Source organism: Nocardioides sp. F233, assembly GCF_057813895.1.
Genome location: NZ_JBVASH010000005.1, coordinates 114,259 through 168,521 on the forward strand (window position 1 = coordinate 114,259; position 54,263 = coordinate 168,521).

58 protein-coding genes, 1 tRNA gene and 1 other RNA gene (2 of these 60 only partly in view) are annotated in these 54,263 nt (G+C 72.5%); 29 read left to right on the plus strand and 31 right to left on the minus strand.

Features of this window, described 5'->3' with window-relative positions:
* On the minus strand, nt 1-276 hold the 5' portion of the coding sequence (locus ACZYRU_RS19540; RefSeq protein WP_488958766.1) for a TetR/AcrR family transcriptional regulator. It extends 318 nt beyond the left edge of the window; the window shows 276 of its 594 coding nt (coding positions 1-276); its start codon is at nt 274-276; its stop codon lies beyond the left edge, outside the window.
* Between the two features lie 78 nt (nt 277-354).
* Between ACZYRU_RS19540 and ACZYRU_RS19545 the strand changes: the two genes are divergently transcribed.
* Nucleotides 355-1,524, plus strand: a complete 1,170-nt coding sequence (locus ACZYRU_RS19545) for an acyl-CoA dehydrogenase family protein (protein ID WP_488958767.1) — start codon at nt 355-357, stop codon at nt 1,522-1,524.
* On the opposite strand, the gene ACZYRU_RS19550 is transcribed toward ACZYRU_RS19545, so the two are convergent.
* Nucleotides 1,514-2,047 (minus strand): winged helix-turn-helix transcriptional regulator, encoded by a 534-nt coding sequence (locus tag ACZYRU_RS19550; RefSeq protein WP_488958768.1) that lies wholly within the window; start codon nt 2,045-2,047, stop codon nt 1,514-1,516. The two genes, ACZYRU_RS19545 and ACZYRU_RS19550, sit on opposite strands and share 11 nt — an antisense overlap.
* A 113-nt stretch (nt 2,048-2,160) precedes the next feature.
* On the opposite strand from ACZYRU_RS19550, the gene ACZYRU_RS19555 reads away from it, so the two are divergent.
* Both ACZYRU_RS19555 and ACZYRU_RS19560 read left to right on the plus strand, forming a co-directional pair.
* Nucleotides 2,161-3,327, plus strand: a complete 1,167-nt coding sequence (locus ACZYRU_RS19555; RefSeq protein ID WP_488958769.1) for an acetyl-CoA C-acyltransferase — start codon at nt 2,161-2,163, stop codon at nt 3,325-3,327.
* A 33-nt stretch (nt 3,328-3,360) separates the two neighbouring features.
* The gene (locus tag ACZYRU_RS19560) at nt 3,361-4,047 is read left to right on the plus strand and encodes an SDR family oxidoreductase (protein ID WP_488958770.1); all 687 of its coding nucleotides are present in this window, start codon (nt 3,361-3,363) and stop codon (nt 4,045-4,047) included.
* 5 nt (nt 4,048-4,052) lie between these two features.
* Here ACZYRU_RS19560 and ACZYRU_RS19565 read toward each other — a convergent pair whose 3' ends face one another.
* On the minus strand, nt 4,053-5,558 hold the full coding sequence (locus ACZYRU_RS19565) for a hypothetical protein (protein WP_488958771.1): 1,506 nt from the start codon (nt 5,556-5,558) through the stop codon (nt 4,053-4,055).
* 103 nt (nt 5,559-5,661) lie between these two features.
* On the opposite strand from ACZYRU_RS19565, the gene ACZYRU_RS19570 reads away from it, so the two are divergent.
* Entirely contained in the window at nt 5,662-6,381 is a 720-nt protein-coding gene (locus ACZYRU_RS19570; protein ID WP_488958772.1) for a GntR family transcriptional regulator, read from the plus strand.
* A 4-nt stretch (nt 6,382-6,385) separates the two neighbouring features.
* Here the strand turns inward: ACZYRU_RS19570 and ACZYRU_RS19575 are convergent, their stop codons facing one another.
* The 4 genes from ACZYRU_RS19575 to ACZYRU_RS19590 all read right to left on the minus strand — a co-directional run bounded on the left by ACZYRU_RS19575 (nt 6,386) and on the right by ACZYRU_RS19590 (nt 9,258).
* Complete coding sequence (locus tag ACZYRU_RS19575; RefSeq protein ID WP_488958773.1) at nt 6,386-7,624, minus strand: amidohydrolase family protein; 1,239 nt, start codon at nt 7,622-7,624, stop codon at nt 6,386-6,388.
* Nucleotides 7,621-8,088 carry an OsmC family protein gene (locus ACZYRU_RS19580; RefSeq protein ID WP_488958774.1) on the minus strand — a complete coding sequence of 156 codons (468 nt, stop codon included), beginning with the start codon at nt 8,086-8,088 and terminating at the stop codon, nt 7,621-7,623. The genes ACZYRU_RS19575 and ACZYRU_RS19580 overlap by 4 nt, the downstream gene beginning before the upstream one ends.
* Nucleotides 8,089-8,216: 128 nt before the next feature.
* A complete protein-coding gene (locus tag ACZYRU_RS19585) occupies nt 8,217-8,753 on the minus strand; it encodes a gamma carbonic anhydrase family protein (protein ID WP_488958775.1) in 537 nt (178 codons plus the stop codon).
* 16 nt (nt 8,754-8,769) lie between these two features.
* Nucleotides 8,770-9,258 (minus strand): winged helix-turn-helix transcriptional regulator, encoded by a 489-nt coding sequence (locus ACZYRU_RS19590; RefSeq protein WP_488958776.1) that lies wholly within the window; start codon nt 9,256-9,258, stop codon nt 8,770-8,772.
* A 45-nt stretch (nt 9,259-9,303) separates the two neighbouring features.
* Here ACZYRU_RS19590 and ACZYRU_RS19595 point away from each other — a divergent pair, with 45 nt between their 5' ends.
* Nucleotides 9,304-10,572 carry an MFS transporter gene (locus tag ACZYRU_RS19595; RefSeq protein WP_488958777.1) on the plus strand — a complete coding sequence of 423 codons (1,269 nt, stop codon included), beginning with the start codon at nt 9,304-9,306 and terminating at the stop codon, nt 10,570-10,572.
* 182 nt (nt 10,573-10,754) lie between these two features.
* On the opposite strand, the gene ACZYRU_RS19600 is transcribed toward ACZYRU_RS19595, so the two are convergent.
* Genes ACZYRU_RS19600 through ACZYRU_RS19610 form a run of 3 tightly spaced genes read right to left on the minus strand, consistent with a single transcriptional unit; the run spans nt 10,755 to nt 14,393 of the window.
* The gene (locus ACZYRU_RS19600) at nt 10,755-12,533 is read right to left on the minus strand and encodes an acetyl/propionyl/methylcrotonyl-CoA carboxylase subunit alpha (protein ID WP_488958778.1); all 1,779 of its coding nucleotides are present in this window, start codon (nt 12,531-12,533) and stop codon (nt 10,755-10,757) included.
* A gap of 16 nt (nt 12,534-12,549) precedes the next feature.
* Nucleotides 12,550-12,810: an acyl-CoA carboxylase subunit epsilon gene (locus ACZYRU_RS19605; RefSeq protein WP_488958779.1), complete on the minus strand. Its 261-nt coding sequence runs from the start codon at nt 12,808-12,810 to the stop codon at nt 12,550-12,552.
* A complete protein-coding gene (locus ACZYRU_RS19610) occupies nt 12,807-14,393 on the minus strand; it encodes an acyl-CoA carboxylase subunit beta (protein ID WP_488958780.1) in 1,587 nt (528 codons plus the stop codon). Before ACZYRU_RS19610 ends, ACZYRU_RS19605 begins: the two co-directional genes overlap by 4 nt.
* A 49-nt stretch (nt 14,394-14,442) precedes the next feature.
* On the opposite strand from ACZYRU_RS19610, the gene ACZYRU_RS19615 reads away from it, so the two are divergent.
* Both ACZYRU_RS19615 and ACZYRU_RS19620 read left to right on the plus strand, forming a co-directional pair.
* Nucleotides 14,443-15,132 carry a TetR/AcrR family transcriptional regulator gene (locus tag ACZYRU_RS19615; RefSeq protein ID WP_488958781.1) on the plus strand — a complete coding sequence of 230 codons (690 nt, stop codon included), beginning with the start codon at nt 14,443-14,445 and terminating at the stop codon, nt 15,130-15,132.
* Nucleotides 15,133-15,228: 96 nt separating this feature from the next.
* On the plus strand, nt 15,229-16,761 hold the full coding sequence (locus ACZYRU_RS19620) for a S8 family peptidase (protein ID WP_488958782.1): 1,533 nt from the start codon (nt 15,229-15,231) through the stop codon (nt 16,759-16,761).
* 25 nt (nt 16,762-16,786) lie between these two features.
* Here ACZYRU_RS19620 and ACZYRU_RS19625 read toward each other — a convergent pair whose 3' ends face one another.
* Nucleotides 16,787-17,650 (minus strand): hypothetical protein, encoded by an 864-nt coding sequence (locus ACZYRU_RS19625; protein WP_488958783.1) that lies wholly within the window; start codon nt 17,648-17,650, stop codon nt 16,787-16,789.
* 23 nt (nt 17,651-17,673) lie between these two features.
* Nucleotides 17,674-18,189 carry a helix-turn-helix domain-containing protein gene (locus ACZYRU_RS19630; protein ID WP_488958784.1) on the minus strand — a complete coding sequence of 172 codons (516 nt, stop codon included), beginning with the start codon at nt 18,187-18,189 and terminating at the stop codon, nt 17,674-17,676.
* A gap of 125 nt (nt 18,190-18,314) precedes the next feature.
* Between ACZYRU_RS19630 and ACZYRU_RS19635 the strand changes: the two genes are divergently transcribed.
* The 3 genes from ACZYRU_RS19635 to ACZYRU_RS19645 all read left to right on the plus strand — a co-directional run bounded on the left by ACZYRU_RS19635 (nt 18,315) and on the right by ACZYRU_RS19645 (nt 20,553).
* The gene (locus tag ACZYRU_RS19635) at nt 18,315-18,944 is read left to right on the plus strand and encodes a GTP pyrophosphokinase (RefSeq protein WP_488958785.1); all 630 of its coding nucleotides are present in this window, start codon (nt 18,315-18,317) and stop codon (nt 18,942-18,944) included.
* A gap of 68 nt (nt 18,945-19,012) precedes the next feature.
* The gene (locus ACZYRU_RS19640; RefSeq protein ID WP_488958786.1) at nt 19,013-19,750 is read left to right on the plus strand and encodes an SDR family NAD(P)-dependent oxidoreductase; all 738 of its coding nucleotides are present in this window, start codon (nt 19,013-19,015) and stop codon (nt 19,748-19,750) included.
* Nucleotides 19,747-20,553, plus strand: coding sequence for an SDR family NAD(P)-dependent oxidoreductase (locus tag ACZYRU_RS19645; protein ID WP_488958787.1), 807 nt, complete (start codon nt 19,747-19,749; stop codon nt 20,551-20,553). The genes ACZYRU_RS19640 and ACZYRU_RS19645 overlap by 4 nt, the downstream gene beginning before the upstream one ends.
* On the opposite strand, the gene ACZYRU_RS19650 is transcribed toward ACZYRU_RS19645, so the two are convergent.
* From ACZYRU_RS19650 to ACZYRU_RS19660, 3 genes are read right to left on the minus strand one after another with little or no spacing between them, the layout of a single operon-like run.
* Complete coding sequence (locus tag ACZYRU_RS19650) at nt 20,543-21,397, minus strand: alpha/beta hydrolase (RefSeq protein ID WP_488959008.1); 855 nt, start codon at nt 21,395-21,397, stop codon at nt 20,543-20,545. The two genes, ACZYRU_RS19645 and ACZYRU_RS19650, sit on opposite strands and share 11 nt — an antisense overlap.
* Entirely contained in the window at nt 21,387-22,145 is a 759-nt protein-coding gene (locus tag ACZYRU_RS19655) for a tetratricopeptide repeat protein (RefSeq protein WP_488958788.1), read from the minus strand. Before ACZYRU_RS19655 ends, ACZYRU_RS19650 begins: the two co-directional genes overlap by 11 nt.
* Nucleotides 22,146-22,154: 9 nt before the next feature.
* Nucleotides 22,155-23,003, minus strand: a complete 849-nt coding sequence (locus tag ACZYRU_RS19660; protein ID WP_488958789.1) for an LLM class F420-dependent oxidoreductase — start codon at nt 23,001-23,003, stop codon at nt 22,155-22,157.
* Between the two features lie 91 nt (nt 23,004-23,094).
* On the opposite strand from ACZYRU_RS19660, the gene ACZYRU_RS19665 reads away from it, so the two are divergent.
* Nucleotides 23,095-23,886 carry a hypothetical protein gene (locus ACZYRU_RS19665; protein ID WP_488958790.1) on the plus strand — a complete coding sequence of 264 codons (792 nt, stop codon included), beginning with the start codon at nt 23,095-23,097 and terminating at the stop codon, nt 23,884-23,886.
* A gap of 123 nt (nt 23,887-24,009) precedes the next feature.
* Here ACZYRU_RS19665 and ACZYRU_RS19670 read toward each other — a convergent pair whose 3' ends face one another.
* Entirely contained in the window at nt 24,010-26,877 is a 2,868-nt protein-coding gene (locus ACZYRU_RS19670) for an FAD-binding and (Fe-S)-binding domain-containing protein (protein ID WP_488958791.1), read from the minus strand.
* An 82-nt stretch (nt 26,878-26,959) separates the two neighbouring features.
* On the opposite strand from ACZYRU_RS19670, the gene ACZYRU_RS19675 reads away from it, so the two are divergent.
* Nucleotides 26,960-28,015 (plus strand): LLM class F420-dependent oxidoreductase, encoded by a 1,056-nt coding sequence (locus ACZYRU_RS19675; RefSeq protein WP_488958792.1) that lies wholly within the window; start codon nt 26,960-26,962, stop codon nt 28,013-28,015.
* Nucleotides 28,012-28,827, plus strand: a complete 816-nt coding sequence (locus ACZYRU_RS19680) for a crotonase/enoyl-CoA hydratase family protein (RefSeq protein ID WP_488958793.1) — start codon at nt 28,012-28,014, stop codon at nt 28,825-28,827. Before ACZYRU_RS19675 ends, ACZYRU_RS19680 begins: the two co-directional genes overlap by 4 nt.
* Before the next feature lie 15 nt (nt 28,828-28,842).
* Here the strand turns inward: ACZYRU_RS19680 and ACZYRU_RS19685 are convergent, their stop codons facing one another.
* From ACZYRU_RS19685 to ACZYRU_RS19705, 5 genes are all read right to left on the minus strand, one after another.
* Entirely contained in the window at nt 28,843-29,139 is a 297-nt protein-coding gene (locus ACZYRU_RS19685) for a DUF4031 domain-containing protein (protein ID WP_488958794.1), read from the minus strand.
* 65 nt (nt 29,140-29,204) lie between these two features.
* Nucleotides 29,205-29,768 carry a C40 family peptidase gene (locus tag ACZYRU_RS19690; protein WP_488958795.1) on the minus strand — a complete coding sequence of 188 codons (564 nt, stop codon included), beginning with the start codon at nt 29,766-29,768 and terminating at the stop codon, nt 29,205-29,207.
* A gap of 344 nt (nt 29,769-30,112) precedes the next feature.
* The gene (locus tag ACZYRU_RS19695; protein ID WP_488958796.1) at nt 30,113-30,784 is read right to left on the minus strand and encodes a hypothetical protein; all 672 of its coding nucleotides are present in this window, start codon (nt 30,782-30,784) and stop codon (nt 30,113-30,115) included.
* A gap of 108 nt (nt 30,785-30,892) precedes the next feature.
* The gene (locus ACZYRU_RS19700) at nt 30,893-32,332 is read right to left on the minus strand and encodes a glyceraldehyde-3-phosphate dehydrogenase (protein ID WP_488958797.1); all 1,440 of its coding nucleotides are present in this window, start codon (nt 32,330-32,332) and stop codon (nt 30,893-30,895) included.
* A gap of 111 nt (nt 32,333-32,443) precedes the next feature.
* Nucleotides 32,444-32,941 (minus strand): VOC family protein, encoded by a 498-nt coding sequence (locus ACZYRU_RS19705; RefSeq protein WP_038676425.1) that lies wholly within the window; start codon nt 32,939-32,941, stop codon nt 32,444-32,446.
* 59 nt (nt 32,942-33,000) lie between these two features.
* Between ACZYRU_RS19705 and ACZYRU_RS19710 the strand changes: the two genes are divergently transcribed.
* Nucleotides 33,001-33,468 (plus strand): MarR family winged helix-turn-helix transcriptional regulator, encoded by a 468-nt coding sequence (locus ACZYRU_RS19710; RefSeq protein WP_488958798.1) that lies wholly within the window; start codon nt 33,001-33,003, stop codon nt 33,466-33,468.
* Nucleotides 33,469-33,688: 220 nt separating this feature from the next.
* Here the strand turns inward: ACZYRU_RS19710 and ACZYRU_RS19715 are convergent, their stop codons facing one another.
* The 6 genes from ACZYRU_RS19715 to ACZYRU_RS19740 all read right to left on the minus strand — a co-directional run bounded on the left by ACZYRU_RS19715 (nt 33,689) and on the right by ACZYRU_RS19740 (nt 37,359).
* Nucleotides 33,689-35,227, minus strand: coding sequence for an FAD-dependent oxidoreductase (locus tag ACZYRU_RS19715; protein ID WP_488958799.1), 1,539 nt, complete (start codon nt 35,225-35,227; stop codon nt 33,689-33,691).
* Nucleotides 35,228-35,246: 19 nt separating this feature from the next.
* A complete protein-coding gene (locus tag ACZYRU_RS19720; protein ID WP_488958800.1) occupies nt 35,247-35,657 on the minus strand; it encodes a VanZ family protein in 411 nt (136 codons plus the stop codon).
* Nucleotides 35,658-35,730: 73 nt separating this feature from the next.
* Entirely contained in the window at nt 35,731-35,853 is a 123-nt protein-coding gene (gene ykgO / locus ACZYRU_RS19725) for a type B 50S ribosomal protein L36 (RefSeq protein ID WP_488958801.1), read from the minus strand.
* Entirely contained in the window at nt 35,850-36,038 is a 189-nt protein-coding gene (gene rpmF / locus ACZYRU_RS19730) for a 50S ribosomal protein L32 (RefSeq protein WP_488958802.1), read from the minus strand. The genes ykgO and rpmF overlap by 4 nt, the downstream gene beginning before the upstream one ends.
* The gene (locus tag ACZYRU_RS19735) at nt 36,038-37,102 is read right to left on the minus strand and encodes a GTP-binding protein (protein WP_488958803.1); all 1,065 of its coding nucleotides are present in this window, start codon (nt 37,100-37,102) and stop codon (nt 36,038-36,040) included. The genes rpmF and ACZYRU_RS19735 overlap by 1 nt, the downstream gene beginning before the upstream one ends.
* Complete coding sequence (locus ACZYRU_RS19740) at nt 37,099-37,359, minus strand: type B 50S ribosomal protein L31 (protein ID WP_488958804.1); 261 nt, start codon at nt 37,357-37,359, stop codon at nt 37,099-37,101. Before ACZYRU_RS19740 ends, ACZYRU_RS19735 begins: the two co-directional genes overlap by 4 nt.
* A 58-nt stretch (nt 37,360-37,417) precedes the next feature.
* On the opposite strand from ACZYRU_RS19740, the gene rpmB reads away from it, so the two are divergent.
* The 5 genes from rpmB to ACZYRU_RS19765 all read left to right on the plus strand — a co-directional run bounded on the left by rpmB (nt 37,418) and on the right by ACZYRU_RS19765 (nt 39,305).
* Nucleotides 37,418-37,654, plus strand: coding sequence for a 50S ribosomal protein L28 (gene rpmB / locus ACZYRU_RS19745; protein ID WP_488958805.1), 237 nt, complete (start codon nt 37,418-37,420; stop codon nt 37,652-37,654).
* A 1-nt stretch (nt 37,655) separates the two neighbouring features.
* On the plus strand, nt 37,656-37,826 hold the full coding sequence (gene rpmG / locus ACZYRU_RS19750) for a 50S ribosomal protein L33 (RefSeq protein ID WP_488958806.1): 171 nt from the start codon (nt 37,656-37,658) through the stop codon (nt 37,824-37,826).
* Nucleotides 37,826-38,131: a 30S ribosomal protein S14 gene (gene rpsN, locus ACZYRU_RS19755; RefSeq protein ID WP_488958807.1), complete on the plus strand. Its 306-nt coding sequence runs from the start codon at nt 37,826-37,828 to the stop codon at nt 38,129-38,131. The genes rpmG and rpsN overlap by 1 nt, the downstream gene beginning before the upstream one ends.
* 71 nt (nt 38,132-38,202) lie before the next feature.
* Nucleotides 38,203-38,796, plus strand: coding sequence for a hypothetical protein (locus ACZYRU_RS19760; RefSeq protein WP_488958808.1), 594 nt, complete (start codon nt 38,203-38,205; stop codon nt 38,794-38,796).
* On the plus strand, nt 38,793-39,305 hold the full coding sequence (locus ACZYRU_RS19765) for an RNA polymerase sigma factor (RefSeq protein ID WP_488958809.1): 513 nt from the start codon (nt 38,793-38,795) through the stop codon (nt 39,303-39,305). Before ACZYRU_RS19760 ends, ACZYRU_RS19765 begins: the two co-directional genes overlap by 4 nt.
* On the opposite strand, the gene ACZYRU_RS19770 is transcribed toward ACZYRU_RS19765, so the two are convergent.
* A complete protein-coding gene (locus ACZYRU_RS19770; protein ID WP_488958810.1) occupies nt 39,295-40,320 on the minus strand; it encodes a CobW family GTP-binding protein in 1,026 nt (341 codons plus the stop codon). The two genes, ACZYRU_RS19765 and ACZYRU_RS19770, sit on opposite strands and share 11 nt — an antisense overlap.
* A gap of 59 nt (nt 40,321-40,379) precedes the next feature.
* On the opposite strand from ACZYRU_RS19770, the gene ACZYRU_RS19775 reads away from it, so the two are divergent.
* Nucleotides 40,380-41,651, plus strand: a complete 1,272-nt coding sequence (locus ACZYRU_RS19775; protein WP_488958811.1) for a YibE/F family protein — start codon at nt 40,380-40,382, stop codon at nt 41,649-41,651.
* A gap of 85 nt (nt 41,652-41,736) precedes the next feature.
* Here ACZYRU_RS19775 and eccCa read toward each other — a convergent pair whose 3' ends face one another.
* Entirely contained in the window at nt 41,737-45,780 is a 4,044-nt protein-coding gene (gene eccCa, locus ACZYRU_RS19780; RefSeq protein ID WP_488958812.1) for a type VII secretion protein EccCa, read from the minus strand.
* A gap of 271 nt (nt 45,781-46,051) precedes the next feature.
* Between eccCa and ACZYRU_RS19785 the strand changes: the two genes are divergently transcribed.
* The 6 genes from ACZYRU_RS19785 (at nt 46,052) to ACZYRU_RS19810 (ending at nt 52,378) form a co-directional block, all read left to right on the plus strand.
* A complete protein-coding gene (locus ACZYRU_RS19785; protein WP_488958813.1) occupies nt 46,052-47,446 on the plus strand; it encodes a hypothetical protein in 1,395 nt (464 codons plus the stop codon).
* Nucleotides 47,447-47,580: 134 nt separating this feature from the next.
* A complete protein-coding gene (locus ACZYRU_RS19790) occupies nt 47,581-47,904 on the plus strand; it encodes a WXG100 family type VII secretion target (protein WP_179729013.1) in 324 nt (107 codons plus the stop codon).
* A 31-nt stretch (nt 47,905-47,935) separates the two neighbouring features.
* Nucleotides 47,936-48,250 (plus strand): WXG100 family type VII secretion target, encoded by a 315-nt coding sequence (locus ACZYRU_RS19795; RefSeq protein WP_488958814.1) that lies wholly within the window; start codon nt 47,936-47,938, stop codon nt 48,248-48,250.
* A 116-nt stretch (nt 48,251-48,366) separates the two neighbouring features.
* Nucleotides 48,367-49,749, plus strand: coding sequence for a type VII secretion integral membrane protein EccD (eccD, locus tag ACZYRU_RS19800; RefSeq protein WP_488958815.1), 1,383 nt, complete (start codon nt 48,367-48,369; stop codon nt 49,747-49,749).
* A gap of 5 nt (nt 49,750-49,754) precedes the next feature.
* Nucleotides 49,755-51,161, plus strand: a complete 1,407-nt coding sequence (eccB, locus tag ACZYRU_RS19805) for a type VII secretion protein EccB (RefSeq protein ID WP_488958816.1) — start codon at nt 49,755-49,757, stop codon at nt 51,159-51,161.
* Entirely contained in the window at nt 51,152-52,378 is a 1,227-nt protein-coding gene (locus ACZYRU_RS19810) for a S8 family serine peptidase (protein WP_488958817.1), read from the plus strand. The genes eccB and ACZYRU_RS19810 overlap by 10 nt, the downstream gene beginning before the upstream one ends.
* A 173-nt stretch (nt 52,379-52,551) precedes the next feature.
* Here the strand turns inward: ACZYRU_RS19810 and ACZYRU_RS19815 are convergent.
* Nucleotides 52,552-52,640 (minus strand) — tRNA-Ser (locus ACZYRU_RS19815).
* 82 nt (nt 52,641-52,722) lie between these two features.
* On the opposite strand from ACZYRU_RS19815, the gene ACZYRU_RS19820 reads away from it, so the two are divergent.
* A complete protein-coding gene (locus ACZYRU_RS19820; protein ID WP_488958818.1) occupies nt 52,723-52,944 on the plus strand; it encodes a hypothetical protein in 222 nt (73 codons plus the stop codon).
* A gap of 58 nt (nt 52,945-53,002) precedes the next feature.
* An RNA gene (gene ffs, locus ACZYRU_RS19825) (signal recognition particle sRNA small type) lies at nt 53,003-53,093 on the plus strand.
* Nucleotides 53,094-53,103: 10 nt separating this feature from the next.
* On the opposite strand, the gene ACZYRU_RS19830 is transcribed toward ffs, so the two are convergent.
* On the minus strand, nt 53,104-54,171 hold the full coding sequence (locus tag ACZYRU_RS19830) for a class I SAM-dependent methyltransferase (RefSeq protein ID WP_488958819.1): 1,068 nt from the start codon (nt 54,169-54,171) through the stop codon (nt 53,104-53,106).
* A 64-nt stretch (nt 54,172-54,235) separates the two neighbouring features.
* Here ACZYRU_RS19830 and ACZYRU_RS19835 point away from each other — a divergent pair, with 64 nt between their 5' ends.
* Nucleotides 54,236-54,263, plus strand: partial view of a DNA polymerase III subunit gamma and tau gene (locus ACZYRU_RS19835; protein WP_488958820.1) — the 5' end (the start) only. The gene runs 2,174 nt beyond the window's last position; only the first 28 of its 2,202 coding nucleotides appear in the window; its start codon is at nt 54,236-54,238; the stop codon falls past the right edge of the window.

A 54,263-nucleotide genomic window follows, 5' to 3' on the forward strand; every position in this document is an offset into this window, starting at 1 on the left:
CGTCGGCAGCCGGTCAGCCGGGTCGAGGGCGCCTTCGACCCGCTCCTCGATCCGCTCGGCGGCGCGCTTGAAGAAGTGCCGCACCGTCGCGGTGATGACCTGCTCCTTGCTCGGCGCCACCAGGTAGAGGGTGCTGCGCGAGCAGGACAGCCGCTGGGCCAGCTCGCCGATCCCGAAGGTCGCGAAGCCCTCGGCCAGGAACAGCTCGACCAGCTCGTCGAGCAGCGCGTCGCGGCGCTGGCGGGTGCGCGCCGGGAGGGTTCGCTGCTGCTGCACGCTGGCAGGTTAGCAACGAAGGGCGTACCGTAGTCCGTACCGGAAGCACCATTTCAGTACCCGATCACGGAGGACCCGATGCCCGCACGTCGCCTGATGGCGTCCGAGGAGTACGCCGACCTGCTCCGCCTGGCCCGCCAGCTCGCCACCGAGGAGCTGCTGCCGCGCGCTGCCGAGGCCGAGGCGACGGGCACCTTCCCGCGCGACGTGTTCCGCCTGCTCGGCCAGTCCGGCTTCCTCGGCTTGCCCTACCCCGAGGAGATCGGGGGAGGCGGGCTGCCCTACGAGGTCTACCTGCAGGTGCTCGAGGAGATCGGCTCGGTCTGGTCCAGCGTCGGCGTCGGCGTCTCGGTCCACGCGCTGAGCTGCTTCGGCCTGGCCACCGCCGGCACCGACGAGCAGCGCGCGGCGTGGCTCCCGGAGATGCTCGGCGGCGACCTGCTCGGCGCCTACTGCCTCTCCGAGGCGCACGCCGGCTCCGACCCGGCCGCGATGCGCACCCGCGCCCGGCTCGACGGCGACGCGTACGTCATCAACGGTGCCAAGGCGTGGGTCACCCACGGTGGCAAGGCCGACTTCTACAAGGTCATGGCCCGCACCGGCGACGGCCGCGGCGACATCTCCTGCTTCCTCGTCCGCGCCGACACGCCCGGCCTGTCGGCCGACGCCCCCGAGGACAAGATGGGCCTGATGGGCTCGACCACCGCGACGGTGCGCTTCGAGGACGTCCGGGTCCCCGTCGAGCAGCGCCTCGGCGACGAGGGCCAGGGCCTCAAGATCGCCCTCGCCGGCCTCGACGCCGGCCGCCTCGGCATCGCCGCCGTCGCGACCGGTCTCGCCCAGGGCGCTCTCGACCGCGCGGTCGCCTACGCCCAGCAGCGCGAGGCCTTCGGCCAGCGGATCATCGACCACCAGGGCCTGGCCTTCGTGCTGGCGGACATGGAGGCGGCGATCCAGTCGGCCCGCGCCACCGTGCTGCACGCCGCCCGCCTCAAGGACCTGGGCCTGCCGTTCTCCCGCGAGGCCTCCATCGCCAAGCTGGTCGCCACCGACGCCGCCATGAAGGTCACCACCGACGCCGTCCAGGTGCTCGGCGGCGCCGGCTACACCAAGGACTTCCCGGTCGAGCGCTACATGCGCGAGGCCAAGGTCATGCAGATCTTCGAGGGCACCAACCAGATCCAGCGGATGGTCATCGGCCGCTCGCTCGACCGCGAGGCCGGCCAGGGCGCCATCGTCACGGCCTGACCACGGTCGTCCGCGCACCGGCGTCGACCGGTTCGCCCTCGCCGTCGATGTCGGCGACGTCCCTGCGCAGACGCACCTCCACCTGGTCGTCCTCGAGCTGGTGGCCGGCCGCGCACACGACGCGCAACCCGGCCGGCTGGCCGCAGCCCGCGTGCGCGAGCTCCAGCTGGTCGGCGCCGTCGGCGTACTTCGTGCCCCAGGCGAACAGTCCCATCACCACCGGCATCAGATCGGTCCCGGCCGGGGTGAGCACGTACTCGTCGCGGGTGCGGGCGCCGTCCGCCTGGTAGGGGCGGCGCTCCAGTAGGCCGGCGTCGGCGAGTGCCTTGAGGTGGGTGGAGGCGGTGGCGGGCGCGACCCCGACCCGGGTCACGAAGTCGTCGAAGCGGCGGGTGCCGTAGTGCGCCTCGCGCATGAGCAGCATCGCCGGCCGCGAGCCCACCACGCCCATCGCCTTCTCGATGGGGCAGTGCCCCACCGGCGACCAGACCGTGCGGTCGTCCAGTGGTGCGTGCAGCTGCATGTCGTCCACCTCACTCGAAGTTCACTCGGATCTGACTTCAGGAATCTGTAGTCAGAGCGTAGCGTTACCCTCCTGACTTCAAATTCATGAAGTAGATCCCTGAGGAGGGCATCATGAACACAGCCGTCATCGTCGACGCGGTCCGCACCCCGCTCGCCAAGGGCAAGCCCACGGGCGCCTACGCCGACATCCACCCCGTCGACCTGCACGCCGCCTCGCTGCGGGCGATCGTCGAGCGCACCGGGATCGACCCCGCGAGCATCGACGACGTCATCAGCGGTGCCGTCGGGCAGGTCGGGGAGCAGTCCGGCAACACCGCACGATGGGCGTTGCTCGCGGCCGGCTATCCCGAGAGCGTGCCCGGCGTGACCGTCGACCGCCAGTGCGGCAGCAGCCAGCAGGCCCTGCACTTCGCCGCACAGGGCGTCATCGCCGGTGCGTACGACGTCGTGGTCGCCTCCGGCGTCGAGTCGATGAGCCGGATCCCGATCGGCAGCCAGGCCCTCGGCAAGGACTTCTTCGGTCCGCAGGTCGGCGCCCGCTACGGCGGGTCCCTGGTGCCCCAGGGCATCAGCGCCGAGCTGATCGCGCAGAAGTGGGACCTCTCGCGCGCCCAGCTCGACGAGTACTCCGCGATGTCCCACGAGCGGGCCGCGCGGGCCTGGAAGGACGGCCTGATCGACAGCCAGGTCGCGTTCGTCAACGACCTGCGCACCGACGAGACCATCCGCCCCGGCACGACCCCTGAGGTCCTCGCCGGTCTCCGCGCCGCCTTCTACAACGAGGACTGGGCCGCGGCGTACCCCACCATCGACTGGAAGGTCACCGCCGGCAACAGCTCGCCGGTCAACGACGGCTCCGCAGCCGTCCTGGTCACCTCCGAGGACGCCGCCGCCCGCCTCGGCCTGAGGCCGCGGGCCCGGGTGCACTCCTTCGCCGTCGTCGGCGATGACCCGGTCCTGATGCTGACCGGCATCATCCCCGCCACCCACAAGGTTCTCGACCGGGCCGGTCTGACGATGGCCGACATCGATGCGTTCGAGGTCAACGAGGCCTTCGCCTCCGTGGTCCTGGCCTGGCAGGCCGAGACCGGCGCCGACCTGGAGAAGGTCAACGTCAACGGCGGTGCCATCGCCATCGGTCACCCGCTCGGCGCGTCCGGGGCCCGGCTGACGACCAGCCTGCTCACCACCCTCGAGCAGCGCGGCGGCCGCTACGGCCTGCAGGTCATGTGCGAGGCCGGCGGCCTCGCCAACGCCACCATCATCGAACGCCTCTGACCGAGCCCTGCGTCAAGGAAACGGAGTAGCACCATGGACATGACAGGAAGCGTGGTCCTGGTCACCGGCGCCAACGGCGGCCTCGGCCAGGAGTTCGTCCACCAGGCGATCGCGCGAGGCGCGAGCAAGGTCTATGCAGCGGCGCGCCGGCCTCGGACGTGGTCGGACGACCGCATCGTCCCGCTGGCCCTGGACGTGACCGACCAGGCGTCGATCGAAGCAGCCGCGAGCCTTGCGGACGATGTGTCCGTCGTCGTCAACAACGCCGGCGTCACCGGCGCACCGTCGCTGCTGAACTCGCCGATGGAGGACATCGTCGCGGCCTACGAGACCAACGTGTTCGGGCCGATCCGCGTCGTCCGCGCGTTCGCCGGGTCCTTGGCAGCTGTCGGTGGAGGTGCGGTCGTCGACGTGCACTCGGCCCTCAGCTGGCTGGCCATGCCCGGCGTCTACAGCTCGACCAAGGCTGCGTTCTGGGGAGTCACCAACTCGCTGCGCCTCGAGCTCAAGGGTCAAGGCACCCAGGTCGTGGGCGCCCACCTGGGTTTCGCCGACACCCCGATGATCGCGCACCTCGAGGTGGAGAAGGTGGCACCCGTGGACGTGGTTGCCCACATCCTCGACGTCCTCGAGGCAGGCGGGGACGAAGCACTTGCCGATGAGACGAGCATCGCCGTCCGCGCAGGTCTCTCGAGCGCCACCACGGCCGGGCTCGGCTGACCCCGTCACCGCTTGACCACGATCGCCTTCGTGCTCGGCGTCGGGTCCCACGTGGTCCCGACGCCGGCCCGGACGTACAGGACGTAGCGTCCCGGCTTCATTCGCCGGGTCCTCAGCACGAAGGACGTCGAGCAGGTCCGCCATCCGGTCGCGACCGGCGCGGAGCGCTTGCGGCGCACCTGGCAGGTCAGCGTCGCGCCCGGTGTCGGGGAGGAGAGCTGGTACGTCGCGCGCCGGCCCGACCGCACCTTCCCCGGGCCCGTGACCGGCCCGGTCTCCGGGGCGCTCGCGGTGGGGGTCGGCTGGGGCTGCGGACCGGGGCCCGGGTCGATCGGACCCTCCTCGTCGGGGGTGGAGAGCCACGACCAGCCGGCCGGCGTACGGTCCAGGTTGCCGACGGCGTCGTACGCCGCGACCTCGAAGGTGTAGGTGCCCTCCCCGGCAAGCCCGCTGAAGGTCACCGGCGAGGTGCAGGCGGACCACGCATCGCCGCGCCCCGGTCCGGTCACCCGGCACTGGAAGGAGGCTCCGGGCTCGGAGGTGAAGGTGGACCGCATCACGCCGCCGCTGACCTCCCCGCCGGTCAGCGTGGTCTGCGGTGCTGTGGTGTCGACGGTCCAGGTGTGGCTCACCGGCACCTGGTCCTGCCAGCCGCCCGTGCGGCCCCAGATCCGCATCCGGTGCTGGCCGTCGGTGAGGCCGGAGACGGTGTGGTTGCCGACCCGCTGGGTCAGGCACACGTACGGCGCCTGGTCGTCGAGCTGGCACAGGTAGTCGGCGGCACTGTTGCTGGTGAGCCCGAAGGTCGCCTGGCTGCTCCCGGTCAGGACGGGCGGGGTGGCGATCAGGTACGTCTCGACGGCGGTGTAGTCGACGACCCGCAGCGCGCTGGCCTGACCCGACGGGTCGACGGCCCGCACCCAGAAGCTGTGCACGCCCTCGCCGACCAGGCGCTGCTCGCCGCTCGCGCACGGTGTCCACGGCGTCGCGCCGTCGAAGACGCACTCGAACACGCCCTCGTCCGCGGCGAAGTCGTGGCGGAAGGTGCGGTCGACGCCCGGGACCGCGCTGACGGCGACGTACGTCATCTCGGGGACGTGGGTGTCGTTGAAGCTGATCCGCGGCGTCTTCTCGACCGAGCTGAACGGACCGGACTCCAGGCCGCACAGCGGGATCCCGTCGTCGATCTCGATCAGGTCGCAGCCCGACCAGTTCCCTGTCTCCCAGCTCCCCGGCGCGGCCTCGGGCCGTAGCCAGGTGGTCGCCACGAGCGGCTCCTCGTTGCGCATCCGCTCGCACGTGTTGACCACGCGCTCGTCGACCTCGCTGGTCCAGTCGCAGACGGTCGGGCCGTCGTCGATCGAGCCGGACTCGACCGTGACCTTGCCGGCGCCCTTGATCGAGACGACGACACCCACCTGGCCGGCGTGGGCGGGGGAGGTCAGGGACGGGACGGCGGTCAGGGCTGCCGTGGTCGCCAGGACGGCGGCAGCGCGAAGCAGGGATCTCACAACCCCTAGCCTTCGGGGTCTCGGCACCCGCAACCATCCCGAGTGGCTGGTGACTCGGACGTCCCAGAGTGCTGGGGGTCGTCGTACGCCCTAGGGTGGCCGCGTGAGTGATGCCGAGCTGCCCGAGCCGGTCGAGCGCCGGCTGCAGCGGCTCTGGGCCGACGCGGCCGAGCGCGGCGGGCCGATGCCGGGGGAGACGGTCCTGGCCTCGGAGCTGGAGATCAGCCGTCCGGCCGTGCGCGAGGCCCTGGTCCGGCTGGAGGAGCGCGGCTTCATCCACCGCCGCAAGGGCGCCGACACCACGGTCAACAGCTCGTTGCTCGGCATCACGGCCCGCTTCGAGCAGCGCCTCGACAGTGCCGAGCTGATCGCCGCGATGGGCCGTACGCCGTCCGTCCGGGTCGTGTCGGTCGAGGTCGGCGAGGTCAGCCTCGACGAGGCCGACGCCTACGACCTGTCGCCGCGCCAGTCCGTGCTGCGCACCACCAAGGTGTGGTCCGCCGACGGTGAGCCGGTGCTGGTGGCGCGCGACGTCGTACCCGTGCTGACCCGGGTGGACCCTGACGACCTCGACCCCGCGACCCCGATGCCCGCGCTGGCGCGGGAGCTGGCGGGCGAGCAGGTCGGCTGGGAGCTGGTGTGGCCCGGCGCCGACGGCCTGTCGGCCGAGGACGCGGGGCTGACCGGCCGCCCCGAGGGCGAGGCGGCGTTGACCCTCGAGGCGACCGGGATCAGTCGCACCGGCACGGTCTGCTACTGGACCCGTGAGGTGCACGTGCGCGGCGCGTTCCGGTACGCCATGGTGCGCCGCGCCGACTGGTAGCCGCTCAGCGCAGCAGGCGCGTCGTCGTCTCCGACTCGGCGACGACCCGGCCTCGGCGCAGGACCCAGCGCGGCCGGGCGTGCTCGGTGAGCACGTCGCGCAGCCGCCCGTCGGCGTGCACGCACAGGTTGGCCGGGTTGCCCTCCGCGATCGCGTGGTCCGCGACCCCGAGCACGTCGGCCGCGCGCGTGGTCACCAGCTCGAGCAGCAGCCGCTGGTCGGCAGCGGTCAGGAAGCGCAGTGTGTGGGCGGCGAGGAAGGCGACCTCGAGCATGCTGTGCCGCCCGAACGGGTAGTACGCGTCCTCGATGTCGTCCTGGCCCAGCGCGACCGGGATGCCGTCCTCGAGGAACTCCCGCACCGGCAGGTGCAGCGGCCCCGTGTGCGGGTCGGACACGAAGCCCAGGCCGGCGGCCTGCGCGAGGTCCATCAGCCGCTGCAGCGTCGGCTGCGGGTACGTCGCCAGGGCCCGCGCGTGACAGGCGACCCCGCGCCCGCGCAGGTCGTGCTCGATCATCGCCTCGGCCAGCATCTGCGTCGTACGCAGTCCGGGGTCGCCGGCGTCGTCGACCAGCATCGCCACCCGCTTGCCCTGGGCGGCGGCCAGCCGGCACGCCCACTCCACGTGCGCCCGCGCATCCGTGTCGGTCATCTCGATCCAGGGGATGCCGCCCACGACGTCGGCACCCATCCGCAGCGCCTCCTCGCACAGTGCGGCCGCGCCCGGGTCGCGGAGCAGGCCATCCTGCGGGAACGCCACCACCTGCACGTCGAGCAGGTCGCGGTACTCCTCGCGCACGGCCAGCACCGCCTCCATCCCGACCAGCCGCGCCGTGGTGTCCACGTCGACGAAGGCCTGGATGTGCAGCACGCCGTGCGCGACCGCGGCGTCGAGCGCGCGCCGGATGTTGGGCTCGAGCCAGGCCCGGTCGTACTGCCGCTTCACCCCGCTCGCCTCGCGCACGATCGAGCGCAGCGCGGCGCCCATGTTGCCCGAGGTGTACGCCGCCAGTGCGCCGTCGCCCGCCCGGTCGAGGGTGTGCACCTTCTCCAGGTGCATGTGCCCGTTGACGAAGGACTCGGTGACCAGCCCGCCGCCGGCGTCGATGGTCCGGGTCGCGGTCGCGCCGGTCGGTGTCTCCGCGCCGACGTGGACGTAGTGACCGTCGCGGATACCCAGCGTGACGGGCGATCCGTCGGCCAGGCGGGCGTTCGTGACCAGCAGGTCGTACGGCGCGCTCATGCCGCGGCCTCGAACGCGATCGACTCCTGCAGGGTGAGCCCGCGACGCAGCGTGTTGCCGACCGGGCAGGTCTCGATGCCCTGCCGCAGGGCGTCCTGCTGCTCCGTGGTGAGGTCGCCGTGGACCGTGACCTCGGCGATGATCCGGGAGATGCGCAGCTCCCGCTCGCCCGGGTCGAGCGGCCCCGAGGTCGGGCGGTTGATCCGCAGCGAGAGCCGGATCTCCGCGCGGTCGTAGTCGAAGCCCTGCTGCCGCGCGACGCCGCGCAGGGTGCCGGCCATGCAGCCACCGAGCGCCGACAGCACGAGGCCGAACGGGTTGGGCGCCGTACCGCCGCCCTCGAACTCGCGCGGCTCGTCGATGACGACGGTGTGCTCGCCGCCGACGACGGCGAGCGAGGCGAAGTCGCTCAGGCTGTGCACGACGACGTCGCGGTTGGCCGACGCGTGGGTCGTTGCGGTCATGGGTCCTCCCGGGCTCGAGATGATCTGTCAGACAGGACGTTCCTCACCTGTCAGACATGTGTCAAGGGCTCAGGGCATGCCGCCGCGCCGGCTCGTCAGGTCTCGACGAGCCGGTCCGGGCGTTCGGGTCAGGAGTTGCCGTCGACCGGTACGACGCCCGCGCGGTGCCGCTCGGCGAGCTCGGCGTAGTAGGCGGCGTTGGTCTCGACCCAGAAGTGCGCCCCGGTCCCCTCGATCGGGCGCTTGGTCTCGGCCGGGGCGCCCGCGGCGAGCACGCCCTCGGGGATCTTGGTGCCGGGCGTGACCACGGCGCCGGCGGCGACCAGCGAGCCCGCGCCGATCGAGGCGTGGTCGAGGACCGTGCTGCCGTTGCCGAGCAGGGACTTCTCGCCCATCGTGTCGCCGTGGAACACGCAGGCGTGGGCCACGGTCGCGTTCGGGCCGATGTCGACGACGACGTCGGGGGCGCCGTGCACGACCGAGTTGTCCTGGATGTTCGAGCCCTCGCGCACGATGATCGTGCAGATGTCGGCGCGGAGCACGGCGCCGTACCAGACGCTGGCGCCCTTCTCGATGCGTACGTCGCCGATCAGGGTCGCGGTCGGCGCCACGAACGCCTCGGGGTGGACCTGGGGCCGCCGGCCCTCGAAGTCGTAGAGGAACACGGCCCCACCGTAGGGCTCAGCTGCCGGCGGCCCGCAGCCGGTGCTCGGCATCGCGCCACGGCTTGACCCAGGTCATGTCCTCGGGCCGCAGCGGCTCGCCGCAGGCGCTGCACGTCTCGGCCTGCGTGGTCTCCTGGCCGCAGGTCTCGTGCCGCATCCCCATGTGCGCGCCGCCCGCGGGGAGCCGGGTGTGCTTCTCGCCCCAGAGCGCGAGCTGCTGGAGCAGCGGGAGCAGGTCGGCGGCGGCCTCGGTGGCGACGTACCGCTGACGGGTGCGGCCGTCGCGGACGTAGTCGACGGTGTCGAGCAGCCCGGCCTCGCGCATCGCCCTCAGTCGCCGGCTGAGCACCGCCTCGGAGATGCCGAGGTTGTCGCGCAGCTGGTCGAAGCGGCCGCTGCCGTGGAGCACGTCGCGCACGATCAGCAGCAGCCACGGGTCGCCCAGGACGTCGAGGGAGCGGCGGACGGGGCAGAAGTCCGTCGACCAGTCGGAGCGCAGGGCCATGCGTGCTAGCGTACGCCTCTGACTTCGCTCAAGAAAGCCTGATCGATGACGATCTCCTCCCCGCCGGTCACCCGGCGCGGCCTCCACCCCGCCTGGACCGTGGCCGCGGTCGCCTTCCTCGCCCTGATCGGCGCCGCCGGCTTCCGCGCGGCCCCGGGTGCGCTGATGGTGCCGCTGCACGACGAGTTCGGCTGGTCGACGAGCGTCATGTCGCTCGCGGTCAGCATCAACCTCGTCCTGTTCGGCCTGACGGCACCGTTCGCGGCCGCGCTGATGGACCGGTTCGGCGTACGACGGGTGGTCGCTGCCGCGCTGTCACTGGTCGCGCTCGGGGCGGGCGGCAGCGTGTTCATGACCGCGTCCTGGCAGCTGATCGTGTGCTGGGGCGTGCTGATCGGGCTCGGGACCGGCTCGATGGCACTGGTCTTCGCCGCGACCATCGCCAACCGCTGGTTCGAGCAGCGCCGCGGCCTGGTGATGGGCATCCTCACCGCGGGCTCGGCGACCGGGCAGCTGGTCTTCCTGCCGATCGTCGCGGCGCTCGCCGACGGCGCCGGCTGGCGCCCGGCCTCGCTCGTGATCGCCGGTGCGGCGCTGGCCGTCGTACCCGTGGTGTGGCTGGTCGTCCGCGACCACCCCGAGGACCGCGGCGTGGCGCCGTACGGTGCCGACCCGGGCTGGACTCCCGCGCCCCGCGCCGCCGGTGGCGCGACCCTGCGGGCCATCGAGGGCCTGACGTACGCCGCCCGGCACCGTGCCTTCTGGGCGCTCGCCGGTGCCTTCGCGATCTGCGGCGCGACCACCAACGGTCTGATCGGCATCCACTTCATCCCCTCGGCCCACGACCACGGGATGTCCGCCACCACCGCCGCCGGGCTGCTCGCCGTCGTGGGTGTCTTCGACATCGTCGGCACCATCGCGTCCGGCTGGCTCACCGACCGCTTCGACCCGCGGGCGCTGCTGGTGGCCTACTACCTGTTCCGCGGCCTCGGCCTGCTCCTGCTGCCCAGCCTGCTCGCGGACGCCGTCCATCCGAGCATGGTGCTCTTCATCGTGATCTACGGCCTCGACTGGGTCGCCACCGTTCCGCCCACCGCCGCCCTGTGCCGCGAGGCGTTCGGCGAGCGCGGCACCATCGTCTTCGGCTGGGTCTTCGCCTCCCACCAGCTCGGCGCGGCCGCCGCGGCGCTCGGTGCCGGCGTCATCCGCGACCAGCTCGGCACCTACACCTGGGCCTGGTGGGGCGGCGCCGCCCTCTGCGCCCTCGCCGCCCTGCTCTCCCTGATGCGCCGACCCGGCCCAAAGTTGCTCTGAGATCGCGCCGACCCGGCGCAAAGTGGCCCGGAAAATGCGCTGACCCGGTAGAAAGTAGCCCGGGAAAAGCACTGACCCGGCAGAAAGTGGCCTCGATGAGGAGCCACTTTCTGCCGGGTCGGCGTCGTTCTGAGGCTAGTTTCTGCCGGGTCGGCGCGAGAACAGAGCCAGTTCGAGCCGGGTCAGTCCTTGATCTCGCAGACGACCTCGCCGTTGCCGATCGTGGCGCCGACCTCGGCCGAGAGGCCGGTGATCGTGCCGGCCTTGTGGGCCTTGAGCGGCTGCTCCATCTTCATCGCCTCGAGGACGACGACCACGTCGCCCTCCTCGACCGTCTGGCCCTCCTCGACGGCGACCTTGACGATGGTGCCCTGCATCGGCGAGGTGACCGAGTCGCCCGACGCCGCGGCGCCGGCCTTCTTGCCGCCCGCGCGCTTCGGCTTCTTCGCGCCGCCGCCCGCGCCGCCGACGGAGAGCCCGCCGAGACCGGCCGGGAGGACGACCTCGATCCGCTTGCCGCCGACCTCGACGACGACCTTCTGCTTCTCGCCGGCGTCCTCGGCCTCACCGGCAGCGCCGCCGTACGGCGTGATCTGGTTGTCGAAGTCGGTCTCGATCCACGTGGTGTAGACGTCGAAGGAGCCCTCGCCCGACGGCGTGGACGCGCCGACCCAGGCCGGGTCGTTGACGATGACCTCGTGGAAGGTGATCGCGGTCGGCATGCCGTCGACCTCGAACTCCGAGAGCGCCCGGCGGGACCGCTCGATCGCCTGCGTCCGCGAGGAGCCGGTGATGATCAGCTTGGCGATCAGCGAGTCGAAGGCGCCGGGGACGGTCTCGCCGACCACGTAGCCGCCGTCGACGCGGACGCCGGGGCCCTGCGGCGGGTTCCATGCGGTCAGCGTGCCGGGGGCGGGCATGAAGTTGTTGCCGCCGTCCTCGGCGTTGATCCGGTACTCGATCGAGTGGCCGCGGATCTCCGGGTCGCCGTAGCCGAGCTCCTCGCCCGCGGCGATGCGGAACATCTCGCGGACCAGGTCGATGCCGGTGACCTCCTCGGACACGCAGTGCTCGACCTGGAGACGGGTGTTGACCTCGAGGAAGGAGATGGTGCCGTCGGCGGCCACGAGGAACTCGCAGGTGCCGGCGCCGACGTAGTTGGCCTCCCGCAGGATCGCCTTCGACGACTCGTAGAGGCGCTCGTTCTGCTCGTCGGTGAGGAACGGCGCGGGCGCCTCCTCGACCAGCTTCTGGTGGCGGCGCTGCAGCGAGCAGTCGCGGGTCGAGACGACCACGACGTTGCCGTGCGAGTCGGCCAGGCACTGGGTCTCGACGTGGCGCGGCTTGTCGAGGAACTTCTCGACCAGGCACTCGCCGCGACCGAACGCGCCGATCGCCTCGCGGGTGGCGGACTCGAACAGCTCGGGGATCTCCTCGAGCGTGCGGGCGACCTTGAGTCCGCGACCGCCACCGCCGAAGACCGCCTTGATGGCGACCGGGAGGCCGTGCTCCTTCGCGAACGCGACGATCTCGTCGGCGTCCTTGACGGGGTCCTTGAGGCCGGGGGCCAGCGGGGCGCCGGCGGCGAGGGCGATCTGCTTCGCCTTCGCCTTGTCGCCCAGGCCGTCGATCGCCGCGGGGGACGGACCGATCCAGATCAGGCCCGCGTCGATCACGGCCTGCGCGAACGCGGCGTTCTCGGCGAGGAAGCCGTAGCCCGGGTGGACCGAGTCGGCGCCGGACTGCTTGGCGACATCGATGATCTTGGCGATGTCGAGGTACGTCTCCGCGGGGGTCGCGCCGCCCAGGGAGTACGCCTCGTCGGCCAGGCGCACGAACAGCGCGTCGGCGTCCGGCTCGGCGTACACCGCGACCGAACCGATACCCGCGTCCTTGGCGGCACGGATGACACGAACCGCGATCTCGCCGCGGTTGGCGATCAGGACCTTCTTCAACGACATGGTGTGGCCTTCCAGTTCAGCGGGGCAGGGAGCTGGCGCGCCAGGCGCCGCGTCCGGGGTTCGGGTGGGAGCTGGCGGTACGACGCAGGCGGCGGGCCGGGTTGGTCCACTCCGAGCGTGGTGCCTCGGGAGCCGGGGCGCCACCGCCGAGGGCGGAGAGCACGGCGACGATCGCGGCGACCTCCTCCGGCGTGGTGCCGGGGGTGATGACGCGCAACAGGGGAGCAGCCGGAGCCGCCTCCGCCTGCTCGGCCTCGGTCACGGTCTCGGCGCTCACAGCGGGATGTTCCCGTGCTTCTTGGGCGGCAGCACCTCGCGCTTGTTGCGCAGCAGCCGCAGCGCCTTGACCACCTCGGCGCGGGTGTCCGAGGGCCTGATCACGCCGTCGATGTAGCCGCGCTCGGCCGCGATGTAGGGGTTGGCGAGCGTGGTCTCGTACTCGTCGATCAGCTCGGCCCGCCTGGCCTCGACGTCGCCGCCGGCGGCCTCGAGCTCGGCGAGGGTACGACGGTGCACGATGTTGGCCGCGCCCTGGGCGCCCATCACGGCGATCTGGCCGGTCGGCCACGACAGGTTGATGTCGGCGCCGAGGTGCTTGGACCCCATGACGTCGTACGCGCCGCCGTAGGCCTTGCGGGTGATGATCGTGACCAGCGGGACGGTCGCCTCGGCGTACGCGTAGATCAGCTTGGCGCCGCGGCGGATGATGCCGAGGTGCTCCTGGTCGACGCCCGGGAGGAAGCCCGGGACGTCGACGAAGGTCAGCACCGGGATGTTGAAGGCGTCGCAGAACCGGACGAACCGGGCGGCCTTCTCGGACGCGTCGATGTCGAGCGTGCCGGCGAACTGCATCGGCTGGTTGGCGACGACGCCGACCGAGCGGCCCTCGACCCGGCCGTAGCCGACGATGATGTTGGGCGCGAACAGCGGCTGCACCTCGAGGAAGTCGCCGTCGTCGACGATCGTCGCGATGACGTCGTGCATGTCGTAGGGCTGGTTCGGCGAGTCCGGGATCAGCGTGTCGAGCGCGAGGTCCTCGGCGGTGGGCGCGAGGTCCGCCGCGTCGTCGTACGACGGCGCCTCGTCGAGGTTGTTCTGCGGCAGGAAGGCCAGCAGCGCCTTGACGTACTCGAAGGCGTCCTCCTCGTCGGAGGCCATGTAGTGGGCGTTGCCCGACTTGGTGTTGTGGGCCCGGGCGCCGCCGAGCTCCTCCATCGAGACGTCCTCGCCGGTGACGGTCTTGATGACGTCGGGGCCGGTGATGAACATCGCCGAGGTCTGGTCGACCATGATCGTGAAGTCGGTGACCGCGGGGGAGTAGACGTGGCCACCCGCGCAGTTGCCCATGATCATCGAGATCTGCGGGATCACGCCGGAGGCGTGCACGTTGCGCTTGAAGATCTCGCCGTACAGGCCGAGCGAGACGACGCCCTCCTGGATGCGGGCGCCGGCGCCCTCGTTGATGCCGATGATGGGGCAGCCGGACTTGATCGCGAGGTCCATGACCTTGGTGATCTTCTCGCCGTAGACCTCGCCGAGCGAGCCGCCGAAGACGGTGAAGTCCTGGGAGAACACGCACACCTGGCGGCCGTCGACCGTGCCGTAGCCGGTGATCACGCCGTCGCCGTACGGACGGGTCTTCTCGAGCCCGAAGGCGGTGGAGCGGTGGCGGGCGAACTCGTCGAGCTCGACGAAGGAGCCCTCGTCGAAGAGCAGCTCGATGCGCTCGCGGGCGGTCTTGCGTCCCTTGGCGTGCTGCTTCTCCTGCGCCTTGGCGGCGGGAGCGTGCACGGCCTCGTCGGTGCGGCGGTCGAGGTCCGCCAGCTTGCCCGCCGTCGTGTGCAGGTCGATCTCGGTCATGAAACTGAGTATCATCCATTGATACTGGAGTTCACAAGGGGGGTGGGGTGTGACGCAATCGCACGACGACGACCGGCGGCCCCCGGTCGCCAAGGGTCCGGCCGCCGCGATCTCCGACGCGGCCTTCCGGCTCTTCGCCGAGCACGGGTACGACGCCACCAGCGTCGACGACATCGCTGCTGCCGCGGGCGTGAGCCGCAGCTCCTTCTTCCGGCTGTTCGGGTCGAAGGAGATGGTGATCTTCCCCGACCACGACGCGATCCTGGCCGCGGTCGAGGAGCGGCTGGCCGCCTCGACCCAGAAGAGCGCCATCCTCGCGGTCTCCGACGCCGTGCGCGTCGTCCTGTTCCACTACATCGCCGAGGGCCCGCTGGCCCGTCGCCGCTACCGGCTGACCTCCACGGTCCCGGCGCTGCGCGAGCGCGAGCTGATCAGTGGGGCGCGCTACCAGCAGGTCTTCCGGCAGTACATCAGCGCCTGGGGCGACGGCTCCGAGGAGTCCGAGCGCCGCGGCGAGCTGATGGCCGCAGCCGTCGTCGCCGCCCACAACCGGGTCCTGCGCCGCTGGCTGCGCGAGGAGTGCGAGGACCCGCACATGGAGATCGACGAGGCGATGGCCCAGGTCAACGCGCTCTTCGCCCCGCCGCCCGCGACGACGCCGGCCGCCCCCGGCGCGATCGTCGTGGTCCGCACCGACCAGGACCTCGCGGCGGTCGCGGAACAGCTCCGGTCGCTCTGAACTTTGACCGAGGATCCTCTCGCCAAGGAGGTCCCGGGGAGGACAGGATGTGGTCTGGCGCACATCCCGCGTCTTTCCTCTCGGAAAGGTTGATCCATGCCACAGCACCACCGGCGGTTCCGTACCGCCGTCCTCACGGTCGCGACCGGCCTCACCCTGGCCGGTCTGTCCGTGACCGGCACCGGCGCCAGTGCCGCACCCGCGGCCGGCGGCGAGCCCGTCTCGACCCCGGTCCCGATCAGCACCCCCGACGGGGTCGTGTCGGCGTACCTCCTCAACGCGAAGCAGGCCAACCCCGGCCAGACCCGGCTCCTCGAGCGCGCGGTCGCCAAGGCGGGCGGCGTCGTCGTCCAGACCTGGCCGCAGATCGGTGTCGTCGTCGCCCACAGCGACAAGGCCGCCTTCCGCACCGACGTGAAGGCGTACGCCGGCAACGCGCTCGAGTCCGTCGGCGCGACCCGCACGGTCCCGGTGACCGAGGGCACCCCGGCCGGCGTCCAGGCGCCCTGGGGCCCGGGCAAGGGACAGGTCCGCAAGGCCCAGTCCTCACCCCAGCAGGACGGCACCGAGAACACCGTGACGGCCGCGGACCCGCGCGAGACCGAGCAGTGGGACATGCAGGTGATCAAGGCCGACCAGGCGCACGCGATCACCGACGGCTCCCGTGACGTCGTCGTGGGCGTGCTCGACTCCGGCATCGACCCCGACCACCCGGACCTCGTCGCCAACATCGACGTCGCCGACTCGGTCAACTGCAGCAACGCGGGGCGTCCCGACACCTCGCCGACCGGCTGGTACCCGACCACCAGCGACCACGGCACCCACGTCGCCGGCACCATCGGCGCCGCGCGCAACGGCGTCGGCATCGTCGGCGTCGCGCCCAACGTGCGGATGGCGTCGGTCAAGGTCGTCAACGACGACGGGTTCATCTACCCGGAGTACGCCGTGTGCGGCTTCGTCTGGGCCGGCATGCACGGCATGGACGTGACCAACAACAGCTACTACGTCGACCCGTTCGAGTTCTACTGCGAGGACCAGCCCGACCAGTACGCCGCCAAGGAGGCCGTACGCCGTGCCGTCGCCTGGTCCACCGACCAGGGCGTCGTCCACGCCGCGGCCGCCGGCAACTCGGGGCACGACCTGGCCGACAAGTCGTCCTTCCTCGACGAGGGCAGCCCCGACGACGGCACCCCGGTGACCCGCACGCTCAACAGCGGCTGCCAGGACATCCCGACCGAGCTCCCGGGCGTGGTGACGGTCTCCGCGAGCCACCGTGACGACATCCTGTCCTACTTCTCGAACCGTGGCCTCGGCGTCATCGACGTCGCGGCTCCGGGCCGCCGCATCCTGTCGACCGTGGTGGCCGGCAACGGCTACGGCCTGAAGTCCGGTACGTCGATGGCCTCGCCGCACGTCGCCGGTGTCCTCGCCCTCATGAAGTCGGCCCACCCCGACCTCACGCCGGCGCAGATGGTCGCCAAGCTGCGGGCCGACGCCGACGACCACCCCTGCACGGTCCAGGAGACGCCGCCGGCCGGCGTCGACTTCGGTGCCCCGTGCGTCGGGACGGACACCGACAACAGCTACTACGGCGAGGGCATGGTCGACGCCCTCGACGCCGTCAGCTGACCGACGGGCTCCGCTGGAGCTGGGCTCAGTCCCAGCTCCAGCGGATGCCCAGCGTCCCGGGGCCGAACGACGTGACCGTGCGGCTCACGCTGGTCCCGAAGGTCTCCAGCTCGACGACCTCCTCGCGGCCGTCGACGATCGTGTAGTACTCGCAGCGGGTCGGGATGTCGTCCGGGTCGAACCGGATCCACAGGCTGATCGAGCGCATCTTGCGCACGGCCCAGTAGAAGTAGCTGTTGTCGTCGGGGTCGGGCGTGCGGTAGACGACCTCCTGCTCGAGCAGGGTGGTCTCGCCGGGGCCGAGCGGCCGGTCCAGGACCATCTCGCCGACGACGATGCCGCGCTCCTCGTCGTGGACGATCTCGCCCAGCTGGAAGCCGCCGAGCGAGGTCACGCCGGGCGTCAGCGCACCGGGGCGCACCCGCAGGATGAAGGCCCGCCGGTCGGCGTTCACGCGGACCGACTCGACGACGACGATGTACGTCATCCGGACCGGTGAGCGGTCCGGGCCGATGACGTACTTCAGCGTCACCTCCTGGTCGACCAGCCGGTCGGAGGGGGAGAGGAAGCCGAGCTCGTCGAGGAGCACCTGGATCCGGTCGGCGTCGTCGCTCAGGTCGGAGAGCAGGTCGGGTGCGACCCGCCGCCGACGGCCCTCGATCAGCGCCTCCAGGGCGCCCGGCTCGAGGCCCAGGACCTCCTCGACCTGGGTGAGCGCGTGCAGCGATCGCTCCTGCTCGGGCTCGCGCTGGCCCGAGCGCCAGTAGCTCAGGGTCGCCAGGCTGACGCCGGCACCGCGCGCGCTCAGCACGCGGTGAAGTGCACTCAAGCTCATCGCCCGGTCCGAGAGCGCCTGGTCGAAGGCCAGGGAGAACGGGCCCCTCCGCATGGGTGGACCCTAGCCAACGACCTTCAGGAAGCGCGGGAGACCTCCCGGGCGAGCTGCCGGAGGCGCTCGGCCCGCTTGATCCGCAGCATCATCGTCGCCGACGGTACGACGTGCCCGTGCACGTAGCTCGACAGCCGCGACGCCGACGTACCGATCCGGGCGGCGAACGCACGCTGGCTCAGGCCGCTCATCGCGACGATCCGGCGTACCTCGGTCGCGACGGCCGCCCGCTCGCGGTCCGACTCACGCTGCTGGCAGGCCTGCCGGAACTCCTCGACCGCACGGCGTACCCGCTCGTCGGAGGCAGACAGGACCTGGTCGGTCGTCGGGTCCGTGTCCGCGGTCCATGGCCGCAGCGTCAGCCGCGCCAGCGTCGGACCCCAGGTGTGCGGGTCGTCCCCCTCAGCCGGAGGGTCGGCCTCCAGGGCCGCGAGCAGCAGCCAGCCCGCGGGGTGGCCGGGCTCGGCGAGGTCCGCCAGCGCGGCCGCGGCCGCCATCGTCGCCGGCCAGTCCCGGGTCCCCCCGTGCGTCACAGACATCCCCGCCCCTTCCCGCTGTCCTGCACTCCGGGAAGCACGCTAGGGAGGTGGTCTTCACGCTGGACGCGCCGAACTGTGAAGGGGCAGGGCTCGCCCGGTCATCGGGGACCCGGCACACTCGACGCGTGAGCGCCATCGTCCCCGAGGAGCACTCGGCCTTCCTGCGTGAGCTGCGGCTGTTCCACCTGAACTACAAGTTCGGCCTCGACGAGATCCTGACCAAGATCAACATCCTGCGCGAGGAGATGACCTTCCGCGACGGGGCCAACCCGATCGAGCACGTCAACTCGCGCATCAAGACGATCGACAGCCTGCGCGCGAAGGCCGAGCGGATCGGCTGCCCGCTGGAGCTCGAGGCGATCGGCGAGCGGATCCGCGACATCGCCGGCGTACGCATCGTGTGCAGCTTCATCGCCGACGTCTACCGGGTGCTCGACATGCTCACCTCGCAGCCCGACGTCACCGTCTGCGAGGTCAAGGACTACATCGCCCGGCCCAAGGCCAACGGCTACCGCAGCCTGCACGCGATCGTCGAGATCCCGGTGTTCCTGTCCGACGCGACCCGTGCGGTGCCGATCGAGGTCCAGATCCGCACGGTGGCGATGGACTTCTGGGCGAGCGTGGAGCACAAGATCTACTACAAGTACGCCAAGGACGTGCCGGCCGACCTCGTCGAGGAGCTGTCCGCCGCCGCCGGGGTCGCCCACGAGCTGGACGGAAGGATGGCCGAGCTGCACCGCATCGTGCACGGGTGACGAAAACTAGAACAGGTTCTATGGTGATCCCCGGTGCATCCGCCGCCGCGATCCGACCAGGAGGACCCATGACCGACCAGACCGCTCCCCGCGCCCAGCGCTTCACCGGCCGCCGGGTCGTCGTCACGGGCGCCGCCGGCGGCCTCGGCCAGGTCGTCGCCGAGCTGTTCCGGGCCGAGGGTGCGACCGTGGTCGCCACCGACGTGGTCGCCGCCGACGGTGTCGTGGCCTGCGACCTGTCCGACGACGCCGCCCGCGACGCGTTCGTGGCCGACGCCCTCGCCGAGCTGGGTGGCCTCGACGTGCTGTGCAACGTCGCCGGCATCCAGAAGTTCGCCGAGGTCGGCTCGATCACCGCCGACCTGCTGCGCAAGCACTTCGACGTCAACGCGCTCGCGCCGATCATGCTCGCCCAGGCCTGCGCCGACGCCCTGGTCGAGAGCAAGGGCAACGTCGTCTCGGTGGCCTCGATCTCGGCCGTGATGGGCCAGCCCTACAACGCGCCGTACTGCTCCTCGAAGGCCGCGCTCCTGCTCGGCATGCGCGCCCTCGCCGTCGAGTTCGGCACCAAGGGCGTGCGGGTCAACTGCGTGTCCCCGGGCGGCATCGCCACCCCGATGGTCGAGGCCGCGGCCGCCGGGCTGCCCGCCGACACCAACTGGGACCTCATCGCCCGCAGCACCTCCGTCATCCCCGGCTTCATGCCGCCCGCCGACGTCGCCGAGGCCCTGCTCTACCTCGCCTCCGACGCCGCCGCGTCGGTCACCGGCGCGAACCTCGTCGTCGACCGCGGCGTCGTCTGGTGACCCGGGCTGGCCGGCGGGCCGTCGTCACCGGCGCCGGGCCGCGCTCGATCGGCCGGGCCGTCGCCGACGCGCTGCTCGCCGACGGCTGGGACGTCACCGTCACCCGCCGCGACACCCTGGACCTCGCCGACCGGTCCTCGGTCGCCGCCTTCGCTGCGTCGTACGCCGAGCGGGCCGACCGTCTCGACCTGCTGGTCAACAGCGCCGGCATCCACCTCGACCTCGGCTCGCGGTGGAAGGAGCCGCAGCTGCTCGACGGGCACGAGATCCACTGGCGCACCAACTACCTCGGCACCGTCGACCTGACGACCGCGCTGCTGCCGCTGCTCCTGGCTGGTGACGGCGGCACCGTGGTGCACGTCGTCTCCCAGCTGCACGACCGCGGCACCACCGACCAGCTGCTCGGCCGGCCGGTGGACTACGACTCGTGGGCGTCGTACGGCACCTCGAAGCTCGGCCTGGTCCACCACGCCGCCCTCCTCGCCGAGCGGTACGGCGACCAGGGGCTCCGTGCCCTGTCCGTGCACCCCGGCGCGGTGTCGACCAACATCGCCAACCGCGGCCTCGAGACCCGGCCGTTGCTCCGCCGGCTGCGCAACCTCGCCCTGCCCCTCGAGCGCCGCACCCTGATGACGCCCGAGGAGTCGGCGACCCGCCTGGTCCGGATCGCCACCGATCCCTCGGCCGCGTCGGGCTACTACCGCAAGAGCCGGGCCCTCGACCCGGCTCCGGCGGCCGGTGACCTCGAGGCTCGCGCCGAGCTGGCGGCGACGACGGAGGAGTGGCTGGCCGCTACGCGCTGAGGGTCCTGGCCAGGAAGCGCAGCTGGCCGGGAACCACCCGGCGCCAGTACCCGACGTCGTGGCCGCCCCGGCTGAACCCGCCCGCCGGCCGCTCGGGCAGGTCGGCGACGAGGTCGCGGGTCGCCGGGTAGAACGGGTCGCCCTTTCCGCAGTCCACCCGCAGCGGTACGCCGGCGAGCGTGTCCTCGCGACCGAAGATCGTCACCCGCGCGAAGTCGGCGGCGTCGTCGTACGAGCCGGGGCTGGTGTCGGCGTACCGGTGCCAGAGGGCGGGGCTCATCACCCCCACGCCCTTGAGCGTGCTGCCGAGCGCCGGCACCAGGTGGAGTGCCCCGAACCCGCCCATCGACCAGCCCAGCAACGCGACCCGGCTGGCGTCGAGGCCACGCTCCGCCAGCAGCGGCAGGAACTCGTCGACCATCATCGCCCCGGCGTCCTCGCCGCTGCGCCGCCGGTGCCAGTAGGTGTCGCCCCCGTCGACGCTGGCGATCGCGACCGCGGGCATCCCGTCGGCCATCCCGGCCGCGAGGAACCGGTCGAGCGCCAGGTACGAACGCGCGAACGCCGACCGGTGGTCGTTGCGCCGCCCGTGCAGCACCACCACGACCGGCAGGCCTTCCCCCGGTGCCGCGATCGACCACCCGCACCGCGCGCCCTTGCGGGCCTGCGACACGAAGCTGCCCGAGGTGACCTCGACGCCCCGGACCTCTGGCACGACCCCGTCCGGTCCGTCGTCCGTCCGGTACCGGTACGCCGCGCCCGCAGCGCCGAGCGTGACCACTCCGCCGCCGGCGGCGAGCAGGCCGCGGCGGGAGAGGCGACGGGGTTCGCCGTCACTCGTCATCGTCACTCAGCTCCTCCTCCAGGTCGCGCAGCGCCTGCGCTGCCAGGCTGTCGCCGCCGGCGGCAGCGAGCCGGAAGTGCTCGAGCGCGCCGTCGGTGTCGCCCAGCTCGTCGAGCAGGACCGCGAGGTTGTGGTGGGCATGCGCGTCGCCCAGCTCGGCTCCGGCGCGGTAGGCGGTCTCGGCCGCGACCGGGTCGCCGAGGACGTCGGCGTACAGGTTGCCGAGGGGGAGCATGCTCTCCACCTCGCCGAGCAGCATGCCGCGCTCCAGCACCACCCGCCCCTCCTCGACGCGTCCGGACCGGATCAGCAGCTGGGCGAGGTCGCCGCGGGTGGAGGGGAACAGCTCGGCGCCCGCCCGGAGGTCGTCCTCGAGCGCCGGGTCCCACGACGTGCACCAGCGCCAGCAGGCCACGACTGCTGCCGCGGTCGCGTCCCCGGCGGCTGCTGCCCGCTCGGCTGTCGCAAGCGCCTCGTCGCGCCGCTCCAGCTCGCGCAGCATGAACGCGACCTGGAGCGTGGCGTCCCCGTCGCCGGCCGCCTCCGCGCGCTCGAACGCTGCGAGCGCCTCCGGCCACCGGCCCAGCTCGGCCAGCGCGTTGCCCAGGTTGAACGAGCCGAGCACCGATCCGAGCTCCTCGGCCATCCGAAAGCAGTCCACGGCGGCTTCGGTGCGCCCCATCTCCGCCAGCTCGCACCCGGTCTCGATCAGCGACTCCTCGTCGGAGGGATCGATGCCCGGGGTCATGCCCGGAATCTAGCGCCGCAGCTCCGCCAGCGCGTGCAGCTGCTCGACGTAGTGCGTCGCCGAGTCGGCCGCGATCCGCACGGACGCCGAGGTCGCGCCGACCTCCTCCAGCACGCCGAGCGCGTCGACCGCAGCCGCAGCGGCGCCCGAGGGGTCCAGTGCGATGTCAGGAGCGAGCACGACCTCGAAGCCCTCCGGTACGTCGGCCCGTGCCAGCATCGCCGCCAGCTCGGTGGGTGCCAGCCCGAACGGCACCCAGCCGTCGGCCAGCTCGACCGCCCGGCGCAGCGAGCGTGGGGTGCGGCCGCCGATCCAGAACGGGACGTGCGGCTGCACTGCATGGGGTGACACGACCACGTCGGAGAAGGAGAAGTGCGGCCCGTCGTACGACGGTGTCCGGGTCGACAGCGCGGCGCGCAACGCTCGCAACGCGTCGTCGGCGACAGCCCCACGCCCTTCGAAAGGAGCGCCCAGCAGCGCGAACTCCTCCTCGAGCGAGCCGACGCCGAGCCCGAGGACGAGGCGACCGCCGCTGACCAGGTCGAGGGTGCCGTAGCGCTTCGCGATCGCGAGCGGGTGGTGGTAGCCGAGGACGAGGACCTGGGTGGCGAGCCGGATCCGCGAGGTGCGGGCGGCGAGGTGGCCGAAGGTGGCGAGCGGGTCCCAGTAGGTGCCGCCGCGCTGGGCGGCGATGTCGGTGGGGACCATGACGTGCTCGCTGCAGGTGAGGAAGTCGAAGCCGAGGGTGTCGGCGGCCTCGGCGATCGCGCTGAGCTCGGCGATGCCGGCGTCGGCCTCCCAGGGCGAGAAGCTCCCCGGCAGCTGGACCACCACGGGGCTGTTGATACCGATCTTCACGCCATACCTCTTCCGTCGTCCGTGTCTGTCTGGTAAACCAAGTGCTTGCTTGGTTTCCGAGACCCTACCCCCACTGCGCAGGAGCCCGCCCGTGACCAGTCCACTCAACGACAGCCCCCTCGTCTTCTTCTCCTTCGTCACCCTCGAGGGAGCCGTAGCCGAGGAGCACCGCGCCTACAACGAGTGGCACCAGCTCGACCACCGCCCGGAGAACCTCGCCCTTCCCGGCGTCGCGTGGGGGGACCGGTGGGCCCGGCCCGTCGACTACCGCGGCGGCGTCGCGTCCGACGAGCACGCACCGACCGACTACATCGCCATGTACTGGTTCAACGACCCGGTCGAGCGCGCCCTCCAGGAGTGGTCCGACCTCGGCGAGGACTCGTTCCAGTGGGGCCGCGGGCCGCTCATCCCGGGCGTGCGGCGCAAGCTGCTGTCGTTCTTCCGGCCGGTCAAGGGGTACGCCGCCCCGTCCGCGCTCGTGTCGCCCGAGGTGATCCCGTACCGCCCCAACCGCGGCCTCCACCTCACCCTGTCGCGGCACGCCGAGCACCACAGTGGCGCCACCCACGAGCACTTCGCCTGGCAGGACCGCAGCCTGATCCCCGCGCTGCTCGACCTCGACGGCGTCGCCGGCGCGTGGACCTTCTCCTTCGCCCGCCACCAGGCGCACCCGTCGCTGCCGCTCGCCACCGAGACGCCGGACGCCCCCGGGTCGCTGCGGATCCGGCTCGTCTACCTCGACCAGGACCCGCTGTCGACCACCGAGGCGATCGACAAGACCACGGCAGCGCTGCAGTCCCAGCTCAGCGAGGAGGCCGTCGCCTCCGAGGAGGTCCTGCTCAGCACGCCGCTGCGCACGATCGTCCCGTGGCAGGACTGGTGAGCAGGATCAGCAAAGCCCTGATCCGCCGGTGGCTGGCTACTGCGCGCCACCCCAGCGGCGCGCTCGCTGCGTTGCGGACGCTGGAAGGGCGGACAAGCACGTCGTCGCGCCCACGCCTTGCGATCACACCACTGGGGTGACGCTCGCTACGCCACCCACCGGCGGATCAGGGCTGAGCGAACGCGCCAGCAGCTCGGCGAGATGGACCGGCTCCGCGTCGGGAGCCAGCTCGTCGAGCTGTGTGCGGCACGAGAACCCGTCGGCCAGCACGACGCGCCCCGCGTCACCGGCGGACGACCGCACCGCCGGCAGCAGGTTCGCCTCCGCGACCGCGACCGACACCTCGTAGTGCCCCTGCTCGACGCCGAAGTTGCCGGCCATGCCGCAGCACCCGGGCACCGCCTCGACACTCGCCCCTGCGCGCTCCAGCAGTGCCTGGTCGGTCGACCAGCCCATCACCGCGTGGTGGTGGCAGTGCGGCTGCGCGACGATGCGCACGCCGGCGAGCGACGGCGGCGTCCAGCGCGGCGTACGCGACAGCAGCTCCGCCAGGGTGGTGGTCGCCGAAGCCACGGCGGCCGCGTCCGGCCCCGGGACCAGCTCGCGCAGCTCGTGACGCAGGACGGCGGTGCACGACGGCTCCAGCCCGACGATCGGTACGCCGGCCAACGCGTCGTCCTTCAGCGCATCGACCATCCCGCCGAGCCGGCGGGCGGCGGCGTCGAGCTGGCCGGTGCTGATCCACGGCAGGCCGCAGCACTCCTGCTGGCGGGTGATCCGCGGGTCGTAGCCGGCATCGCGCAGCACCGCGACGGCAGCCTCGGCGACGCGCGGCGCGAAGTGGTTGTTGAACGAGTCGACGAAGAGCACGACCGGCGTACCCGTCCCGACAGAACCCCCGAAAGCACGGCGGAAGGTCCGTCGTGCGAACGCCGGCATCCGCCGCCGCGTGTCGACGCCCGCCGCCTTCAGGGCGACCTTGCGCAGCGGCGCGAGGTCCATCGACCTGTTCGCGAACCGTGGCATCGCGGAGCCGACCTTGGCCCACCGCGGCAGCCAGCCGACCGAGTAGTGCGAGCGCGGCCGCAGCTTGCGCTTGTAGGTCTGGTGCAGCACCTCGGCCTTGTACGACGCCATGTCGGTGCCGGTCGGGCAGTCGGACGCGCAGCCCTTGCACGACAGGCACAGGTCGAGCGCCTCGTGCACCTCGGGCGAGTTCCAGGTCGTCGTGCTGGACCCGTTGACGATCTCCTGCAGCAGCCGCGCGCGGCCGCGGGTGGAGTGGATCTCCTCCCGCGTCGCCTGGTACGACGGGCACATCACGCCGCCCGAGCCGCTGTTGTCGGCGCGGCACTTGCCCACGCCGGTGCAGCGGTGCACGGCCTGGCCGAAGTCGCCGCCGTCGGAGGAGTATGCGAGCGCCAGGCCCTTGGTCAGGCTGGCCGAAGCCGAGTAGCGCAGGTCGGCCGCGCTGGAGGCGGGCTCGACGAGGATGCCCGGGTTGAGCATCCGGGTGGGATCGAAGACGTCCTTCACGGCCGCCATCAGCGACAGGGCGGCGGGGGAGTACATCCGGGGGAGCAGGTCGCTGCGCGCCCGCCCGTCGCCGTGCTCGCCGGACAGCGAGCCGCCGAGCGAGGTCACCAGGTCGGCGGCGTCCTCGAGGAAGGCGTGGAACCGGTCGGCCCCGTCGGGCCGGTCGAACGGGAAGTCCATCCGCACGTGCAGGCAGCCCTCGCCGAAGTGCCCGAACGGCATCGCGGTCAGCTCGTGCTGGGCGAGCAGCTCCTCGAACGAGGTCAGGTAGGTGCCGAGCCGCTCCGGCGGCACGGCCGCGTCCTCCCAGCCCGCCCACGCGGGCTTGCCCGACGGTGCGCGCCCGGCGAGACCGGCGCCGTCGGCGCGGATCTTCCAGAGCCGGTCCGCCGTCCTCGGGTCGTCGACCACGAGCGCCGAGACGCCGAGGCCGGCGGCAGCGAGGAGGTCCGCGCGCCGTCGTACGTCGTCGGGATCGGTGCCCGACAGCTCGACGAACATCCACGCGTCACCGGCCGGCAGTGGCGGCACCGAGTCGGGACCACGCCGCTCGCGGATCACGTCGACGATGCGCCGGTCCAGGCCCTCGCAGGCGGACGGCTCGAAGGCGAGCACGTCGGGCGTCGCGAAGCCCGCCGTCGGGAAGTCGGGGAAGCCCAGCACCACCATGGTCGCGGCCTTCGGCGCCCGGACCAGCCGGACCGTCGCCTCGGTGAGCACGGCCAGCGTGCCCTCGGAGCCGACCAGGGTGCGGGTCAGGTCGAAGCCGCGCTCGGGCGCGAGGTGGTCGAGCGCGATGCCGGACACGTGCCGCCCGAAGGTGCCGAACTCGGTCCGCACCGTCGCGAGGTCGCCCGCGACGACCGACCGCAGCCGGTCGAGCACGTCGCTCCCGTCCGCCGTCGCCACCGGGTCGCCGGCGGCGTCGTACCCCGTCGTCAGCACCGACCCGTCCGCGAGCAGTGCCCGCACCGCGCGCACGTTGTGCGACGTCCGGCCGTACGCCAGCGACCGCGCCCCGCACGCGTCGTTGCCGATCATCCCGCCGATGGTGCAGCGGGTGCTGGTCGACGGGTCCGGCCCGAACTTCAGTCCGTACGGCGCCGCCGCCTTCTGCAGCACCGCCTGGACCACGCCCGGCTGGACCACCGCGGTCTCCGCGTCGCCGTCGACCGAGACGACCTGGTTGAGGTGCCGGCTGAAGTCGACGACCACGCCGGGCCCGATCGCGTTGCCCGCGACCGACGTACCCGCTCCGCGGGCCGTGACCGTCAACCCCTCCGCACGGGCCGCCGCCAGCACCGCGGCGACCTCGTCGGCCGAGCGCGGGAACGCGACGGCGACGGGCGGGACGCGGTAGAGCGAGGCGTCGGAGGAGTACGCGCCGAGGACCGCGGCGTCGTCACTGACGTCGCCCGCTCCGTGGCGCTGGAGCTGCTGAGCGATGCCGGACACGAACCGAAATCTAGTGGGTCGGGCCGCGGGCTAGGCTCCCGTCCCAGGTCACGACCACCGGCACCACAACCCAGGGGGCACCATGCGGCTCGGCATGATCATCGACTACTCCGGCGGATTCGCCGAGACCGTGGAGCTGCTCCAGGAGTACGAGCGCAACGGCCTCGACCTGGTCGCGATGCCGGAGGCGTACTCCTTCGACGCGGTCAGCCAGCTCGGCTACATCGCCGCGAAGACCGAGCGACTCGAGCTGATGTCGGCGATCTTCCAGATCTACACGCGCACCCCGTCGCTGACCGCGATGACCGCCGCGGGACTGGACTTCGTGTCCGAGGGCCGGTTCACCCTCGGGCTCGGCGCGAGCGGCCCGCAGGTCATCGAGGGCTTCCACGGCGTGAAGTACGACGCCCCGCTGGGTCGCACCCGCGAGGTGATCGAGATCTGCCGGCAGGTCTGGAAGCGCGAGCCCGTCGAGTACCGCGGCAAGCACTACACGGTCCCGCTCACGAAGGACGACGGCGGCTCGGGCCTCGGGAAGCCGCTCAAGATCATCAACCACCCGGTCCGCAGCGAGATCCCGATCTCGGTCGCCGCCCTCGGCCCCAAGAACGTCGCGCTCGTCGCCGAGCTCGCCAACGGCTGGCAGCCGCTGTTCTTCCACCCCGGCAAGCGCGACCTCGCGTGGGGTGAGCCGCTCGCGGAGGGGTTCGCGAAGCGCGATCCCGCGCTCGGGGAGCTCGACATCCAGCTCCAGATCGCCTTCCACCTCGGCGAGCCGTCGCCGGAGGTGGTGCAGGCGATCCGCAACCAGCTGGCGCTGTACGTCGGCGGGATGGGTGCGCGCGACAAGAACTTCTACAACCAGCTGGCGTGCCGCTACGGCTACGAGGCCGAGGCGAAGGAGATCCAGGACCTCTACCTCTCCGGCGCGAAGGCGGACGCCGCGGCCGCCGTACCGCAGGAGCTGGTGGACGCCGTCACCCTGCTCGGCGACGAGGACTCGATCCGCCGGCAGGTCGCCGAGTTCCACGCCGCCGGTGTGCGCACCTTCCTGCTGAACCCGCTCGCCGCGACCGCCGAGGAGAAGGTCGCCCAGGTGCGCCGCCTCTCCGAGATCGTCAAGGAGGTCACCCCGTGACCGAGCGCCGGTTCACCGTCACCCGCGACGGCTCCGTCGCCACGGTCGGCCTCGCCGGCCCGGGCGGCAAGGCGGTCATGGACGAGGCGTTCTTCGCCGAGCTGGCCGCGACCTTCACCGAGCTCGACGCCGACGACGCGGTCCGTGCCGTCGTCCTGTCCGGTGCGGGCGACCACTTCTCCTACGGCCTCGACCTCGCGGCGGCAGCCGGCACCTTCGCGCCCCTCCGGCAGGCGACCCACGCCGGTGCCCGGCAGGAGCTGATGGCGTTGATCCGCCGCTGGCAGGCGGCCCTCGACACCGTCGCCAACCTCCGCAAGCCGACCGTCGCCGCCGTCACCGGCTGGTGCATCGGCGGCGGCGTCGACCTCGCCGTCGCCTGCGACGTCCGGGTCGCCTCGGCCGACGCGGTGTTCAGCGTCCGCGAGGCCAAGGTCGGCATCGTCGCCGACCTCGGCAGCCTGCAGCGCCTGGTCGGCGTGATCGGCGACGGCCACCTGCGCGAGCTCGCCCTGACCGGAGACGACGTCGACGCCGCCCGCGCCGCGCAGATCGGCCTGGTCAACCACGTCCACGCCACCCCCGACGAGACGCGTACGGCGGCCGCCGACCTGGCCGCGCGGATGGCCGCCAACTCCCCGCTGGTCCTGCGCGGCATCAAGGACGTCCTCGACACCGAGCGCGGCCCGCGCGTCGAGGCCGGCCTGCGCTACACCGCCGTGTGGAACTCCGCGTTCCTGCTCAGCGACGACCTCGACGAGGCGATGCTGGCCTTCCTCGAGCGCCGCCCGCCCGAGTACACCGGCCGCTGACCGCGGCTTCGTCCCTCAGCCGCGGGCGGCGTCCCGCTTCGCCCGCGTGATCGCGGCGACCGCCCGCCCGTAGGTGATCGGTACGGCGCCCAGCGCCAGCGCCCGCTGGCGGGTCGGCTCGGTGACGTCGAAGTGCTCCTTCGCGGTCCCCGGGTTCTGGATCCAGCGCGCCTCGATGCCGAGCCGGTCGGCGAAGTCCAGCAGCTCGCGGTGGCCGGCCTCACCGGGCAGGTCGGAGAGCAGGTGGGACCACACGCCGTCGACCGGTCCGACGACGGCCTCCAGCTGCATGTCGTCGACGTACACGGTCATGCGGCCAAGGCTCCCATGACGCACTCCGCCGGCGCTCCCTCATACGGAGCGCCGGCGGGCGTGGGTCAGCGCACCCGGCCGTAGAAGACCGAGCCGGTCCAGATCTGGTCCCGGCGCACCGGGGTGCCGGGCCGCGAGGCGTGCCACAGCGTGTGGTTCCCGGCGTAGATGCCGACGTGGTAGACGTGGCCGCCGCTGGTGAAGAACACCAGGTCGCCGACCTGCGGGTTGCGCACCCGCATGGTGGCGCCGGCCTGGGCGCTCGACGTGCGCGGCAGGTTCTTGCCGACGTGGCGGTAGACCCACTGCACGAGGCCCGAGCAGTCGAAGGCGTTCGGGCCGGCGGCGCCGTACACGTAGGGCTTGCCGGCGCGGGAGCGGACCGTGTCCATGACCCGGTCGACGCGCTTCTCGGCCTTCTCCTTGGCCTTGTCCTTCGCCTTGTCCTCAGGGGAGGCGTGGTGGGGGTGCTCGAGGGCCTCGACCTTGGCGATCTCGGCCGCGGGGAGCAGCGAGACGCCGGTGTCGTCGTCGGCGTGGGCGGCCGGGGCCGGCGAGAACAGGCCGGCGGACACGAGGACGGGTACGACGAGCAGGCGCGCAGCAGCGCGCGACGCGATGGTGGACATCAGATGGAACTCCGCAGCGGCGCCTGCGAGAGATGACCTGTCGGGCTTGGGCTGCTGGTGCCCAGGGACGGTCTCGTCCCTTCGCCCCGAGCCGGATCACTCCGGCGTACTGCTCGGGTCTCCCGTGCCCGCGCTTACTTTCATCGTGGTCGATGTCTCCCCACCGTCGAGCGCGGGCCTCGGCGCGACGCGGGCGGCCTTCCCAGGTCAGGAAGGTCTCGTCCTCCAGTGCACCTTGCTTGCAATAGTTAGCGCAGTGGCCACGGTCACGTTTGGAGCGTGGCGATGCTCACCCGTAACGATGTAACGCGGACGGTGATCGGGCGCGCCGACCACCGTGTCGATCAGCCCGGGAAGTGCGGATCGGCGAGCAGGTACTGCGCGATCCGGCCCTCGCGGCCGCGGTGCGGACGCACCGGCTCGGGCACCATCCGGCCCTCGGCGGTGTCCCAGAACCGGTCCACCTGCAGCGCGACCCGACGGGCCAGCCGGCCGCTCAGACCGCGGTGGGGCAGGTAGGGGTGCGGCCGCGTCGGCACCCGCTTCTCGGTGCGGTAGAGATGCTCCGCGAGATCGCTGCGCTGGTCGGCGTCGATCGCGGCGACCAGCTCGTCGACCAGCTGCAGCTCGAGGGTGCGAAAGGCGCCCAGCTCACGCTCGACCTCCTCCCAGATGCCGGCCCAGGGCCGTCGTACGACGAACGTGGAGCCGTAGAGCTTGGCCTTGAGCTGGCCCAGCGCGACCTCCAGCCGCCTGCTCTGCAGGGCGAGGTCGTGGGCGCGCTGCTGCCCCTGGCCGAGGTGGCGGCGTGCCGCAGGAGCGAGCACGGCGTTCACGGCCGCGACGTGGCGGCTGGTGCTCGCGAGGAACGGGTCCGCCGCGCTGAGCGCGGCTCGAGGCCGGTCGCGGGTGGGCCGGGAGGCCTCCGCGCTGCGCATCCGGGCGTGCAGCACGGCGTGGGTCTGGGTGACGGTGTCGGCGAGGACGTCGGCTCCGGTGTGCGGGCTGTCGTTCATGGCTCCTCCTCCGAGAGAACCCCCCTCAATTGCAGTGTGCGCCGGTCCCGAGCCCCTTTCAAGGGACCGGGACCGGCGCACACGGCGACCGGTGGAGACCGGCGAACGTCAGACGCGCGGCAGCGTCGTGTACTCCACGCCGCAGATGTACTGCACCGTGCGCAGCACCTGGCAGGAGTAGCCGAACTCGTTGTCGTACCAGACGTAGAGGATCGCCGAGTCGCCGTCGACGATCGAGGCGCCGCCGTCGACGATCGAGGCCGCGCGGGCGCCGATGAAGTCGGTGGACACGGCGTCAGAGGCGGTCGTGTAGTCGAGGTTGCGGGCCAGCGGGCCGACCAGGGAGGCCTTGCGCAGGTGGTCGTTGACCTCGTCCCGCGTGGTCTCGCGCTTGAGCTGCAGGCTCAGGATCGCGATCGAGACGTCCGGCGTGGGGACGCGGATCGAGTTGCCGGTGATCCGGGCCTGGAGGTCCGGCAGGACCTTGGCGACGGCCGAGGCGGCACCCGTCTCGGTGATGACCAGGTTGAGCGGTGCGGAGCGACCGCGGCGATCGGCCTTGTGGTAGTTGTCCAGCAGGTTCTGGTCGTTGGTGAACGAGTGCACCGTCTCCACGTGGCCGCGGATGATGCCGAACTCGTCCTCCATCGCCTTGAGCGGCGGGACGATCGCGTTGGTCGTGCAGGAGGCGCAGGAGAGCACCTTCTCGTCGAGGTCGACCTCGAGGTGGTTGACGCCGTGCACGATGTTGGGGACGTCGCCCTTGCCCGGCGCGGTCAGCAGCACCTTCGCGATGCCGGGACGCAGGTGCGTCGACAGGCCCTCGCGGTCACGCCAGATGCCGGTGTTGTCGATCAGGATGGCGTCGTTGATGCCGTACTCGGTGTAGTCGATCTCGTCGGGCGAGTTCGAGTAGATCACCTGGATCACGTTGCCGTTGGCGATGATCTGGTTCTTCTCCTCGTCGACCGTGATCGACCCGTTGAAGGCGCCGTGGATCGAGTCGCGGCGCAGCAGCGACGCGCGCTTCTTGAGGTCGTCGCCCTTGGCCTTGCGGACGACGACGGCGCGCAGGCGCAGGCCGTTGCCGGAGCCGGACTTCTCGACGAGCAGGCGCGCCACGAGGCGGCCGATGCGGCCGAATCCGTAGAGGACGACGTCCTGGGCGGAGGGAGAGGGGAGCTTGTTGTCACCGGTGGCCTCGGCGAGCGCGGCGGCGGTGAAGTCGGGGATCGACTGCCCGTCGCCGGCGGCGCGGTAGGCCCGGATCAGCAGCGCGAGGTCGACCTTCGCGGCGCCCAGGTCGAGCGCGGAGATCGCCTCGAGGAACGGGAAGGTGTCCTTGACGGACAGCTCGACACCGTCGATCTGGCGCGCGTAGCGGTGCGTCTTGAGGATGTCGATGACCGACTTGTTCACCAGCGAGCGGCTGTGGAGCAGGATCGTGACGTCCTTCTCGCGGTGCAGCTTGCCAACGACCGGGATCATCGCCTCGGCGAGCTCCTCGTGGTGCTTCCAGCGAGTGAACTTCTCTTCGGTGGTGCTCAACGCTTCCCCTCTTAGCAGGTCGACAAAGCCGCTTGATGGTAGGCCCCCGCCCGGGGGCCACGGCTAATCGGGCCGCTCGGTGGGACGCGTGCAGTCGGTCACAGGCCGCGGTCACAACACCTTGGTGCCGTACATCTCTCCGAGCGGGTCGGCCAGCAGCTCGAGGCGTTCGCCGTCGGGGCCGGGGAAGTAGAGCGAGACCTTCGACTCCAGGTGGTACGCCACGCCCGCGTCGTCGAGCTTGGCGCGCAGGTAGTCCCACTTCTCGCGGGTCACCGAGATGGCGAGGTGGTGGTGCCCGCCGAGCACCTCGGCGTATGGCCCGAGATCGAGGCCCGGGAGGGTGAAGAAGGCCAGCAGGTTGCCCGCGCCCACGTCGAAGAAGAAGTGGTCCGAGCCGGCGTAGTCGCGGTTCTCGAAGATCTCCGTCAGCGGGAACTCCAGCAGCCCCTGGTAGAAGTCGATCGTGCGCCGGACGTCCGAGGACAGCAGGGCGGCGTGGTGGATGCCGCGGGCGCTGCTCTCGGGGCGCTCGCCCTCGGGGGCGAGGTACTCCTTCTTGATCCGCTCGCGGTCCCTGGTGATCGCGTCGAGGTCAATGGTTGCCATGTCAACTACTCTCCTCTGAGGTCGTGGATATGTCAACATTCCCCGCTAGAATGACACCGATGAGTACGACGACGCGATGGCTCGACGCCGAGGAGACCCAGGCTTGGCGCGCCTGGCTCGACCTCAACAACCGGCTGTTCGCGCGCCTCAACCGCGAGCTCCAGGCAGCCAGTGGTCTGTCGATCTCCGACTACGAGATCCTGGTGGCCCTCACCGACGACGACGTGCCCGAGCGCTCGCTGCGGATGTACGAGCTCGGCGAGCGCCTCCAGTGGGAGAAGAGCCGGGTCTCCAAGCAGGTCTCCCGGATGGAGACGCGCGGCCTGGTCGCGCGCCGCCACTGCGCCGACGACCGGCGCGGCGCCTTCGTCGACCTGACCGAGGCCGGCCAGGCCGCCATCGACGCCGCCGCCCCCGGCCATGTCGCGCTGGTGCGCGAGCTGTTCTTCGACGGCCTCAACGGCGACCAGGTGCGCAGCCTGGGCCGCTTCGCCACCACGGTCCTCGACCGGCTCGCCGACGACTGACCTTCCCGCGCGCCGCTGCTTGCAACTAAGGGTTACAGCACCATTTTGAGTGCAACAGCGCCGAGGTAGTGGCAACAACGCCGAGGTGGATGGGGCCGAGCGGCTTCGCGGGCCAGGTCGCCTCGACTGGGGCCGCCATGACGATCCACCCGGGCGTTGTGGCTACTGCCCGGGCGCTGTTGCACCGCTATTCGCGACGTAACACGTAGTTACAAGGGCCTCAGGCCTGCATGTCCTCCACGGCGAGGGACGCGAAGGTCATCGCCGCGCCGAGCGGCGCGCCCGGTCCCGGGTACGCCGACCCGAAGACCGACGCGGTCGAGTTGCTGGCGGCGTACAGGCCCGGGATCGGCGCGCCGTCGGTGTCGAGCACCCGCCCGCGCGCGTCGGTGACCAGGCCGCCCTTGGTGCCGAGGTCGGAGAGCACGAACCGCGCGGCGGTGAACGGCGCCTTGTCGACGGGGACGAGGGCGGCCGACGGGCCACCGCCCCCGGCGAAGAAGGTGTCGTACTCGTCCTCGCCGCGGCCGAAGTCCTCGTCCTTCCCGGCCGCCGCGAACCCGTTGTAGCGCTCGACGGTCGCGACGAGGGCGTCGGCGTCGAGTCCGACGGCAGCGGCCAGGTCCTCGAGGCTGTCGGCCTCGACCCAGGTGCCGGCCGCGAGGTGCTCGGCGCGGTCGCCCTCGGGCATCGCGATCGCCGGCAGCCGGCCGTCCTCACGGGAGTCGAAGACGAACCACGACGGCGTCCGGCTCGCGTCCCCGGCCATCACCCGGCCGAACCGGTCGTAGGGCAGGCACTCGTTGCCGTAGCGCTGCGCGGCCGCGTCGACCATCACGCCGCCGCGGAAGCCGAGCGTGAACGCGCCGCTGCCGTCGGGCTGCTGCAGGCCGGGGCAGAACCAGCCCTCGCCCGACCAGTCGGTGGCGGCGCCGATCGCCGCCGCCGCGTCGATCACCTCGCCGGTGTTGGTGCCGCGCGGGGCCATCGTCCAGGCCGCGTCGCCGGGTGTCCCGTGAGCGGTACGACGCTCCGGGCTGCCCTCGAAGCCGCCGGCCGCGACCAGGATCCCGCGCCGGGCGCGGACCTCGTCGGGGCCGCCCGGGCCGTCGTACCGGACTGTGGTGGCGCGCCCGTCGGCGTCCCGGCCGAAGCCGGTGACCTGGTGCCCGGTGGCGATCGTGCCGCCGTCGCGCACGGTCATCGCGGCGAGCCGGGCGATCAGCGACTGGCCGCCGGACAGGGTGGACCGGCCCGGCTGTCCGACGCGGTCGCGCTCGACCGGCGGCCGGACGATGGCGGTGACCGCGGGGTCGAGCTCGTCGCGGCGGATGTTCTTCGGCTGGATCGAGCGGCCCATCGGGACGCGGCCGGGCGCGTCGTAGTACTCCGAGAACGGGATCCACTCGAAGTCCATGAGCGGGTCCGTCTCGAGCTGCGCGACCAGGCGCGGTGCCTGCGCGAGCAACGCCTCGACCCGGTCCAGGTCGGGGTCGTCGAGCACGGCGGCGAGGTACGCGCGGGCGCCCTCGGTCGAGTCCGGCAGGCCGGCGCGCTGCTGCACGTCGGTGCCGGGCAGCCAGCACGCACCGCCGGAGTACGCCGACGTACCGCCCACCAGGGGCGTCCGTTCGAGCACCAGGGTGCTGAGCCCGGCCGCGGCCGCGAGGGCTGCCCCGGTCAGGGCGCCGCCGCCCGACCCGACCACCACGACGTCGTACTCCTGCTGCAGGGCGTCCGCCCCGACCAAGCCACTCATGGCGAAACGATAACGTGTTCTAATTCACTCGTGGGGCGAGGCGGGGACGGGCGCTCAGCGGCCAGGCGAGCACCGCGCCGGCCAGGCCGCCCAGCCCGTTGTGCCACACGTCGGCCAGCGACGGCACCCGGGTCGGCAGGAACTGCTGCTGGGCCAGCTCGATGCACGCCGAGGCGAGGACCGTCAGTGCCGCCGCGAGCAGCGGCCGGCCGAGCAGGATCGCGAGCAGGACGCCGGCGGGCACGAACAGGGCGATGTTCGCCAGCACCTCTGTCTCGCTCCAGTCCAGCCGCCCGTCGCTGGCCCGCCAGGCCGCCGATCCGGCCAGATCGAAGGCCCACCGGCCGGCCGACGGGTCGGCCAGGGTGAGCCTGGCGATGACGACGGAGTAGCAGGCGAGCAGGACGGCGGCGACGGGACGGCGGATCATGCTCTCGACGCTAGGTCGGCCGGACGGCCCGCAGATCGGTCGCGGGTGCCGCCGGCCGGTACCTGAGGACCGTTCAGCCCTGGCGGCCCTTCATCCGCGGGTTCTGCTTGTTGATCACGTAGATCCGGCCGCGTCGGCGGACCACCTGCGCGCCCGGCTGCAGCTTCAGCGACCGGATCGAGTTGCGCACCTTCATCGCTTCGTCCTCCTTCCCGTCTCCGGGTCGACCAGCCCGTCCATGACGGCGCCGATCAGCCGCGGCGGCACCCGGTGGGTGCGGCCGTTGATGGTCACCGGCACCAGGTCCGGCGCCGTCGCCCTCCACTGCGCCCGGCGGTGCCGGGTGTTGCTGCGCGACGTACGCCGCTTGGGCACCGCCATCACGCCACCTCCCGGATCGGGCCCAGCCAGGGCTCGAAGCCGTCCTCGCTGACCGACCACGATCCGCGCTCGCGCTCGCCGACCAGCAGGTCCGCGAAGGCCCCGCGCAGATGCGCGGGCGCCACGCCGACGCCGGTGAGCACGATCCGGGTGAACGGCGTACGACGCCCCCAGTCGGCGTGGTCGCCGATGCTGAGCTGGCCACCCGCGCCATCCCATTCCAGCGCCCGCCCGGGCCGGGTCGGCAGCCAGAAGCAACCGCGGGAGCGGTGCGCTCCGCCGCCGAGGAGCTCCAGTGACTCCAGCAGGCGGTCGGGGTGGAATGGCTGGAGTGACTGGAGGTCGACTCGCCAGACGCCCTCGGCCCGGACCTCGAGCAGGGCGTCGGTGCGGACCGGGCTGGTCCAGGTGTCGGTCCGGTCGTGCTGGTGGAGGCGCCCGGTGAGGACGTCGCCACCGAGGCCGTGAACGCCCTCGACCACGACGGCGTCGGGGCGGGCGAGTGCGAGCACCAGGCCCCGTGCAACCGGGTCGGCGTCGTCGTCGAAGGCCACGACGTCGGCGTGCTCGACCATGGCCGACAGCACCTCCCCGACCCCGCGTCGGTCGTCGTGGGCGCTGTGGTGGCCGCGGTCGGCGAGCAGGTCGTCGCCGAGCAGGTCGCGCACCGGCTGCCGAGCGCCGACGGCGGCGACGACGGCCGACACTCGCAAGAACCTGGCGAGCCGTGTGTCCCAGGTCAGTGCGGCGCACAGGTGGGCCGCCTCGGCGCCGACCGGCAGGTGGGCCACGATGCTCTGCCAGCGTCCGTCGCGCGCGAGGCGCTCCAGGGTCGGCAGGATGTCCTCGCGGATCGCGCAGGTGACGCAGGCGTGCTCGAGCAGGGTCTCGTGCGTCTCGACGATCCCGCTCAGGTCGCTCACCGTCCGGGTCAGCACCCCGCGCTCGACGTCGATCGTGTGGCGGCACGCGACCGCGCTCGGCAGGTCGAACTGGAGCCCGACCATGGTCGCTGCCATCGCGTCCGGGTCGACCCCGCCGAGCAGGACGACGGGCGTCCTCATCGCGCGGTGCTCCGGCCGTAGCGCCGCTCGAAGGCCTCGACCCGTCCCTCCGTGTCGAGCACCCGGCCCTGACCTGTCCAGAACGGGTGGCTGTGCACGCTCACGTCGACGTCGACGACCGGGTACGACGTCCCGTCGACCTCGACGGTCCGCTCGGCGGTCGCGTCGACGAGCGTCGACCGCGTGAGCACCAGGTCGCCGGTCGCGCGGTCGCGGAAGACGACGGGACCGTAGGCCGGGTGGATGCCCTGTTTCATCGCTTGCTCCTTGAGTTAGAATGAGAATCGTTCTCAATCATACGACAGGAGGGAAGCGATGTCACAGGTGTGCCAGGTGACCGGCGCGAGGCCCGGATTCGGCAACCACGTGTCGCACTCGCACCGACGGACCCGACGGCGCTTCGTCGTCAACATCCAGCGCAAGCGCTACTGGGTGCCGTCCCTGGGGCGGCACGTCACGCTGCGGGTCTCCGCCCGCGGCATCAAGACCATCGACCAGCGGGGGATTGAGGCCGTCGTGGCCGACCTCCGCGCCCGAGGAGAGAGGTACTGACATGGCGAAGAGGGCATCGGACGTCCGGCCGATCGTGAAGCTGCGCTCGACCGGCGGCACCGGCTACACCTACGTCACCCGCAAGAACCGCCGCAACGACCCGGACCGGGTCCGGCTGCGCAAGTACGACCCCGTGCTGCGCCGCCACGTCGAGTTCCGAGAGGAGCGCTGATGGCGTCGCAGGCCAGGATCGCGGCCGACGCGCGGCGCCGCGCCGTCGTGGCGAGGTACGCCGATCGGCGGGCCGCCCTCAAGGAGCGGATCCGTCGTGCCGCGCCCGGCTCGCCGGAGCTGGCCGCGGCTGTGCGGGACCTGGCCCGGTTGCCCCGGGACGCCTCGCCGGTCCGGCTGCGCAACCGCGACCAGGTCGACGGCCGGCCGCGGGGCTACCTGCGCAAGGCCGGGCTGTCGCGGATCAGGTTCCGCGAGCTCGCTCACCGTGGCGAGCTGCCGGGGATCACGAAGTCCTCCTGGTGACGCGGACGCCGGGGGCCGGACCGGACACGTACGGGGTGAGAGCATTCCCGCGAACCGGAAGGTGACCGCCCATGGACCTCGACGAGCTGCTGACCGCCGCCGCGCCGCCCATCGCCCCCCGAACCACCACGCTGCGACGAGAGGTGGCCGCGCTGGTCGCCGCCAGCGAGCCGCGCCGCCGGCCGGTCCGGCTCGCGGCGGTCGGTGCCGTCACGGCGGGCTCGGTGCTCGGCCTGGGCGCGGTGGCGTCCGCGGCGGGGATCCTCCCGCCGTGGGTGCCCTGGACCACGGCGTCCGGCCAGCAGTGCCAGGTCCAGGTCGCGGCCGGCCCCCGGACTCCAGGTGACGGCGAGCCGGGTGGCCCCGTCGTCTCCGCGGCCGAGGAGCGGGAGGCGGTGGCGGCTGCCCGGGCCTTCCTCGCGGACTTCGACTACGCGACGGTCGACCGCCAGCGGGCGATCGCCGACTGGCGGGCGGTCGAGGACCGGGTCCGGGCCGAGCAGCCCGACCTTGCCGAGCGCGCGCCGCGACTCGAGGGCGACGACCTCGAGGTCACCGCGGTCACCCGGACCGTGGTCGAGCGGATGCGTGCCGACCTCGCGGCCCGCGGCCTGGACCTGCGGGTCGTCGACGTCATTGTCAGCACCACCGGGTGCGACCTGTGACCAGCTCTGACCGCATCTCCCTGCGGGCCGCGCTGCGGGCGTCGTCCGACGACCTGCTCGCCTATCTCGAGCGCCGGGTCGCGGTGCGCGAGGATGCCGCGGACCTGCTCGGCGAGACCCTGCTCCAGGCCTGGCGGCGGGCGGACGCGCTGCCGGCGGACCCGGAGCGGCAGCGGATGTGGCTGTTCACGATCGCCGCGCACGTGCTGGCCAACCATCGCCGCTCGCGGCGCCGCAAGGCAGCCCTCGCGGACCGCCTGCGCGCCCAGGTCGCCGTGGTCGCCCCGGTGCCGGACCTGGCCGAGGTGAGCGCCGTCCGCGATGCGGTGCTGCGGCTCGACGACGCCTACCGCGAGCTGGTGATGCTGGTGCACTGGGACGGGTTCACCCTGGTCGAGGCCGCCGAGCTGCTCGGCCTGAACCCGTCGACCGCCCGCGGGCGGTACGCCGCCGCGCGCCGGGTCCTCAAGGAGGCGCTCGGCGAGGTCGCCGCCCCGGTCAGCGGCTGAGGCGGCGTAGCCGGTCCAGCCGGACCAGCCCGTCCCGGTCCGGCGCGGCGGCCGGCGTGAGCGCGGCCTCCAGCCGGGCCTGAGCGGCGTCGGCGTCGAGACCGATCCCGATCGCGACCAGCTCGCTGTGCTCCGGGGCCGGGCGCAGCGCGTCGACGTGGACCTGGCCGCCGACCACGTGCACGACGTACCCCTTCGGTCCGCGGGCGGTCTCGACCGCGACCGTGCCCTTGATCCGGTACGCCGCCCCGGGCGGGTCGAGGAGCAGGTCGGCGACCGCGCCGGGCGCGACGGTGCCGGCGACCCGGGCCGAGGCCGACGCGGCGTGCGGCCCGTGGTCGTGCCCGTCCGCGGCCGCGCGCTCGGCGCGCAGCAGCGAGGCGAGCGGCAGCTGGTCGGGCGGGTCGTCGGCCATCGCCACGTCGTGGACCAGGGCCGGGTCGATCCGCCCGCGAGAGGTGCGGACGACGTGCGCGGCCGGGTTCACCTCGCGCACCCGCGCCTCGATGGCCGCGAGGGTCTGCTCCTGCTCGGCGGGCGGCAGCAGGTCGACCTTGTTGATCACGACCAGGGTCGCGACGGAGAACCGCGCGGGCGGCATCCCGCCGTCGTCGACGGTGCGGAAGTACTCGACGGCGTCGACCACGTCGACCACCCCGCCCGGCCGCACCCGTGGCGCCCCGCTGTGCCGGATCATCTGCGCCAGCGCGCCCGGCTCGGCCAGCCCGCTCGCCTCGACGACCACTGCGTCGAGCGCCAGCCGCGGGTGGGTCAGCTTCTCGAGCGCGGCGTCCAGTCCGGCGACATCCTCGAGGCAGCACAGGCACCCGCCCGCGATCGAGACCGGCTCGTCGACCTGCCCGGTCACCAGTCCGGCGTCGACGTTGATCGCACCGAAGTCGTTGACGATCACGCCGATCCGCGCGCCGGGCTGGCGCAGCAGCCGGTTGAGCAGGGTCGTCTTCCCGGCCCCGAGGTGCCCGGTGAGGGCGGTCACGGGTACGGCGGAGGTCACGTCCCGAGTCTAGTTGACAACGATTCTCATATCCGGGCGGGCCGTGGCAGGGTGATCGGGTGAGCAGCCACCGCCGCCAGAAGCCCACACACGGCCACGGTCACGGCCACGGTCACAACGGCGACCTCGCCCCCGTCCGGATCGGTACGACGGCGCGCACCGCGCTGCTCGCCGTCCTCGCCGTCGCCCTGGTCGGCACCCTGGTCGGCCTCGTGGTCTGGTGGCCGCCCGGCGACGCCGCCGCGCGCAGCGCGAAGGCCGGCGGCCCGGCCGCCCAGTTCGCCGCGCCCGGCGTCACCTTCCCGTCCGCCGAGGTGGTGGAGGTGGCGCCGCGGTGCGCCGGCAGCGGACTGCCCGACGGCTCCGGCTGCAGCTCCCTGACCGTGAAGGTCGCGCAGGGGGAGAAGGGGGCCGGCGACACGGTCCGGGTCGACGTACCGCCGGAGGTGATCGACTCCGGCCTCGGCAAGGGCGACCACGTGGAGCTGCTCCGCACGCCGACGCCCGGCGGGGAGCAGGATGCGTCGTACTCCTACTTCGCCACCGAGCGCTACGGCACCCTCATCTGGTTGAGCGTGCTCTTCGTGGTGGTGGTGCTCGCCGTCGCCCGGTTGCGTGGCCTGCTCGGCCTGGTCGGGCTCGCGTTCGGCGGCGCGGTCGTGTGGTGGTGGATGCTGCCGGCGCTGCTCGACGGCGCCCCCGGAGTCGGGGTCGCGCTGACCAGTGCCTCGGCGATCATGTTCGTCGTCCTCTACACGACCCACGGGTTGTCGCTGCGCACCAGCACCGCCCTCGCCGGGACCCTGCTCGGCATCGTGCTCACCGCCGGCATCGGCGTGCTCGCGATCGGCGACGCCCGGCTGACCGGCATCAGCGACGAGGGCGGCGCCATCCTCGCCACCTTCGGGGCCCTCGACTTCCAGGCCCTGTTGGGCTGCGCGCTCGTCATCGCCGGCCTCGGTGTCCTCAACGACGTCACGATCACCCAGGCCTCCGCGGTCTGGGAGCTGCGCGCCGCCACCCCCGACGCGTCGCGGACCGAGGTCTTCACCAGCGCCATGCGGATCGGCCGCGACCACATCGCCTCGACGATCTACACGATCGTGTTCGCGTACGTCGGCACCGCGCTCATCCTGCTGATGCTGCTGCGCGTCTACGACCGCCCGCTGCTCGAGCTGATCTCGACCGAGCAGCTCGCCGAGGAGGTCGTGCGCACCCTGGTCACCTCGATCGGCCTGGTCCTCGCCGTACCGGTCACCACCGCGGTCGCGGCGCTGATCGCCGCGCCCACGGGGCGCCCGGCCGCGGACCGCGCAGGGATCGCCGCTTAAGAGGTGATTCCTGCGCTTACTGCCCGTTGCAACGGGCAGTAAGCGCCAGTTTCACCGCCTGAGCGGCGATTCCGACACCCGCCGCTCACAGCGTCGGGTCGGTCCAGGCCAGCTGGACGATCTCCGCACCGCGGTCGCGGGTGAGCATCTTGCCGCGACCCGGCTGGGCCGGACCGGGGCGCAGGTTGCCGATGAGGGCGCCCTCGTCGCGGCTGCCGGACAGCAGGATGCCGGGCATGGCGAGGTCGCGCATGGACTGGATGACCGGCTCGTAGAGCGCCCGCGACGCGCCACCGGATCGACGCGCGAGGGCGATGTGCAGGCCGACGTCGCGGGCCTGGGCCATCAGCGGCTGCAGCAGCGCGACAGGCGAGCTCTGCTGGGTGGCGACGAGGTCGTAGTCGTCGACCACGACGAACACCTCGGCGCCCTTCCACCACGACCGGTTGCGCAGCTGGTCGGGCGTGACGTCCGGACCCGGGATCCGGTTCTGGAGGTACGTCGCGAGGTCGTTGAGCGCCGGCTGCGCCTGGGTCGCGGAGGTGAGGTAGTTGAGCAGGTACTCCTCGGGCACCTCGCCCAGCAGTGAGCGGCGGTAGTCGACCAGCAGGATCTGGGCCTCGGCCGGGGTCCGGGTCCGCATGATCTCCTGGCAGTAGCTGCGCAGCAGGTTGGTCTTGCCCGACTTGCCGTCACCGAAGAGCAGCAGGTGCGGCTCGGTGTCGACGTCGAGCGGGACGGGGGCCAGCTCCTTCTCGTTGATGGCCAGCAGCAGCTGGCGCTGCGGCGGGGTGCCGGCCTGGGTGCGGACTTCGTCGAGGGTGATCCGGTCGGGCAGGAGGCGCAGCTTCGGGCCGGCCGGTCCGCGCCACGCGGTCGCGACCGCGCTGATCATCGCGTCGACGCCGTCGCCGAGGGTCTCGACGGTGTCGGTGCCGTCGATGCGCGGCAGGGCGCCGAGGAAGTGCAGCTTGCCCGGGACCAGACCGCGGCCCGGCCGGTTGCCCGGCACGAGGGCGGCGACCTTGCGGTCGATCTCGGAGTCGATCGGGTCACCGAGGCGCAGCTCGAGCCGGGTGCCGATCAGGTCGCGCATCGCGGCTCGGAAGTCGGGCCAGCGGGTCGCGCCGGTGACGATGTGGAGGCCGAAGGTCAGACCGCGGCCGGCGAGCTGCTGGATCTCCAGCTCGAGGTCGTCGAAGTCCGCACGCAGCGTGCCCCAGCCGTCGATGACGAGGAAGACGTCGCCGTACCCGTCGTCGGCCCGGCCCTGCGCGCGCCGGCTGCGGTAGGTCTCGATCGAGTCGATGCCCTGGCTGCGGAAGTAGCGCTCGCGGCGGTCGACGATGCCCTTGACCTCGGCGACGATCCGGCGGACCACCTCGGGCTCCGAGCGGGTGCCGACGCCGGCGACGTGCGGCAGCGCGGTCATCGGGGCGAACGTGCCGCCGCCGAAGTCGAGCACGTAGAACTGCGACTCCAGCGGTGTCGTGGTCAGCGACATGCTGGTCACGATCGTGCGCAGCACGGTGCTCTTGCCGCTGCGCGGGCCACCGACGACCGCCACGTGGCCGGCCGATCCGCTGAGGCTGACGGTGAGCGTGTCGCGGCGCTGCTCGCGCGGCCGGTCGACCGTGCCCAGCGGAACGGTCAGGTTGCCGACACCACGCCACTGCATCGACACCAGGCCGAGCTCGGGGTGCGGCGCCAGGTCGGGCATCAGCTGGTCGAGTGTGTCGGGCCGCTCCAGCGGCGGCAGCCACACCTGGTGGGCCGCCGGACCGCGCCCGTCCATCCGTGCGACCGCCACGTCGAGCAGCGACGCGCTGCCCTCCGGTACGGCGGCCGGCGCGTCGGTCTCCTCGCGCTCGGGCTCGTCGAAGGTCTGCACCTCCGAGATGGTGAACGGAAGGATGCCGCGCACCTTGCCGCCGCTGTCGCGCACGACCCGGCGCCGACCGGTCTCCGGCGGACCGGACACGTACGCCGCCTTGAACCGGGTCATCGTCGTCGGGTCCGGCTTGAGGTAGCCGAGTCCGGGCACCGCCGGGAGCTCGTAGGCGTCCGGCACTCCGAGCACCGCCCGTGACTCCTGGGCGCTGAAGGTGCGCAGGCCGATCCGGTACGACAGGTGCGACTCGAGGCCGCGCAGGCGACCCTCCTCCAGCCGCTGCGAGGCGAGCAGCAGGTGCAGTCCGAGCGAGCGACCGAGGCGGCCGATCGCCACGAAGAGGTCGATGAACTCGGGTTTGGCCGACAGCATCTCGGAGAACTCGTCGACGACGAGGAACAGCGACGGCAGCGGCGCGAGGTGAGCGGTGGCCGGATCGCCCGACGTACGGGCTTTCTCGTAGTCGCGGATGGACGCGAAGTTGCCGGCCTCGCGGAGCAGCTCCTGGCGGCGCACCATCTCACCGGACAGGGCGTCCTGCATGCGGTCGACGAGGGTGAGCTCCTGGGCCAGGTTGGTGATGACCGCCGACACGTGCGGCATCTCGGCCATGCCGGCGAAGGTCGCACCACCCTTGAAGTCGACGAGCACCATGTTGAGCTGCTCGGGCGAGTGCGTCATCGCCAGGCCGAGGACCAGGGTGCGCAGGAACTCCGACTTGCCGGATCCCGTCGCGCCGATCACCAGGCCGTGCGGGCCCATGCCCTGCTGGGCGGACTCCTTGATGTCGAGGTGCACCGGTCCGGCGCCGTCGCCGACACCGATCGGGACCCGCAGCCGGTCGCGCGCCGGCCGCGGCCGCCAGGCCGTGCCGGGGTCGAAGCGGTGCACGTCGCCGAGACCGAGCAGGTCCATGAAGTCGGTCGGCGCCGCCAGGTCGGCCGCCTCCTCGCCCACGGCCGCACCCGCGCTCGGGGTGAACAGCGGCGTCAGCCGCCGGGCCAGTGCCTCCGCGGTGGCCGCGCCGCACTGGTCGCCCTTGGCGCGCACCGGCTCGGTCCGCAGCCGTACGGCGACGATCGGCACCGACTCCGGCGTGGACCCGGTCGCAGCGGACCCGGCGTGCGGCTCGATCTCGAGGCGCAGCGCCGTCGGGCTGTCGAGCTCGCCCCAGCGGGCGGGCAGGTCGATCACCGTCACGCCGTGCAGGCCGTCGGAGGGGATCAGGTGGTTGCCCGGCGGCAGCTCGGCGCCGTCGGTCACCAGGATGATGTGGGGGATCGCGGGCCGCTCGTCGGCCCCGAAGCGCGGACGCTCGGTCAGGTCGGGCGGCAGCATCGTCGCGAGGTCGCTGAGCGAGGTCGTCACCATCCGCGCCGGGCCGACAGCGTCGTTCTGGTGCTGGCTGTGGGCGTGCGGCAGCCACTTCGCCCAGTCCCAGTGGGCCAGGGTCGCCTCGGTCGCGAGCACCGCGACCTGCAGGTTCTCCGGGGACTGGAAGGTCGCCGACGAGCAGAGCAGCGCGCGGGCCAGGGACCGGGCCTCCTCCTCGTCGCCGCAGACCTCGATCCGGTCGAAGGACCGCAGGTCGATCGAGGCGGGCAGGTCCGGCTGCAGGCGGTGGACGACGAGCAGCCGGTGCAGCGCGGACGCCGACGCCGGGTCGACCTCGTCGATGGGCGCGGCCTCCGGCGGCAGCAGCTCGAGGGCGAGGGGCTGCGCGCAGACGCCGTACCGGACCTGCAGGAAGGCGGGGTCGGACGACGACCGCTCCCACACCCGGGTCCGGTCCTCGGCCAGCGACGGGAGCGCCGTCGGCGAGGGGTGCATCCAGGTCAGCGCCCGGCGCTGCTGGTCGGCGGCGTCGCGGGCGACCTTGCGCACGGTCGCGAGGTAGCGGAGGTACTCGGTGCGCGAGCCGGTGACCTGCTGCTGGCGCTGCTTCCGCTGCCGGTCGATCTGGACGACGATGAAGCCGAGGGTCGCGAACAGGAACATGCCGGCCGCGATGAAGCGCAGCGAGGAGTTGCCGCCCTGGCCGCCGAGGCCCGCGACGAGGACGATCGAGCCCAGGCTGCCGAGCATCGGGATGGCGTTCATCGCCACGCCCGCGGCGCCCTCGCTGGGCTGCAGCTGCGGCGGCGGCTGGAGCTGCAGCTGGCCGCCCGGGAGCTCGGGCCGCTCGCCGCGACTGCCGCGCTGGCTCAGGCTGCCGGGCGCCGCGGCCGGCGGGGCCACGCGCCGGCCCTGGGGGCTACCCGGACCGCCGGCTCCGCCCGGGACCGGGAGGCCCGGGGCACGGTGCGTGCCCTGACCACTGCCTGGAGTGATGCCCACCGTCACGCTGCCGTCCCCTGTCGTCGATGCCCGGTCATGCGACGCGCATGATGATAGGACCCGGGTCCGTCAGGGTAAGCAGCATCGGAACGCACAGGGTGGAGGACTACCCTGCGAGCCGGGCCGCGAATCTCGGTCCGGCACCACGACTCATCTCGGGAGGCGATCTCTGGTGAACGGGACGTCCCGCACCCCGGCTCCGGGCACGGTCACCGCGGTGACGGTGCACGGGCCCCGTGGCGTGCTCGACCTGACGGTGCCGGTCGACGCCACGCTCGAGGACGTGTCGCGGGCCTACTCCGCGGAGGCCGGCCTGCCGGTCGTGCTGCCGCTGGTGACCCGCTCCGGCGTACCCCTGCAGCTGGCCGACGTCGTCGGCGACGTCGGCCTGGTCGCGGGCTCGGTCGTCGTCGCGGTCGACCCGTCGTCCCGCCCGGCCCCACCGCGCAGCCGGTTCCGCTCCGGTGACGCAGGTGATTCCGCGCTCGCCGCGGGCCGGGCCTCGGCCACGTGGTTCGCGCTCGCGGTGGCGTTCGCCGTGCTCGCCGGGTGGTGCGCGGCCCAGCTCCCGTCGGACGAGCGCTGGCCGGTCGTCGCCGTCCTGCTCGTGGCGGCACTGGCCGGCTGCCTGCCGCTCGGCGTGCTGCGGGTCCAGCGGGTGCTCGCTGCCCCTGCCTTCGCCGCCGCCGCGGGCTTCGCGCTGGCCTGGGACCCGGTGCCCGAGCAGCTCCCGACGGTCTGCGGTGTCGCGGCGCTGTGCGCGGCCGTGATGGCCGGTGTCGGCCGGGCCCTCGCCGAGGCCGACAGCCCGGCGGTCGACGGGCTGCGGGTCTGGGTCGCCGTCGGTGCCGGCTGGTTCGTCGTCGCCGGGCTCGGCGCCCTCACCGGCGTCTCGCCGCAGGTCGTGTGGGCCGTCCTCTTCCTCGCCGCCGTGCTCGCCGCCCGGTTCGTGCCCGAGCTGGTGGTCGACGTGCCCGACCAGTACCTGCTCGACCTGGAGCGCCTCGCCGTCACCGCCTGGTCGGCACGCGAACGGCCGACGGGGCGGCGCGGCCGGATCGTCGTACCGGAGCAGGCCGTGCGCGCCGTCGCCGACCGGGGTGCCCGCGCGGTCACCGCCGCCGCCACCGCCGTCCTCGTGGTCGTCGTCGTCACCGCACCCCTCCTCCTCGCCACGGCCGACCTGCCGCTCGACCGCACCGGTGCCCGGTGCCTGGTGGGCTTCGGCGGTGCGGCGCTGCTGTTCGCGGCGCGCAGCTACCGCCACGTCGCCGCCGGCCGGTTGCTGCGGCTGGCCGGTGTCGTGGCCCTGGCCGTGCTCGCCGCCGTCCTCCTCGGGCTCGCGCCCGGTCAGGACCCGGTGGCGGCGCCGTCGGCGGTGGCCGCTGCCGCCGTCGCGATCGCTGCCGCGCTGGTGCTGGCGGCCGTCTTCGTCGGACGTGGCTGGCGCTCGGCGTGGTGGTCGCGCCGGGCCGAGATCGCAGAGGCGATGTGCGGCGCGTTCGCCGTCGGGTCGTTGGTGGTGGCGGTCGGCTTCTTCCGCCACCTGTGGGAAGTCACGGGCTGATGTTTAGCCCCTCGCGGGGCGGGGGTAACCCCTGACCCGTCGGCTCTTTGGCAGTGCTCGGGGAGCCAGATCGATGGAACCGCAATGCAGGGGCGGGTGGATGCCGCCCGCCAACCAGCAACCAAGGAGCAGACATGGCAGGCACTGAGTTCGGTCACGGAGAAGGCGCCCTCAAGAAGGTCGCCGAGCTCGTGGCCCAGACCAAGCAGGACCTCGTGAAGAAGTCGGGCGAGATGGAGTCCGGCCTCGCGAACATGAAGTCCGCGTGGGTCGGCGGCGGTGGTCTGGCGTTCGAGAACGTCAAGAACGCCTGGATCGAGAAGCACAAGGTCGTCACGGCGGCGCTCGACAAGTTCGAGGCGTCCCTCATCGAGACCGAGTCGGACAACATGAACACCGACAGCACGATCAGCGGCGACCTCGGCAGCTTCCTGAGCAAGCTCGACGCCCAGTCCTGACCCACCCACACCAGACTTCGAGGAGATCACGATGACCGGAACCAACTTCGGCGGGCTCGACGGCCTGCGGGTCAAGCACGGCGAGCTCGACGCGGCGGCGCAGCAGATGTACGAGGTCGCCAAGGCGATGAACGCCCGTCTCGACCAGCTCGAGAGCGACGCCTCCCAGTACGTCCAGACCTGGGCGCCCGACAGTGCCCAGCGCCAGAGCTACGACCAGGCCAAGCTGGCCTGGGACTGGGCGATGAAGGAGCTGCTCGACCTGCTCGACGGCGTCTCGAAGACGACGTACCAGTCGAACGCCGATTACATGCAGGCGGACAAGCGTGGAGCGAACCGGTTCTGATCCGGGCGCACGCAGGTACGGAGGGGCCGACCCACGTGGTCGGCCCCTCTGTTGCTGTCTCCGGTAGGGCAGGCTTCTAGGATCGAGCCCCCAGGCTCTCGGGAAGGGTTGAGCAGATGACACAGGCTCCGCGCACGAGCGCAGCCGTCGCGTCCGGTCTGGTCCGGGTGACCGTCACGTCCGGGACGCGCCGGGTCGACCTGGTGCTCCCCGGGGCCATCCCCGTGGCGGAGCTGCTGCCCGAGCTGGCCCGCAGCGTCGGGCTGCTCGACCCCGCCACCGTGCACGGCGGCTACCGGGTCGGCACGTCCGAGGGCCGGCGTCTCGCCCTCGACACCGGCCTGACCCTGCAGGGCATCGAGGACGGCGGCCTGCTCACCGTCACTGCCGGCGTCGACGACCCGGCACCGCGCGTCTACGACGATGTCGTCGAGGCGATGACCGACGTCGTCGAGCACGACCTCGAGCCGTGGCACCCGGCAGCGGGGCGTCGTACGGCGCTCGTCGCGGCGGGCCTCTTCCTCGCGCTCGGTGCCGGCGCACTGCTGGTGCAGCGCGGCTCCGACATCGCCGCCGCCGCGACCGCGCTGGTCGCGGCCGCGCTGTGTGCGGGCGCGATCGTGCTCTCGCGGGCCCAGGGCGAGCACGAGGCCGGGATCGGCGTGGCCTGGCTGGGAGCCGGGTACGCCGCCGTCGCGGGCGTGATGCTCGTGCCCGACAGCGAGTTCTGGTTCGCCGACCCGCTCGCCGCGGCCGGTGCCGGCGCACTGCTGGCCGGCGTCGTGTGCCTGATCGGGCTCGGGCCGGGCCGGACCCTCGCGTTCCCGCCGCTCGTCGTCGGTGCGCTCGCGGTCGGGGTCGGCATCTACGTCCGCTCCTCGCCCGACGGCTTCGCGCCCGCTCCGCTGCTGACCACCGTGCTGGCGTTCGTCGTCCTCGCGGGCAGCGTGTTCCCGTGGCTCGCGCTCGGCGCGACCACGACCCGCGTCGACCAGCTCTACTCGGCGGCCGACATCACCGCCGACCCCGACGACATCGAGCGCGACCGGGTCGCCGCCGACGCCCGGGTCGCCCACGAGATCCTGCTCGCGATCAGCGGCACCGTCGGACTGCTCCTGGTCCTGGTCGCGCCGCTCGCGGTCAGCCTCGGTGTCACCGGCACCCTGCTCGCGGTCGACGCGTGCCTGATCGTGGTGCTCCGCACCCGCCAGTACCGCACCGGCAGCGAGGTCCTGCTCGGCCTCGGCTCCGGTGTCGCCGGCATCGCCGCGACCGCGATCGCCGTGCTGGCCATCCACGCCGACTGGCGCCCGACCCTGGCCGTCGTCCTGGCCGTCGTCGGGGCCGTGCTCCTCGTCGCGACGCTCAGCCCTGCCGCTCCGTCCGTACGACGCGGCCGGCTCGGCGACGTGCTCGAGTCCGTCGCCCTGCTCGCCCTGCTCCCGCTGCTCGTCGTCGCGACCGGTCTGTTCGACCAGGTCCGTGACTGGATCGGCTGATCTCAGTGGCCACCAAGAAGGACCTCGTCGAGGCCTACTCGTTCAGCCGTCGCCGGTTGGTGACGGCGTTCGTGTCCGGTGCGCCGGGCGGCCGCGAGGTCGAGCCTGCTCGCCCCGGCCGGATGATCGTCGGTGGCGTCGCGCTCGCCGTCCTCCTCGTCGCGGGGGCCGCGATCGCAGGGGCGCTGTCCGACCGGGCCGAGGTCGACTGGAAGAAGTCCGGCCTGGTCGCCGACGACCGCGGCGCCCTCTACGTCATCCTCGACGAGGACTCCGTGCCCGGGCAGCCGCGGGTGCGCCCGGTCATCAACGTCACCTCGGCCCAGCTGATCCTCGGTGCCACGGTCGAGGCCCGCAAGGTGCCCGACGACGAGCTCGCCGGGGTGCGCAAGGGGCCGACGATCGGCATCCTCGACGCCCCCGCCACGGTTCCGGCCGTGAAGAACCTCGACCAGTCGGGTTGGACGTCGTGCACCGGTGCGGGCCTCGGCATGCAGACCTCGGTCGCCGCGCGTCCCCAGGTGACGTCGGTGCCGACCGAGGGCTTCGTGGTGAAGTCCGACAAGGACGGCAAGGTCTTCCTCGTCGCTGAGGCCGATGCCCCGGACCTGCCGCGTCGTGCCTACCGCTACGAGCTGCCGACCGACAACGACCACCTCTACACCGACCTCGGCATCTCCCCGACCGACCAGATCACCGTCCCGGAGGCCTGGCTCGGGCTGTTCCCGCCGGGCGACCCGCTGAACGCCGAGGGCCTCGGCGTCAATGACTGGGGCAAGCCCGCCGACCTGCAGGGGTACGGCGACGCGCTGGTCGGTGACTGGGTCGAGAGCGGCAGGAAGACCTTCGCCATCACCAAGGCCGGCCTGGTCGAGCTGTCGCCGTTCGAGAAGGCGGTGCTCCGCAACACCACGCTCGGCAAGCGGCTGCCCACCCTCGTGACGCCGAGCGAGGGCGCGGCCTTCACCATCGTGCCGTCGGACCCGAGCGCTCGGGCGTCCTGGCCGCACGACGTCCTCAGTCGCTCACTGCCCGCCACCGAGCAGGCCTGCGCCCAGCTCGTGACCGCCACGGGTGAGCCCGCCGCGGCGCGACTCGTGACCGCACCGCAGGGCGATGCCAGTGCCGACGAGGTGTCGAGCGGCGACCGCGAGGTCACGGTCGCGTCCGGGCAGGGTGCCGTGATCCGCTCGGCCGACTGGATCACCAGCGACGACGGCACCATCCACCTCATCGACGACCGCGGCTACAGCTACCCGGTCGCGAGCACGTACGACCTCGACCAGCTGGGCTACGCCAAGGTGCCGGTCGTCGTGGTGCCCGACGTGTGGAACAAGCTGTTCGAGGACGGCCCCGAGCTCTCCCAGGACGCGGCGCTGTGCCCGCCGTCCAAGGACCAGTCGTGCGGCTAGTGCACGGCGCAGCGGTCGCCGTCGCCGGCACGCTCGTCGGGCTGGGGGTGCCGGCAGTCGCCAGCGGATCGGTCGGATCGGTCGGATCGGCGACGGTTCCGACAGGTGGGCAGTGCCTGCAGGTCGACGCCACGACGACCGACCAGCTCAAGGTCAAGGGAGACAACACCGCCAACCTCGCCCTCCACGTCGCCCAGGCGCAGGCCCTGGCCACGAAGGCCGGCAGGCAGCCGGGGCAGGGCGTCACGGTCGTCGTCGTCGACACCCCCCTGGGCGCCGACTACCCGGCACCGGCACAGCTCCCGAGCGGACACGGTTACGCCGTCGCGGGCATCGTCAAGGGCCCCGACCAGGAGGACCCGCCGGTCTCCGTCGGCATCGCGCCCGGGGCGAACCTGCGCACGGCCGACTTCTACGACGTCACGGAGAAGACCCAGGACGGCCAGCGGATCCCGATGGCGGGCGGCCTCGCCACCGCGCTGTCCGGGCTGGCCGACCAGCGGGCCGGCCTCGGCAGCCGGGTGGTGGTCGTCGTACCTGCGCAGGTCCCGTACTCCGCCGAGCTCGAGGCGGCCGTCGGCCGGCTCGTCGACTCCGGCGTCCTGCTGGTCGCCGCCTCGGGTGACCGCCCCGCGGACGAGGGGGGCTTCCCCGACGGCTACGAGGACGACCCGAAGAAGGGCGAGGACGTCGCCGACCTGGTCTGGCCCGCCGCACACCCGGGCGTCGTCGCGGTCGGGGTCTCGACGCCCGGCAGCGCCGGCACCGTGCTCCGCAGCTCCGCGATCGACCTCTCCGCGCCCGGCGTCGACGCCGTCTCGCGCGCCCGCAACGGCGGCTGGTGCGTCGTCGGTCCGCCGTCGACCGCGTGGGCCGCCGCCGAGGTCGCCGGCGTGGCCGCCCTGGTGTGGTCGATGCACCCCGACGAGGACGCCACCCAGCTGCGGACCCGCCTCGAGCAGACCGCCAGCGGCAACGGCGGCCCGTCCAGCCCGATCACCGGGTACGGCGTGGTCCAGCCGGTCGAGGCGATCCAGCGTGACGTCGCCGCGATGGGCGCCGAGAAGCAGGACCAGGTCGAGCCGGCGCGGCCGCCGCGCGCCCAGGCCGACGTGCTGGCGGGTGCGCGCCACGACGCGGTCTGGTGGGGGCTCGGCGGGGGCGCCGCGCTCGTCGTCCTCCTCATCCTGCGCCCACTCCTGTCCCGGCGGCGCTGATGCTGCGGGTCGTCGCGCTCGTCGCCCTGCTCGTGGGCTGCTGGGCGTGACGCTGTCCGGTGGTGCTGGCGGAGCTGGGGGATTCGAACCCCTCCCGAGGTGACGGAGTGCTGTTGACCCAACCCGCAAAACGTCGGACGGCGCCGACTTGCGTCGACGCCGTCCGGTGGTGCTGGCGGAGCTGGGGGGATTCGAACCCCCGAGGGCTGTTAACCCAACCCGCTTTCCAAGCGAGCGCCATAGGCCACTAGGCGACAGCTCCGTGGGAGAGATTACCGGCAGATGGACGGCGAGGTGGAATCGGGACTCCACCCCGGGCCGCGCGGGCGACGTACGATCGGTGCATGACCGCGCGGGGTGACGACCCGGAGCCCTGGGCTCCCGCCGACCACCTGCCCACCGACGCCCAGCGGATGGGCCTGAACCGGCTGGTGCCCGACGGTGCGCTGCTCGAGCTCGCGGGTTCGCTCGACAGCTCGAAGCGCTCGCACCGGGTGGTCGCCTGGGTGCTGCTGGTCGTGATGGTCGCGCCGGTCCTGCTGACCGTGGTCAACATCCTGCGCTGAGCGGGCCTGTGCCCCGGCGATGTGAACCCCGTCCGGCGCATCCTCTAAAGTGTTCCGCAACCCCCCACGTGGCGGTATCTCACCCAACTCCCCCAGGGCCGGAAGGCAGCAAGGGTAAGTGAGCTCTATCGGGTACGTGGGGGGCCTCTGCTTTTCCGCCTACGGTCGGCGGGCGACGTAGAAGTAGTTGAACGGGTCGGTCCGGACCTCGCGCACGTCGACGTCGACCAGGCCGGCCTCCTCGAGCATGCGGACGGCGGTCTGCCGGCCCCACACGGTGCCGAGCCCGGCGCCGCCGTGGGCCAGGGACACGGTCATGCAGTGCATCAGGCTCAGCGTGTAGAGGTAGGTCAGCCACGGCAGGCCGAGGTTGTTCTCCACCCCCGACTGGGCCTTGATGTCGACCATCAGGAACGTCCCGCCGGGCCGCAGCGCGGCGGCGATGCCGGCGAGCACCCGGTCGGGGAAGGCCTGGTCGTGGATCGCGTCGAAGGCGGTCACGACGTCGTACGCCGCCTCCTCGCCGAGCGCCGCGACGTCGCGGACCTCGAAGGTCGCGTTGGTCAGGCCCCACGCGGAGGCCTCGGCGCGGGCAGCCCCGATCGCCTCCTCCCCGAGGTCGTAGCCGACGAACGTGCTCGCCGGGTAGGCGCGGGCGAGCAGGTTGACCGCGTGCCCGGAGCCGCAGCCGATGTCGGCCAGCGCGGCACCGGCGCTCAGCTGGTCGTGGAGCCCCGGAACGGTCGGGACGACGACGTCGAGCAGGCCGGCGTCGTGGACGGCCGCGGCGTCGGCGGCCATCAGCTCGTGGAACCGGGGGAACCGGTCGTAGCCCAGCCCACCGCCGTCGCGGAACCTCTCCCGCAGCTCGGGCTCGACCCCGGCGAGCATGGTCAGCATCTTCAGGCTGCGCGCGAGGTTGACCGGGCCGTCGGCCGGGGTGAGGCAGGCGGCGCGCTCGCGGGGGAGCGAGTAGTGGCCGGTGGCGGCGTCGTACGTCGCCACGTCGCCGGCGACGACGCCGTCCAGCCACTCGCGAAGGTAGCGCTCGTCGACGCCCGCTGCGGCGGCGAGGGTAGCGGGATCGGCGGGGCCGGTCCGGGCCAGCACGTCGAGCAGGCCGAGCTCGTCGCCGATGCCGAGGAGCAGGCCCAGGGCGGCGTCCTCGCGCACCCGGACCATCCGCTTCTGGAAGGCTCTCGCCTCGTCCCGGTCGATCGTCGTCATGGCTGCTCGTCCTCTCCCTCGGGGGCGCCCGGAGGTGTCGGGGCCAGCGACTAGGGTGGCACCCGTGGACTCCCCGCTCGCGCTCTACCGCC

Coding starts and splice junctions, on each gene's coding strand:
- ACZYRU_RS19580 (WP_488958774.1), bottom strand. CDS start 8,088: ATGACCGCAACGACCCACGCGTCGGCCAACCGCGACGTCGTCGTGCAC.
- ACZYRU_RS19550 (WP_488958768.1), bottom strand. CDS start 2,047: ATGCAGCTGCACGCACCACTGGACGACCGCACGGTCTGGTCGCCGGTG.
- ACZYRU_RS19575 (WP_488958773.1), bottom strand. CDS start 7,624: ATGAGCGCGCCGTACGACCTGCTGGTCACGAACGCCCGCCTGGCCGAC.
- ACZYRU_RS19695 (WP_488958796.1), bottom strand. CDS start 30,784: ATGAACGACAGCCCGCACACCGGAGCCGACGTCCTCGCCGACACCGTC.
- ACZYRU_RS19630 (WP_488958784.1), bottom strand. CDS start 18,189: ATGTCTGTGACGCACGGGGGGACCCGGGACTGGCCGGCGACGATGGCG.
- ACZYRU_RS19740 (WP_488958804.1), bottom strand. CDS start 37,359: ATGAAACAGGGCATCCACCCGGCCTACGGTCCCGTCGTCTTCCGCGAC.
- ACZYRU_RS19655 (WP_488958788.1), bottom strand. CDS start 22,145: ATGACCCCGGGCATCGATCCCTCCGACGAGGAGTCGCTGATCGAGACC.
- ACZYRU_RS19705 (WP_038676425.1), bottom strand. CDS start 32,941: ATGGCAACCATTGACCTCGACGCGATCACCAGGGACCGCGAGCGGATC.
- ACZYRU_RS19710 (WP_488958798.1), top strand. CDS start 33,001: ATGAGTACGACGACGCGATGGCTCGACGCCGAGGAGACCCAGGCTTGG.
- ACZYRU_RS19795 (WP_488958814.1), top strand. CDS start 47,936: ATGACCGGAACCAACTTCGGCGGGCTCGACGGCCTGCGGGTCAAGCAC.
- ACZYRU_RS19675 (WP_488958792.1), top strand. CDS start 26,960: ATGCGGCTCGGCATGATCATCGACTACTCCGGCGGATTCGCCGAGACC.
- ykgO (WP_488958801.1), bottom strand. CDS start 35,853: ATGAAGGTGCGCAACTCGATCCGGTCGCTGAAGCTGCAGCCGGGCGCG.
- ACZYRU_RS19545 (WP_488958767.1), top strand. CDS start 355: ATGCCCGCACGTCGCCTGATGGCGTCCGAGGAGTACGCCGACCTGCTC.
- ACZYRU_RS19650 (WP_488959008.1), bottom strand. CDS start 21,397: ATGACGAGTGACGGCGAACCCCGTCGCCTCTCCCGCCGCGGCCTGCTC.
- ACZYRU_RS19690 (WP_488958795.1), bottom strand. CDS start 29,768: ATGTCCACCATCGCGTCGCGCGCTGCTGCGCGCCTGCTCGTCGTACCC.
- ACZYRU_RS19640 (WP_488958786.1), top strand. CDS start 19,013: ATGACCGACCAGACCGCTCCCCGCGCCCAGCGCTTCACCGGCCGCCGG.
- ACZYRU_RS19830 (WP_488958819.1), bottom strand. CDS start 54,171: ATGACGACGATCGACCGGGACGAGGCGAGAGCCTTCCAGAAGCGGATG.
- ACZYRU_RS19720 (WP_488958800.1), bottom strand. CDS start 35,657: ATGATCCGCCGTCCCGTCGCCGCCGTCCTGCTCGCCTGCTACTCCGTC.
- ACZYRU_RS19735 (WP_488958803.1), bottom strand. CDS start 37,102: ATGAGGACGCCCGTCGTCCTGCTCGGCGGGGTCGACCCGGACGCGATG.
- rpsN (WP_488958807.1), top strand. CDS start 37,826: ATGGCGTCGCAGGCCAGGATCGCGGCCGACGCGCGGCGCCGCGCCGTC.
- ACZYRU_RS19625 (WP_488958783.1), bottom strand. CDS start 17,650: ATGCGGAGGGGCCCGTTCTCCCTGGCCTTCGACCAGGCGCTCTCGGAC.
- ACZYRU_RS19600 (WP_488958778.1), bottom strand. CDS start 12,533: ATGTCGTTGAAGAAGGTCCTGATCGCCAACCGCGGCGAGATCGCGGTT.
- ACZYRU_RS19820 (WP_488958818.1), top strand. CDS start 52,723: ATGACCGCGCGGGGTGACGACCCGGAGCCCTGGGCTCCCGCCGACCAC.
- ACZYRU_RS19595 (WP_488958777.1), top strand. CDS start 9,304: ATGACGATCTCCTCCCCGCCGGTCACCCGGCGCGGCCTCCACCCCGCC.
- ACZYRU_RS19610 (WP_488958780.1), bottom strand. CDS start 14,393: ATGACCGAGATCGACCTGCACACGACGGCGGGCAAGCTGGCGGACCTC.
- ACZYRU_RS19685 (WP_488958794.1), bottom strand. CDS start 29,139: ATGACCGTGTACGTCGACGACATGCAGCTGGAGGCCGTCGTCGGACCG.
- rpmB (WP_488958805.1), top strand. CDS start 37,418: ATGTCACAGGTGTGCCAGGTGACCGGCGCGAGGCCCGGATTCGGCAAC.
- ACZYRU_RS19715 (WP_488958799.1), bottom strand. CDS start 35,227: ATGAGTGGCTTGGTCGGGGCGGACGCCCTGCAGCAGGAGTACGACGTC.
- ACZYRU_RS19620 (WP_488958782.1), top strand. CDS start 15,229: ATGCCACAGCACCACCGGCGGTTCCGTACCGCCGTCCTCACGGTCGCG.
- ACZYRU_RS19760 (WP_488958808.1), top strand. CDS start 38,203: ATGGACCTCGACGAGCTGCTGACCGCCGCCGCGCCGCCCATCGCCCCC.
- ACZYRU_RS19560 (WP_488958770.1), top strand. CDS start 3,361: ATGGACATGACAGGAAGCGTGGTCCTGGTCACCGGCGCCAACGGCGGC.
- ACZYRU_RS19590 (WP_488958776.1), bottom strand. CDS start 9,258: ATGGCCCTGCGCTCCGACTGGTCGACGGACTTCTGCCCCGTCCGCCGC.
- rpmG (WP_488958806.1), top strand. CDS start 37,656: ATGGCGAAGAGGGCATCGGACGTCCGGCCGATCGTGAAGCTGCGCTCG.
- rpmF (WP_488958802.1), bottom strand. CDS start 36,038: ATGGCGGTGCCCAAGCGGCGTACGTCGCGCAGCAACACCCGGCACCGC.
- eccD (WP_488958815.1), top strand. CDS start 48,367: ATGACACAGGCTCCGCGCACGAGCGCAGCCGTCGCGTCCGGTCTGGTC.
- ACZYRU_RS19555 (WP_488958769.1), top strand. CDS start 2,161: ATGAACACAGCCGTCATCGTCGACGCGGTCCGCACCCCGCTCGCCAAG.
- ACZYRU_RS19790 (WP_179729013.1), top strand. CDS start 47,581: ATGGCAGGCACTGAGTTCGGTCACGGAGAAGGCGCCCTCAAGAAGGTC.